The organism is Aeromonas sp. FDAARGOS 1406 (genome assembly GCF_019048565.1).
GTDB classification, from domain to species: domain Bacteria; phylum Pseudomonadota; class Gammaproteobacteria; order Enterobacterales; family Aeromonadaceae; genus Aeromonas; species Aeromonas caviae.
Genome location: NZ_CP077378.1, coordinates 3,978,258 through 4,034,724, shown reverse-complemented (window position 1 = coordinate 4,034,724; position 56,467 = coordinate 3,978,258). Strand labels below are relative to the sequence as shown.

The window sequence follows — 56,467 nt, the reverse complement described above, 5'->3', positions numbered from 1 at the left end:
ATGACTACGCCAGCACCATACAGGCGGCAGCCAAGGCTTATCAGGTCGAGCCTGCCCTCATCCGGGCACTTATCCATGCCGAGTCCGCTTTCAATCCTCTGGCCGTCTCCCGCAAGGGCGCCATGGGACTGACCCAGCTGATGCCCGCCACGGCGCGCGAGCTCGGGGTCGGCAACGCCCTGCTGGCGGAGCAGAACATCTTTGGCGGGGTGAAATACCTGGCGGGTCTGCTCAAGCAGTATGACGGCAATGTGGCCCTGGCCACCGCCGCCTACAATGCAGGCGCCGGTGCGGTGCAAAAACACGGCGGCATACCGCCCTATGCCGAAACCCGGGCCTATGTGGAACGGGTCAAGCTGCTGCATCAGCGCTACAAAGAGATGCTGAGCGCCAAGGGACTGTGATCATGCCGCACCCTATCGTCAGCATGGCGCCCTGCCCGGTGTTCCTTCAGGCATAAAAAACACGCCCGAGGGCGTGTCGATACCACACGTTACCTAGCAACACATCACTCTTTCGTGGCGATCACACGATAGGCCAATGCACCCAGAATGGCACCGACAACGGGGGCAACCCAGAACAGCCAGAGCTAGCCCACTGCCCAGTCACCGACAAAAAGCGCCACGCCAGTGCTGCGCGCCGGGTTGACCGAGGTGTTCGTCACCGGAATGCTGATGAGGTGGATGAGGGTCAGGCACAGACCGATGGCGATGGGAGCAAACCCGGCCGGTGCACGGCTGTCGGTGGCGCCCATGATGACGAACAGGAAGAAACCGGTCATCACCACTTCACACACCAGCACCGCCAGCATGCTGTAGCCGCCCGGGGAGTGCTCGCCATAGCCGTTGGAGGCAAAGCCCGCCGCCAGATCGAAACCGGCCTGACCGCTGGCAATCACATAGAGCACCGCCGCTGCCGCAATCCCGCCCAACACCTGAGCGACCATGTAGGGCAGCACGCCGGAGGCCGGGAAACGACCGCCGGCCCAGAGCCCGATGGTCACGGCCGGGTTCAGGTGACAGCCAGAGATATGGCCGATGGCGTAAGCCATGGTCAGCACGGTCAGACCGAACGCCAGCGCCACGCCAAGCAGGCCGATGCCGACGTTCGGAAAGGCGGCGGCCAGCACGGCGCTGCCGCAGCCCCCCAGCACCAGCCAGAAGGTGCCCATGAATTCAGCTGCAAAAGGTTTCACTTCTCAACTCTCCCAATGATGGATGAAGCGGGAGCCAGCGGCTCACCGGGCCGCACCACGCGGCCGGCGCACATTATGGGAGTCCCGATCGGGCAAGCGAAGGGAAGCGATGAAGGCCGAAAAACGTGATCCGCGTCACAAGTTATTGATTAACTGAGAAGATTGTCGTTAGCGTCCGGGCGGGCTGCGCCTCGTAGCAGGCAGGCAGTGCGACAGCTTGTGACTCTGTTGAGGCTTTTGCCGACAGCCGCCACTGCCAGAGAGGCAACCAATCGGCACAGGGCCGCTTGCCTGAGATTGCCGGAATCACACCGGCAATATCGGCTCAGCGGTAACGACCACGCACCGATCCCGTGCTGCGCCCGGCCATCTTGATCAGGATCTGGCGGGTATGGAAGTGGCAGAGCGCCACCCCGAGGGCATCCGCCGCATCCGCCTGGGGGGTGGCCGAGAGCTTGAGCAGGTGGGTCACCATGTGCTGCACCTGCTCCTTGGCGGCGCCGCCGGTGCCCACCACCGCCTGCTTGATCTGGGTGGCCGAGTATTCGCTCACCGGCAGCAGAGCATTGACCGCCGCGACGATGGCGCTGCCCCGCGCCTGGCCGAGTTTCAGGGCGGAATCCGCGTTGCGGGCCATAAAGACCCGCTCGATGGCGAACTCGTCCGGCTTGAACTGGGTGATGATCTCGCTCACCCCGTCATAGACCTGCTTGAGGCGGGACGGCAGCTCACCCAGGTCGGTACGGATGCAGCCGGACCCCAGGTACTGCGCTTTGCCCGCCACGATGCGGATGACGCCGTAACCGGTGATCCGGGAGCCGGGGTCGATCCCCAGGATAATGCTCATGAGACTCTGCTGTGTTGAAGGCTGTTCATGGCGGCCAAGATAGCAAACTCCCCCCCGCTTGGCTCGCGCGGCAACGCCTCGGGTGCCTGACTGCGCAGGGATGCGCCATCTTGTACAGTGGTCTGCCGGTTATCTCGCCAACTGGCCTGACAAGGTCAAGCGCTGGCGAGGCTCACTCCCCCGCCATGACCACCAGTCGCTCCGCCAGCCGGTGGCCGTGCAGGTAGCTCTCGATAAGCCGCCCGTCGGCTCGCCCCAGCTCCACCTGCCGATACCAGTGATCGAGCATCGCAACGAAGCCCCGTTGGGCCAGCACCGGCTGCCAGTCGTCCGGTGCCAGTGTCTGGAGGGTTTTGTCTCGCGCCAGCGTGCCCCGGGTGCAGTTCTCGATATGCAGGGAGAGGTTGTCCCCATAGGCGTCGATGCGCTCCTCCGTGATGCCGGCGCTGCGATTCATGCTGCCGCTCACCGCCACCTGCCCGCGCTGCCAGGCGACGCTCGCGCTCACCAGCATGTCCGGATCCTGCGCACTGCGCCGCAGCACGGCATGGATATCGCCGTCCGGCACGCCGCCATAGAAGCAGAGGCTGTCGAGCACGTGGATAAAGTCGTCGAACAGGAACGAGCGCGGCCGCCCCGGCAGATCGTGCCTGTGCTTCTGCCAGTGGATCTCGGTGAGCGGCTGACTGCGGGCCGCGGTCAGGGCAGGCAAATAGCGGCGGTTGAAGCCCACAAAGAGCGGGCACGCTTTCGATAGGGCCAGGTTGGCGAGCGTCTCCACCTCGGCGAACTCGAAGCAGAGCGGCTTGTCCACAAAGGTGGGGATGCCCGCTGCCAGGCATTGCCGCGCCAGCGCGAAGTGCACGGCGGTGGCGGCGTGGATCATCACCGCATCGGGGCGGCTCGCGAGCAGCGCATCGACCTCGGTAAAGCACTCGGGGATCCGGTACTGACGGGCCAGCTTGCCGAGCACGGAGGCATTACGGGTGCAGAGCAGCGGGGTGACTCGCTCGTCGCTGGCAAGCAGCGGCAGATAGGCCTTCTGGGCGATATCGCCAAGGCCAATCAGGGCAATGCGCATGGGAACTCCTCCTCTGGGTGCGATGGCGGCAAGGTAGCATGTCCCCGCCCCTGGGCGAACCGGGCAAGCCCCCGTCTGGGAGATGCTTCACAGCCCACTGATTAACAAGGAAAAGTAGACGAAGGTCAGCTTCCAAGCTCAGGCACCCAGGTTCCCAAGCCGCGGGCGGCTGGCTAAGATGCCAGCCTTGCACGCCCACCCATCAAGGAAGACCATGAGCCACTCGACCCTGCAATCCCTCTTTCGCTACAAGGCCTGGGCCGACGGCGAACTGCTGGATGCCCTCGCCACCCTGGACCCGCGAGAGCATCCCGAGGCGCACCACACTGCCCTTCGCATCTTCAACCATATCCATGTGGTCGATGCCATCTTCAAGGGCAACCTGCTGGGGGAGCCCCACGGCTATAGCGCCACCAATACCCCACAGACGCCGACCCTCGATATGCTGCGCACCGCCATCCACGCGCTGGATGCCTGGTATCTGGATTACGTGGCAAGCCTTGGTCAGGCAGAGGGCGAGGCCGTGCTCTCGTTTCACTTCGTGGACGGGGACAGGGGACAGATGAGCCGCGAGGAGATGCTGCTGCACCTGGTGACCCACGGCGGTTATCACAGGGGGGCCATCGGGCGGATTCTGGTGCAGTGCGGCATCACGCCGCCCCGCGACACCCTGACCACCTTCCTGCATCGCAGCGAACCCGGGCGACGGGGCGGCTGAGCGGCAAACCTCGATAGCAAAACAGGCAGGGCAGCAAATGTCGCCCTGCCTGTTACACCCGCACACACCGCCGCACTCGGGCGATTCGCGCTCTTCTCACCTCTAGTTATTCTGCCGATCTGGCCTGCTCTTTGGCATCCCGCCACTTGCCAATCCTGGCGCCCAGCTCGGCGCAAAGCATGGCGCTGACCATGGCACCTATCATCCGGGTCATATCCGACATCTCTGTTGCAACCGGAAGCAGGGGTACGATCAGGTTAAAGGCGATGAGCCCCATCACCAGCCCGAGCCCGCTGCCTACCTTCTCTCTTCGGGATCGCGTTGTTATCGCCATCTGATTGCTCCTGACCAAACCCTTTCGACAATATTATCAAGTAATGCGTTCACATAGTCTTGCAATGCTTCGCACTGCCTCGTGCCCCAATCTATAAACTGTTTTCAGGCATATTTATCGACAATTAATCCATTATATAAATTGGATACCGGACGTTATCCTACCCATGAACATTATTTCGCCAGCACTGTCAGCGGGGCAACCACACACTTTCCCAAAAAGCCCGCTTCCTCAATAGCGATAATCGGCCAGGTCCTTTCACAAACCACAAGAGCGTCACAATATCGCGCTTTGTGTTCAGAGTCGGGGAGATTGGCAAAGATGTTGGAAAGTTGATGTTTTTCCTATGGTTGCATCACTTTTCCACTCGCATGATCAGGCTCGTTTGGCTTATCATAGCCACTCGGTACCTATTGAACCGCATAGATAATTGCCTCTTCTGACACTCAGGACATATCAGACACAGCCGCTTGCGAGAATGAGTACGCCTGGCGCCGATATTAAAAATTAGCCATCGCTAATATTTTTTATATCAGCAAGTGTCGATATTTTGCCCCACCCGAAGACGCTTTTCTCTCGCCTTACTGGCATGTCTGAATCTCGCTATTAAATATAAATGGCAAGGAATAGCTATGGATAAATCGTTTCGTCTTGCGCCTCTCAGCTGCGTATTGATTGCCGCCGTGGGTTGCAGCTCTCAGCAGATGCAGAATTTCAAATCCACGGTCAATGATATCGGCAAGGATTACGGCATGCCGGTGCTTTGTGGGGCCGGCATGATTGCAGGAGGGGCTGCGGGCTACGCAATCAACGGGAAAAAAGGGGCTGTCGCAGGGGTTGCCCTCGGTGGGGCACTGGGCTGCGCGGCAGGCTATATGTGGCAGTCCAGGCTACAAGAGCTTGACCGGATAGCAAAGGAAGAGAATCTCAACATCGCCACCGAGAAGCTGACGGTTGCCGAGCCAGCCGCAGTCACCGGTGTCCCCCAGGACGCCGGCCTTGTGGCCCAGATCCCCGATTCCGGCATGTTCTCGAGTGGTTCTGCCCAGCTAACAGAAAGCGGCCTGCGAGTGGTCACGAAACTGGCCCAGCTCTATTCCAAACCCGCCACTGCTGACGCCTCGGATCAGCGCCGTATTCTCCTCGTCGGCCACAGTGACGCCACCGGCCCTGCAGAACTCAATCTGCGACTGTCCGAGCAACGTGCGCGAGCCGTCGGCAAGGTCCTGGTCGCATCTGGGATCCCGGCCTCTTCCATTTACTATCAAGGCGCGGGTTCTTCGCGTCCCATCGCAGACAACAGTGACCCCTTACTTCGCGGTCAGAATCGCCGGGTTGAAATTGTAGAACTGGCAAACGAGCAGGCTCTGGTCATGCGGGCCCAATCCGAAGAGAACAACACCCGCTATCTGCGTTATGGGGCTTCCGATACCGCCAAACCTCGTGTGGCTGCGACCAGGCCCGCGGCTCAGTCCGCAAGCGATTCAAGCAAGGTGGCGGCCACGTCGCAAACCGCCCCTCGTCAAACCACAGCCAAGCAGAGCGCCCCAGACACCAGCACGGCCAAGGCCCTACCCAATGTCAAGGCCGCAGTGGACTTCGGCGGCAAGCCTGCCGGCACCTATCAATGGAACATGGCTCAGAACATCAAACCCAAGGCGAGTGGTTTTGCACTGATCAGCAGCGCATACGCAAGCGACATGCCGATGTCGAGCTGTGAGGCAGATAAGCCACGTAGTGCAGGCCAAGTATTGAGCATGGCAGACGACAAGCCTCTCCCGCGCCATGCCACCAAGGAGTACATGCCCGGCTATAACAATCGCGTCTGGGCCAATACCGTCAACGGCCACCTGGTGACCGTCTCTCCGGTTTCCATCTTGCGTGACAACGCCCAGGTCGATCGTCAACCGATCCTGCAAGTCGTTCAGGGTTACAAATCCTCGAGTCAGAAGAAGCCCCAGACCCTCAAGGCGGTGGCCAATACCTATGAGGGCGAGAGTGAGGTGCTATACCGCGTCTTCACCAGCGATCCCAAAGCTTCGGTATCCTGCATGGATCTCGTGTTCAGCAAAGGCAACGCCAAGGTAAGCCAGGGAGCCCTGTTCTATCCGGCAGGTTCCGAGGCTTATGTGGCTTCGTACATGCCCATTCCCGCCACCCATTCCAAATAAGAAAACGGAGAAACTTAGTGGAAGACTTTTCTTTGGCAGCGCTCAAGGCGCTGATCCTCGCCAACCAGATGCTGACCGTTGGCATTGTTTCATTCCTCGTCAGTGCCGTTGTGGTGTGGCGGCATTGGGAGCATGTCTCCTACTTCCTGATCCGGGTATGGCACAGCCTGCCTCTGATCGGCACAGTGGCTCGCCTCGCCCGCAAGCCGGCCTCGGTCGATGGCGATGGCTGGATCAACCATGAAGTGACCCTGTCGAATGTGTACTACCGCGAATACAAGAAGCATTTAAAGGGAACAGATGCCTACAACGCCTCCCTCGACTACCTTGCCAAGGCAGGAGAGGCCGGCCGCTCCCCGCGCCCGGCGTGGGTACTTGCTCTGGTGCTGGTGCTGGTGCTGGTCGAGGCCATGGGGTTTGCCTACGTGCTGGCAGGCTGGATGAACATGGACGCATCAACCAATGACCGTCACCTGCTGGCAGCCGCGACGGCTCTGTTGCTCGCCGTTGCATCCGCATTCCTGGCTGAAGTGGCCGGACACTCCCTGCATCACAACAGCCTGATCGCCCGGGCGCGCCACTGGTGGCAAGGGGAAGAGCCCTCGAAACGCTCCCGTACCCTCAAGGCAAACAAGGCCATCAATCTGGAAGACTCTTTCTCGGACTCTGACAAACCTGACTACGAGCAGCTGTTGGCCCGTCTGAAAGACGTGAATTCAGGTGTCAGCCGCAAGTTTGTCTGGCTGATTGTCTGTGCTTCGTTTGTTGCCTGCATGGCAGTGGGCGCCTTCGTGGTGCGTTCAGCCACCCTCGACAGCATCGAAACCGAGATGGTCAACAACATGCGCGCCGAAACAACGGCCCAGAGTGACAGCAGCATGGGGTCGCCGTTTGATCTGCCGGAAGAGTCTCAAGCCATCAACAACGAGGCTGAAGAGGCCACCATCGAAGACAAGATGCAGGCCATCCGTGAGGCCAGCCTGACCACCTACGTCATGCTGTCGCTCATCTACATCGCCATCCAGGGGATCAGCATCTGGCTTGCCAGCAAATACCACTTTGCGGGCACCCATTCCAAAACAGCCTGGCGTCTCACGCACGAATACGCGACCGCCGAAGAGATGCTGGACGCGATGGACCAGCAACGCACCGCCATTGCCAGCCATGCCGATGACAAGCTCCGCCGCTTGCAGACCATGCTGTCGAGCCGTGACCATACCAACTCGGGTGTGCTGGGGGCATTGGAAGGGGAGAAATCCGCCCATCGTAATTTCCTGGCCTTTATCGAGTACAAGGCGGGCACGGTGCCCCCCAAGCCGGCCCCTCAGGTGGCCCCCCAGGTCGCACTGGCAGCGCAAGCCGAGCCGGCACCCGCCGTACAACCGGCAGTTGCCCCGGCGGAGGCGGCACTCCCGCCCACCACTGATGCCCCCGGCCAGACCATCGCTGCCGTCAAGGCCGCCGATTTCCATGATGTCACTGGCCTGCCCGAAGAGAGCCTGGCTGCAGCCAGCCGCGCACTGGGGGTGGACGAAGCGCAGTTGCGTGATATCCGTGAACAGCAGATGGCCCTCAAGACCCTGGGCCTCTTTCCCACCAAGCAGAGTGCCTAATCGTGAAGATCACCCAGGTATTGCTACTGGCGTTGACGCTGCCTTGTGCAGCGTTGGCTGCCGACCGTAACGACATACAGAGCTGCTATGAGCGCAATGGCCTGACCGACATCAAGCCTGCGGGTACCGGTCGCGAACTGGTGGTCATCATCGACCAGACCATTCCGATGCCTGACGATCTGCAGCGCAGCAGTTGGGGGCAGATCGAGCGGTTCGTGCAGGCCGGCGATCGCGTCAAGCTCTATACCTTCTCCGCCTTCTTGCCTGGCGAATACCTTCGCCTGGCCTACGCGGGGCAACTGGATATGCCGCTGGAAGGGGAGATCCGGGACGATGTCAGCATGCGCAAGTTGCGCGGTCTGGACACCTGCCTGACGACGCAGACCAAGGTCTTTCGTAACGGCTTTGGCAAACAGTTCGTGAAAGCACTGCGTGATGCCCGCCAGGACATCCCCAAGAGCGAGATCATGAACTCGCTGCGAAAAGTGGGTGAGGATATGAAGGCCGAGCAAGGCGTCAGTGACCGCGTCGTGTTCCTTATTTCGGACATGCTGGAACACTCCGATTACACCAGCTTCTACGCCACCAACAAGATCAAACAGCTCAATGTCGGTGACGAGCTCAAGCAGGCCAAGAGCAAGGGGCTGTTTGCCGATCTGCAAGGCGCTCGCGTCTACGTCACGGGCGCCGGGCTGGTGACCGACGCGGTGAAGCACGCCTATCGTTCCGGCAAAACCATGGATGCACTCGGTGACTTCTGGTCACAGTACTTCGAGCACTCCCATGCCACCCTGGTGAACTTCGGCGCCCCCAGCCTGAGCACGGATTTGCAATAACAGTGGCATTCAAAGGCGAGCCTCACACTTCAATCCCATAGCACAAGGGCGACCATATGGTCGCCCTTGTTATTTCCATCGCGTTCGAAATCAGGGATATCACCGAGCCGGTCGCTTGGCTGCCCCGCCTTTGGCCGCAGGCTTGCCGCCCTGAGCGGCGGGTTTGGCACCCGGCTTGGCAGAGCCCGCGCGGGTCGGCGCCTTGCCCTTATGGGCCGGTTTCCCCTGCCCTGCCGGTTTGCCCTCAGCGGTACCCTGTCCAGCCCCCTGAGCGGCGGGTTTGCCGTTGCCAGCCCCTTTCTGCAACTGGGCGCCTACCGGTTTGCCATTGCCCGCCTTGCCGCCATTTCTGCTGGCCGCCGGGGCATTGCCTGCACCGGCCTCGCTTCGGGCGGCCTTGTTGCCGGCCCCGTTGCTGCGCTGATGGGTGATGGCACTGTGGCGGGTCAGGGCGGGTTTCAAGCCCTTGCTGCGGCTGCGCTCGGCCTTGGCTTCGCCACGCCCTTCCGGCGGCACCAGGCAGTCGGGGCCGTTGCCAATCAGGTGGCCCTTGCCCATCTCCAGCAGGGCTTCGCGGATCATCGGCCAGCCGGCCGGATCGTGATAGCGCAGCAGCGCCTTGTGCAGGCGACGGCGACGCTCCCCTTTCACCACGAACACGTCCCCGCCCTGGCGGCTCACCTTGTTGAGGGGGTTTTTCTCCGTGTAATACATGGTGGTGGCGTTGGCGAGCGGCGACGGGTAGAAGTTCTGCACCTGATCGAGCTTGAAGCGGTTGGACTTGATCCAGAGCGCCATGTTCACCATGTCCTCATCCGTGGTGCCCGGGTGGGCGGAGATGAAGTAGGGGATCAGGTACTGCTGCTTGCCCGCCTCTTTGGAGTACTTGTCGAACAGCTCCTTGAAGCTGTAGTAGCTGCCCATGCCCGGCTTCATCATCTTGGAGAGCGGGCCCTCCTCGGTGTGTTCCGGCGCGATCTTGAGGTAGCCGCCGACGTGGTACTTGGCCAGCTCCTTGATGTAGCGCGGATCTTCCACCGCGATGTCGTAACGCACCCCGGAGGCGATCAGTATCTTCTTGATGCCCTTGAGGTCGCGCGCCTTGCGATAGAGGTTGATGGTCGGGCTGTGGTCCGTGTCCATGTGCGGGCAGATGGTCGGCCAGACGCAGGAGGCACGGCGACAGGTCTGCTCGGCCTTGGGGCTCTTGCAGCGCAGCTTGTACATGTTGGCGGTGGGGCCGCCGAGATCCGAGATGACGCCGGTAAAGCCCGGCACCTTGTCGCGGATCTCTTCGATTTCTTTGAGGATCGACTCTTCCGAGCGACTCTGGATGATGCGCCCCTCGTGCTCGGTGATGGAGCAGAAGGAGCAGCCGCCGAAGCAGCCGCGCATGATGTTGACCGAGGTCTTGATCATGTCGTAGGCCGGGATCTTCTCCTTGCCATAGGCCGGGTGCGGCACCCGCTGGTACGGCAGACCGAACACCCCGTCCATCTCGTCGGTTTCGAGGGGGAAGGCGGGCGGGTTGACCCAGATGATGCGATCGCCGTGGGCCTGGGAGAGCGCGCGGGCGCAGCCCGGGTTGGTCTCGTGGTGCAGGATGCGGGACGCATGGGCGTAGAGCACCTTGTCCTCCTTCACCCGCTCGAACGCCGGCAGCTTGACGTAGGTCAGCTCCCAGGGTTTTTGCTTAGGGGGCTGCACCAGGATGGGCTTGGCCTCCTGCTCCATCGGCGCGGTGCCTTCGTCGTCCGCGCAGGGGGCCCCTTCCATATAGGGGTTGGGGATGGGATCGATGCGGCCAATCTGGTCCAGCTTGCTCGAATCCACCCCGCGCCAGCCCGGCAGCGGCTCCTTGCGGATGACGGCGGTGCCGCGAATGTCCTGCATGGTCTCGATGGTCTCGCCACCGGCGATGCGGTGAGCCACCTCCACCAGGGGGCGCTCGGCGTTGCCGTAGATGAGGATGTCGGCCTTGGCGTCGATGAGGATGGAGCGACGGATGGTCTCGGACCAGTAGTCGTAGTGGGCGATGCGACGCAGGGACGCCTCTATGCCGCCGATGACCACGGGGACCTCTTTATAGGCCTCCTTGCAGCGCTGGGTATAGACCAGGGTGGCGCGGTCCGGCCGCTTGCCGCCCACATCCCCGGGGGTGTAGGCGTCGTCGTGGCGCAGCTTCTTGTCGGCGGTGTAGCGGTTGATCATGGAGTCCATGTTGCCCGCCGTCACCCCGTAGAAGAGGTTCGGCTTGCCCAGGCGCATAAAGTCATCCTTCGACGACCAGTCCGGCTGGGCGATGATGCCGACCCTAAAGCCCTGGGATTCGAGCATGCGGCCGATCACCGCCATGCCGAAGCTCGGGTGATCCACGTAGGCGTCGCCTGTCACCAGCACGATGTCGCAGCTGTCCCAGCCGAGCTTGTCCATCTCCGCGCGGGACATGGGCAGGAAGGGCGCCGTGCCGTAGCACTCGGCCCAGTAACGGGGATAGGAGAAGAGGTTGGTAACCGGCTGCATTTTGACCACCTGGAACAATTCGGGTCGCGCATTATACCGGCAGAGCCAGGCGGGGGCGACGGCTTTTTGCCCCCACAGAACGCGAGGGGAAAGGGCCCCTTTGCACGGACGTGGCAGGCCGGCGTGACAAACTCGGATCTCATCAACAAGCAGGGCGCCCATTGGCGCCCTGCTCATGTCATCATGGGTCGGCCAGCTAGGCCGCCGGCTGGTCCCGCCCTTTCTGTGGCGTTCCCTCGTCCGGGAGGGAGTGGCTCTCTGGCGTCGCCGCCAGCGCATCGCCCGCAAGCACTTTGCCCGCCAGCACCTCGTCCACCAGCCTGTCCCTCACCCCCGTCATGCCTGCGCGTCTGGCGATCAGCTGATAGATGGCGGGCACCACCAGCAGGGTGACCAGGGTCGCCAAGGACAGTCCGAAGAAGACCACGGTGCCCACGGCCATCCGGCTCTCGTAGCCCGCCCCCATGGAGATCATCAGGGGCACGGCACCGATGATGGCGGTCAGCGAGGTCATCAATATGGGGCGCAGGCGGCGCACCGAGCCTGCGATGATCGCCTCCTCGAACCCCTCGCCGCGCTGGCGCAGCTGGTTGATGAACTCCACGATGAGGATGCCGTTCTTGGTCACCATGCCGATCAGCATGATCATGCCGATCTGGCTGTAGATGCTGAGCTCCTGCCCCGTGAGCCAGAGGCCGAGCAGGCCGCCGAAGATGCCAAGCGGCACCGTCATCATCACCACCGCCGGGGTCAGCAGGCTCTCGAACTGGGCCACCAGCACCAGGTAGACCACCAGCAGGGCGAGGCCGAACACCAGCACCATCTCCCCCTGGTTGTCGCGATAGTCCTTGGACTCGCCGGCGTAATCCACCGACATGCCGGTGGGCAGGTGATCCGCGGCCCAGCCGTCCAGGAAGTCCAGGGCCTCCCCCAGGGTGTGGCCGGGGGCCACGTCCGCGGTGAGGGCAACCGCCTTCTGGCGCTGGTAGTGGTTGAGGCGCTGGGGGCTCGCCACCTGGGTGACGGTGGCCAGGGTCGAGAGGCTCACCATCTCGCCGCTCGCGGCCTTGAGATAGATGCGGCTGACGTCCGAGATGCCGTTGAACTGGGTCTGGTTGGCGCGCAGGTAGACGTCATACTCCTCACCCCTGTCCACATAGGTGGTCTGGCTGACGCCGCCAAGCAGGGCCTGCAACGAGCTCGCCACGGTCGACACCGGGATGCCGAGCTGGCTCGCCCGCTCCCGCTCTATGGTCACCTGCAGCTCCGGGGTCTTCTCGGCGTAGTCGAGATCCGGGCTCAGCATCAGGCCGCTCTGGGTGGCGGCCTCCTTGAGCGCCAGCCCCTGCTGGTAGAGCTCGCCATAGTCGGAGCCCTGCAGCACGAACTGGACGGCGGCAGTGGAGCCGCCCCTGAACCCCGGCTGGAAGGTGCGGATCATCACGTCCGGGATGCCGGCGAGCAGGCCGCTGAGGCTGCGGCCAAACTCGGTGGCGGTCACATCCCGCTCGGCCCAGTCGGTGAGCTGGATGATGGCCATGCCGGTCTGATCGCCGCCGCGCCCGAAGGCCGGGGTGCTGAAGCTCATGGCCTGCACCACCCCCTGGCCGAGCAGCGGCAGGATGGCGGCCTCCACCTGCTGCATGTTGCGCTTCATCCGCTCGATGCTGGTGCCCTCGGCCCCTTTCACGAAGACGTAGAGCACGCCCCTGTCCTCGGTCGGGGTGAGGCTCGCGGGCAGCTTGCCAAACAGGGCGCCGATGCCGCCGAGGCAGAGCAGCAGCACCAGGGGCATCCAGACGGCGCGGCGCAGCACCCAGCCCAGCAGGCGGCGGTAGCGTTCCTCCACCCAGCCAAGGCCCCGGTCCAGAGTGGCGGTCAGGGCGTTGGGTTTATGGACGGCGCGCATCAGCCAGGAGCCCATGGCCGGGGTCAGGGTCAGGGCCACCAGGGAGGAGAAAAGCACGGCGAGCGACAACAGAATGGCAAACTCGGTGAAGAGCCGGCCCACCATGCCGTCCATGAAGGCGATGGGCACGAACACCATCACCAGCACGGCGGTGGTGGCGATGACCGCGAAGCCCACCTCCCGGGTGCCGTGCCAGGCCGCCATCAGGGGGGATTCCCCCCGCTGCAGGTGGTGGTGGATGTTCTCCACCACCACGATGGCGTCATCCACCACCAGACCGATGGCGAGGATCAGCGCCAGCAAGGTGATGAGGTTGATGGAAAAACCCAGATACCAGGCACCGATAAAGGCCGAGATAAGGGAGACGGGCACAGTGATGGCCGGGATCAGGGTGGTGCGCCCCTGGCCGAGGAAGAGATAGAGCACGGCCACCACCAGCACGGCGCAGATGGCGAGCGTCTCGTACACCTCGTCGATGGCCTGCTTGATGAAGATGGTGGAGTCGTAGTCCACCTCCAGGCTGGCCCCCTCCGGCAGGAAGCGCTGCATCTCCACGAGCTTCTTCTCGATGCCCTGGGCCACGGCCAGGGGGTTCGCGGTGGACTGGGCGACGATGCCGATCCCCAAGCTCTCGCGGCCGTTGCGCTGGTAGGCGCTGTCTTCGTTCTTGGCCCCCACCTCCACATCGGCGATGTCGGCCAGGTAGATGCTCTCGCCGTTGGCGGCGGTCGTCACCGGCAGGGAGCGGAAATCCTCGGCGCTGTGATAGAGACGCGCGATCTGCACCGCCATGGTCATGCTGTTGTTGCGGATCTCCCCCCCCGGCAGCTCGATATTCTCCCGCTTGAGGGCGTCCTGCACGTCTGCCACCGTGATGCCACGGGCGGCCATGTCGGCGGGGCGCAGCCGCACATACATCACCTGGGTCAGATCGCCGGAGAGGGAGACCTCGCTCACCCCGTCCACCAGGCTCAAGGGATCCACCAGCATGCGGTTCGCGTAGTCGGTCAGGGCGGTGCGGTCCATCTGGGTGCTGCTGAAGTTCAGCCAGATCGCCACGTCGCCGTTGCCGTTATCCTTGGTCACCATGGGCTCGTCGGCGTCGTCCGGGAGCCTGGGCCTCGCGCGGGAGATGGCATCGCGCACGTCGGAGGTGCCCTCCAGCATGTTCCAGCCGAGCTTGAACTCCACCGTGATGGAGGAGCGCCCCTTGCGGGTCACCGAGTTGATGTTCTTGATGCCGCTGATGCCGGAGAGCTGGTCCTCGATGGGCTTGGTGACCTGGCTCTCCATCACCTCGGGGGCGGCCCCCTCATAAGTGGTGGTGATGGAGACGGACGGGGTCTGCACGTCCGGCATCTCCCTGACCGTCAGCTTGCTGAAGGCCACCAGGCCGAACACGGTGAGCAGGGCGCTGATGACCACCGCCACCAGCGGGCGGCGCACAGAGATATCGGAGAGCCACATCAGCCTTTTACCTCGCTCAGGTCGTGCACCAGGGCACCGTCGCGCAGGTTCACCAGCCCCTCGACCGCGATGCGATCGCCGACGTTCAACCCCTTCAGCACCCACACTTCTTCACCGTGGGTGTCACCGAGTTCCACCGGGATGCGCTTCACCCGGCCGTCTGCCTCCAGGCGATAGACGAAGCGCTGCTCGCCGGCATACTCCACCGACTGGGCGGGGATCAGGGTCATCTTCTGGGCCGGCAGGGAGAGCTCCACGTTCATCAGCATGCCGGGGCGCAGCTGGCCGCCGGGATTGGGCAGGATGACCCGTGCCTTGATGTTCTGGGTATCGCTTGAAACGCGACTGTCGAGGGTCTCCAGCACGCCGGAGAAGGCTTGATCCGGCCAGGCGGAGCTGGTCGCCGTCACCGTCATGCCGGGGCGCAGCAGGGAGAGGTAGCGTTCAGGGACCGCCAGATCGAGCCGCAGCTTGGCGAGCTCGTCTAGGTGCAGCAGCACGTCGCCGCTGTTGACGAGGGCCCCCTCGCTGAGATCGATGAGGCTGACGGTACCGTCGAAGGGGGCGGCCAGGGTGCGCAGGGAGAGTTCATAGCGGGCCGCATCCACCCGGGCCTGGGCCTGGGCCACCGTGGCCTCCTGCCCCTCCAGCTCGGAGGTGGTGACGGCACCGCGGGCCACCAGCTTGCGCATGTCCCGCAGCTTGCGCGCCTCGTCACGCACGCTGGCGCTCTGCTCGGCGAGCTCCGCCTGCTGCTTGCCCGCATCCAGGGCGATTAGGGTCTGCCCCTGTTTGACCTGCTGGCCGGAACTCACCGCGATGGTGGCAATGCGGCCGGTCACCTCGGGACTGATGGCCACAGAGCGATTGGCCGCAAGCTTGCTCACCAGCTTGATGGAGGGCTCGGCCAGACTCTGCCTGACGGTTTCGGCCCTGATATTGATCTCTCTTGGTGCAGGCTTGCTGGCGGGTTCAGCCTGCCGCAGATGCCAGGCGCCCGCCGCCAGCAATAGAAGAAGAGGGAAAAGCCACAGCCACACGCGCGTTTTCATCACAAGATCCATGCAGTCAAAGAGAGAGGAAGAAGAGATAGCTTCATCAAGGATGGCACCATGTTACCCCCTGACTATGCCGTGACTATGTATAAATGTGACAAAACGTAACAGTCCGGTGAGAAGATCATCAAAAACGCATCTTGTCGGCACGCGCGTCAGGGTTCTGCCTTACACTGATGCCGACTCTCGCCATCTTCCGGTACGCCCATGTCCATTCCCTCCCCCGCCTTTGCCAGATACCGATTGCAGTGGCTGCTGCTGGGCCTCGGCCTGCTGCTGTTGCTGCTCGCCCTGCAACATGCGTTTCGCCAGGTTACCGAGATCAACAAGCGTGACACTATCAACGCCGCGACCCAGCTCAGCAGCCAGCACCAGCGGATGGAGACCTTCCTTGAGGCCATGCGCGGCCAAGCGGAGGAGCGCCTGCGCAGCAATCCCCAGTCCGTGCTCTCTCGCCAGCTCTATCAGGCGCTGCAATCCGACGGGGAGCACGGCATCAACCTGGATCGCATCCCCGTCGATCTGCCCCCCGCCCTCATCGGCAACCTGACCGGGCAGGGCCCGCTGCCCCATGACGGCAGCGAGCGGCAAGCCAGAATACATCTCGCCCTCAGCCTCTCCCCCCTGCTCGCCACGGCCAGCAAGCTGCTGGACAGGGACGTGGCCTGGATCTACTTCACCGGTACGGACAATTTCATCTACCTCTATCCCTGGGTGCCATCCAGCCAGTTTCGCTTCGATCCCGTGATTTACAGCAAGGCCTACTGGCAGGAGGCGATGGCCAGGTATCCCCACCTGGAGCACGCCATGCTCTCGCGCCCCTACCAGGATTTTGCCGGACGGGGGCAGATGATCACCCTCTCCCAGCCCATTACCCAGGGCGGCCAGATCATTGGCCTGCTCAGCATCGACATCCAGACCGTCACGCTGGCGCAGACCCTGCACCGCCTCGCCCCCCGGATTGGCACCCTGTTCCTGCTCAACGCCCATCAGCAGATCCTTGCCAGCAGCCAGTCCGGTACCGCGCCGCCCCCGGTCAGGACGGCGCAGTCAGCGGAATATGAGTGGCAACAGGGCGCCCTGCAGCTCGTCTATCCCATCCCGGAGACACCGCTCTCCCTCATCCATCGCATCCCGCTGCTGCCTCTGCTGCAGACGCTGTTGTGGCAATCGGCAACGGCGCTCATCACCATTCTCTGTCTGGTGGTGGCGACCGTCTCCAGCCTGCGTGCCCAGCGCCTCAACCGGCGCCTCAACTACCTGTCGCGCCACGATGCCCTGACCGGCGCCTTCAACCGCCACTACTTCGATGCCTTCGAACACCGCCAGTCCCTGGCAGGCCGCCAACGCATCGGCGCCATCATGTTTGACTGCGATCACTTCAAACAGGTCAACGACCGTTTCGGCCACGGGGTGGGCGATCAGGTCCTCATCCGTCTGGTGCAGCTCTGCCAGTCCCTGCTGACACGGGAGTGCCACCTGATCCGCTGGGGCGGCGAGGAGTTCCTGCTGCTCGTCGCCGATGAAGCGATCCCTCTGGCCCCCTTGGCCGAGCGGCTTCGCCTGTGCATAGCAGAGCATCCCTGGAGCGCCATCGCGGCCGAGCTGAAGGTGACCGTCAGCCTGGGCCACTGTCGCCAGTCACCGGCCATCTCCTTGCAGGAGGTGATCCGCCGCGCCGATATCGCCCTCTATCAGGCCAAGGCCAACGGCCGCAATCGCAGCGAAGCGTGGCGGGATGACGGACAGGAGAAGCCGGAGTAAGCTGGACTCCCACTTCATGTCAGGAGACGCAACTGTGTCACGAAAACCCCGTCTGGGATTGGCCCTGGGCAGCGGTGCGGCCCGAGGATGGGCCCACATCGGCATCATCCGTGCCCTGGAGCGACTCGGCGTCAAGCCGGATCTGGTGGCTGGCTGCTCCATCGGCAGCTTTGTCGGCGCCGCCTATGCCGCTGGTGAACTGGACAAGCTGGAGAGCTGGGTGCGCGGCTTCAGCCGCCTGCAGGTCATGGGGCTGCTCGATCCTGCCCTCTCCGGCGGCCTGTTTCGCGGTGATAAGGTATTTGGCATCGCCGCCGGCCATCTGGGGGATCCCGCCATCGAAAGCCTGCCGCTGCCCTTTGCCTGCGTCGCCACCGAACTCGATACCGGTCGCGAGATCTGGTTGCAGGAAGGACCGCTTCGCCAGTGTGTGCGAGCCTCCTGCGGTATGCCCGGCCTGCTCACCCCGACCCGGGTGGAGGATCGCTGGCTGGTGGACGGGGCCGTGGTCAACCCGGTCCCCATCTCCCTAGCCCGCGCCATGGGAGCCGAGGTGGTGATCGCCGTCAACCTCAACACCGACATGCACCAGCCCTGGACCGACGAACCGGACGAGCCCGTGCAGGGGGGGCTGCTCAGCCAGTGGTTGAACCGGGGCGAGCGCGAACCCAGTACCCCCGGCATGTGGGGGGTGATGACGGGCTCCATCAACATCATGCAGGAGCGCATCACCCGTGCCCGGATGGCCGGGGATCCCCCCGAGATCCAGCTCTGCCCGCGCCTTGGCAACCTCTCCATCATGGATTTCCACCGCGCGAGCGACGCCATCAACGAGGGGGAAGCCTGTGTCGAGCGCAACCTGGAGCAGCTCAAGGAGGAGCTGTCACGACTCTGCCTGATATGAAGGCATATCGGGGTAAAAGACAAAAAGAGCGCCAATAGGCGCTTTTTTGTTTCGGGCGACGCGGCTCAGAACAGCCCCAGCCCCTTGAGCATCACCACCAGGATCAGCAGCGGCGACACATAGCGGATGATGAAAAACAGGGGGCTAAGGATGGGCAGCGCCAGCTTGCCTCCATTGGTCAGCGCCGTCGTCATCCGCTCGAATCCCCATACCCAGCCCACAAAGAGGCAGAGGAAGATGCCGCCAAGGGGCATCAGCACGTTGGAAGAGACGAAGTCGAACAGATCGAAGAAGGTTTTCCCGCCAACCTGCACATCCGCCAGCGTGCTGCTCGAGAGCGCACAGGTCGAGCCGACCGCCCCCAGCACCAACAGGTTGATCAGGGTCGCCCTTGTACGGCTCATGTGAAAGCGCTCGGAGAGCACCGAGACCGGCACCTCCAGGATGGAGAGCATGGCCCCGGTGGCTGCGATGGCGGAGAGCACGAAGAAGAGCACCATGAAGAGGTGTCCAAACGGGATGCTGGCAAAGACCGCGGGTATGGTGATGAACAGCAGGGAGGGGCCTGCGCTCGGCTCGAAGCCAAAGGCAAACACCGCCGGGAAGATGGCGATCCCCGCCAGCATGGAGACGAAGAGATCCGCGCACATCACCCGTACCGTGGTGAGAGGGATGTGCTGATCGTCCCGAAAGTAGCTGCCATAGGTCATCATGCAACCCATCCCGATGGAGAGCTTGAAGAACGCCAGCCCCATGGCCGTCAGCACGACGCCTGCGGTCACCTTGGAGAAATCCGGCGAGAACAGGAAATGCAGTCCTTCGCTTGCTCCGGGCAGAGTCAGGCTGCGCACGCCTATCACCAGCAGCAGGATGAAGAGCAGTGGCATCAACCGCTTGGTGACCGCTTCGATCCCCCTGGAGACCCCCATCAGCAAGATCCCCCCCATCAGGGCCAGCACCAGCCACTGCCAGAGCAGACTCTGCAAGGGATCCGTGATGAGTGAATTGAAGGCAGCACCCGTGACGGCGGGATCGGTGGAGAGGATCTCGCCGCTGGCCGCCTTGAAGATGTAGGCAAACACCCAGGCCGCCACCTCGGAGTAGAACGACATGATGAGGAAGGCCGCGCTCACCCCCATGGCGGCGATCAGCCACCAGGGTTGCCCCTTTGGAGCCAGCTTGATGAGCCCGCTGACCGCATCCGTCCTGGCCTCGCGCCCCAGCATGATCTCGGAGATCATCACCGGCAATCCCACCAGCAGGGTGGCGATGACATAGACCAGCAGAAAACCGGCGCCACCGTTCTCACCGGTCAGATAGGGAAACTTCCAGATATTCCCGAGCCCGACGGCAGACCCCAGGGTCGCGGCCAGCACGCCAAAGGTGCTGGTAAACCCATCTCTGGCTTTGGTAATGGATTGGCTCATCGTTGTCTCACTGTGTGGATCACCGCCTGAATTAAAAGGGTCGGAGTGTTCCGTGGATTAATCCAGCCCGACAAGATGATTTAGTGAAAATCGCCGTTGACCGCACACAACGCATTATTTAATTAAATAATCATCCATTTTGACAAATAAAAAATGCCGCCTCGAGGGCGGCATTTTTATCAAGGTTGAACTGAATCAAGCCTTGGCAATATCGTCCGGACCGATCTGGCCGATTTCGGCGACTTTCTTGTCAGCCAGCAGCCAGAGGGTGAACTTGTGCAGATCGGGGTGGTGGGCCAGGGCAACCAGGAAGGCGCCTCCGACTTCACGGTAACCCAGTTCATAGTTCTTCAGGGTGGTTGGGGGGACGCCCAGCAGATCGGCAAACTTGGGACGGCTCAGGCCTACCGCTTCGCGGATCTGACGGATCTTCTTGCCAACAGTTACGATATTTGAATTCATGTGTTTCATACTCCGTTCGGCGGATTGACTCCACCTTTATTTTTCGCGACGACTCGTAGTCAAGTGTATCAGTTTTGAACGGACTCGTTATGGTCGAGCCTCTATCTATAATCAGCGTCTTTCGACGACAACCCTTCACAAACCTCGGGGATGGTAATCGCTGCGTCGCCTCAGGTAAACAGTCTCGAAAAGAAACCTTTCTTGTTGCCCGGCCATCCCTCGTATAATTCGCCGGTTATTTCCAAGAGAGTCATCAACATGGCATTTCCCGGCATCATTTCCCGTCTTCATTCCGACCCGGACTCCCTCCCCCGTCAGCTCGCCCAGGGTCTACAGACCCGGGCCGAAGCGTTCTGGCTGCCCATGGCCATGCAGGGGGACGCCACCACCGTGCTGGCGGCCCTCCCGGACAGCTGCAGCCTCTATCTTGAAGGCCAGGCGACGCTTCCCCTGCGCAGCCACGACGGCGTCGTGGCAGAAAACGGCACCCTGGCACTGGGCAATGGTCACACGATGACGCTGGCCAGGGAGAAAGGCGATGGCGGCATCGTGCCGGAAGACAGCCTCGCCGAGATGGCCCAATGGCTGGAAGCAGGTCATCGGCACTTCATCTGCTCCACCGCCGTCCAGCCCGTGGCGCGGGCCATCCTCAACATCTGGCCTCTCGATCCCTACCTCGCCCGTCACTTCTTGCTCAGTTTCATACCCTTGCTGTGCGAAGCAACCGAGGCGGACTATCTTGCGGTCCTCTCGGTCAGGGCGGGTGACGCCATCCCGCGGCACGCTTGGGCTGAGGCTTATATGAAGCTTGAGAAGAAACTGCATCGCGCCTACTTGGATCACTAATAAATCCCAAGAAACAGCCAGTTATCCCTACGACACAATTTGCCCCATCCCTTATCTGTGAGCTTGATCATGTTTTGAAATGGGCATAAAGTGCGCCACGTCATCGGAATGACGTCGGCTGTTCGTGGCGGAGTATGCATTGTCGACAGTGCAACCCGCACACTTGTGCACCCAGATACGTGCCTCCTGGATGGATCTAGGATCCCTGTTCGCACCAACGTCGTTGGTCGACAGAGCCAGCAGCTTACATAAATTACAAAGTGCGAAGCACGTGAACAACGTGCCATCTCAACGAGGATTATTTTATGATGAAAATGGCTCCTTCCCTGATCGCCATCGCTATGGCCACCATGGGTGCAACTGCAGCTCACGCCGCTGACGACATCTACTTCGGCGCCGGTGTTGGTGCAACTCACTTCAACGGTCTGAACAAGATCGAAGGCGTGAACGTTGGCGAAGAAGATGCGGCTGCTGCCAATGCCTTCGTTGGTTACAACTTCAACGAATACTTCGGTTCCGAGCTGGGCTACCAGTACACCGGCCGTGGCAACACCGACGGCAACCGTTACGAGAGCCAGGGTGCCACCCTGTCCGGTATCGCTCGTCTGCCGCTGGGCAACGATTTCTCCCTGTTCGGTGAAGCTGGCGCCTACTGGGGCCACACCGACGGTCTGGGCACCAGCGATACCAAAGTATCCCCGCTGGCCGGTGCCGGTGTGACCTACAAGGTCAACGACGCGCTGGATCTGCAAGCTCGCTACCGCTACATGTGGGACGTGGCTGACCTGCACGCCGACAACGTACGCTACAAGTCCAACCAGAGCGTTGCGACCCTGGAAGCCGTTTACCACCCGTTCCGTACTTCCTACGTAGCGCCTGCTCCGGCCCCGGTTGTTGAAGAAGCACCGGCCCCGGCTCCGCAAATCGTTGAGAAGAACTTCGCCCTGAACTCCGACGTGCTGTTCGCCTTTGGCAAAGACAGCCTGAAGGCCGAAGGCGTGCAAGCCCTGAACGCTCTGTACCAGCAAATCGTTGAGTTCCAGCCGAAAGACGGCAACGCCGTTGTTGTTGGTTACACCGACCGTATCGGTTCCGACGCTTACAACCAGAAGCTGTCTGAAGCTCGTGCCCGCACCGTTGCCAACTTCCTGGTCAGCAAGGGTATGGCTGCCAGCAAGGTTGCCATCGAAGGTCGCGGCGAAGCCAACCCGGTCACCGGCACCAAGTGTGACGGCGTCAAGGCCAAGGCTCAGCTGATCTCCTGCCTGGCTCCGGACCGTCGCGTAGAAGTTCGCGTATCCGGAGTACAAGAAGTTCAAAAGTAATCTGACTTCGCTCAGGTAACGTAAAAAAGGGGATGCCACGGCATCCCCTTTTGCTGTCTCTCTCCTCCCCCCAGCGACACTCTCTGTCTCACCTTTTCTCGCCTTTGCTCCCCTATTGCGGCCCCGCGACACCGGTGTCGGCGCTGCATATCTGTGCAGAAACTTGATCACGCTGATTCAAAAGAATACAGTAGCAACGCTTGTAAGACATTGGATGAACTATTAAAAGTGCTCAGTGCCCGGTTAGTTGTCCATGGAGAAACAGCTTCATGAGAATCCAGGTTTCCATCCATTTTTTATTCAAGCCGTCCGTGATCCGCTCACGGTGTCGCACATGAAGTGTCATCTGCGACCGGTATAACAAAGAGTGCGCAGTACGCCCATAGCACGGCAACTCAACGAGGATAAAACGATGAAAATGAAAATGGCACCAACCCTGATTGCTCTGGCCATTGCAGCCATGGGAACCACCACCGCTCAGGCGGCCGACGACTGGTACACGGGTATGGGTGCAGGTTGGGCCTATGGCCACGACCTGGATACCTTCGGCCAGGATGCTGACAAGGACGCCACCGCGCTCTCCCTGTTCGGCGGTTACAACTTCACCGAGAACTTTGCCGCCGAGCTCGGCTATCTCTATGCCGGCAAGGCTGGCGTCGATGGCGTCGACTTCAAGACCCAGGGTGCCACCCTGTCCGGTATCGCACGCCTGCCCATGAATGACATCTTCTCCGTCTTCGCCGAAGGGGGTGCCTACTTCAACCACGTCAACGGCAACGGCCAGAGCGACAACGGCACCTCGCCGCTGGCGGGTCTGGGTCTGACTGCCAAGCTCTCCGACCTTATCGACCTGCAGGCCCGCTACCGCTACATGTGGGATCTGGGTGACGATCAGAAAACCTGGAAAACCGACATGAGCGTCGCCACCCTGGAACTGGTGATGCACCCGAACCGCACCACCTATGTGGCACCGGCCCCGGCACCGGCTCCCGAGCCGGTTCCCGAACCCGTCATGGTCGACAAGAACTTCTCCCTGAGCTCGGACGTGCTGTTTGCCTTCGGCAAATCCACCCTGAAGCCGGAAGGGGCTGTTGCGCTCAACACCCTGTATCAGCAGATCGTCGACGTCCAGCCGAAAGATGGCAGCGCCGTGGTGGTGGGTTACACCGACCGCATCGGCTCCGATGCCTACAACCTGAAGCTGTCTGAAGCCCGTGCCCGCACCGTGGCCGACTTCCTGGTTGGCAAGGGTCTGCCGGCTGGCAAGGTATCCATCGAAGGTCGTGGTGAAGCCAACCCGGTCACCGGTACCCAGTGTGACGGCATCAAGGCCAAGGCTCAGCTGATCGCCTGCCTGGCACCGGATCGCCGCGTCGAAGTGCGCGTCACCGGCGTACAGGAAGTGCAGCAATAAGAGGTTGACCACCTGTTGCAAAAAGGGGCCATTCCGGCCCCTTTTTTAATGCCCGCACGGCACCACCAACGCGGGCTGCCCACCTGCCTGCCCCACCGATTCTCCATACAGATGCGTCACTTAAATGGTTAATGCGCTCACATCGCCTATACATAATGTTGGCTATACATAGCAAAGGGCTGGGAGCCCTATAACACCCAACATCGACGAGGATACGCGATGAACATAAGACTGAAACCTGTGTGGATTGCATTGGCATTGGCGACGAGTGCCGCCCAGGCGGCACCTGTTCACGACTGGTATGTGGGGGCTGGGGGTGGCTGGGCCTTTGCCCATGACATCGATGATTTCAGCCAGGACGTCGGCAAGGACGCAACCGCCATCAACGCCTTTGTCGGCTACAACTACAACGAGAATCTGGGGGCAGAGCTCGGCTACCTCTCCACCGGTGACTGGGATATTGCCGGCCAGGACTTCAACAGCAAGGGGGCCACCCTGTCGGTCATTGGCCGTTTGCCCCTGGGGGACATCTTCTCTGTCTTTGCCGAAGGGGGCGGTTATCTCTATCACGTTGACTCCGTCAATGGGGGAGATGACAATCTTGCTCCCCTGGCGGGTCTGGGACTGACCGCCAGACTGAGCGACTGGGTAGACATCCAGACCCGCTACCGCTACATGGTGCGAGTCGGGGACGATCCTGACAACGACAAGGTGGGCAGCGGCACCAAACGCTGGGTCAGCGACATCAGTACCGCCACCATCGAGCTGGTGCTTCACCCCAATCGCACCGTCGCCGCAGTGCCGGTGGCCGCGCCTCTGGTCGTGGCACCGCCGCCCCCGGCTCCCGAGCCGGTGGATCAGACCTTCAACCTGAGTTCGGATGTGCTGTTTGCCTTTGGCAAGGCGGAGCTCAAACCGGAGGGGATGCAGGCACTCGACGCCCTCTACCAGCAGATCGTCGACGTCAAACCCAAGGATGGCAACGCCATGGTGATGGGCTACACCGACCGCATCGGCTCGGATGCCAACAACCAGGCACTGTCGGAGGCCCGTGCAAGCACGGTCGCCAACTTCCTGATTGGCAAAGGGCTGCCCGCCGACAAGGTGAGCATCCAGGGCAACGGCGAGAGCAACCCGGTCACCGGCACCCAGTGTGATGCCATCAAGGCCAGGGCTGCCCTCATCGACTGCCTGGCCCCGGATCGCCGGGTCGAAATCCGGGTCACCGGTGTCAGCAATCCCGCCGAGCCCGCCCCCGCCGAGCAACCGGCACAATAACCTCCTCTTCCTTCACAGCCGTGCACAAAAAAGGGATGCCGAGGCATCCCTTCTCCGTGTCTGTCCCCTTGGGATCAGAAGGAAGTACGACGATAGCGGCGGTACTCGGGGCGCCAGAAGTTCGCCTCGATGGCCTGATCGATCACATCATCGGGGGTCTGCACCGCCTTGCCCTGCAACATGGCGGTCTTGGCCACCATCTTGGCGATGTAGCGGGAGACCTGATGGATGTCCGCCAGATCCGGCAGCAAGGAGCCCTCTTCCCCCTTCACCAGGGGTGAACAATCCGCGAGGGCACGGCTGGCCGACATCAGCATGGCATCGGTCACCCGGTTGGCACCGGAGGCGATCACCCCAAGGCCGATCCCCGGGAAGATGAAGGAGTTGTTGCACTGGGCGATGACGTAGCGCTTGCCCTTGTACTCCACCGGTGCGAACGGGCTGCCGGTGGCGACCAGCACCTGGCCGTCGGTCCAACGAATGAGATCCGCCGGGGTGGCTTCCACCCGGGAAGTGGGGTTGGAGAGCGGGAAGATGATGGGACGGGCACAGTGCTTGTGCATGGTCTTGACCACTTCTTCGGTGAAGAGGCCGGGCTGGCCGGAGACCCCGATCAGGATGTCCGGGCGACCGTGTTCCATCACCTCCAGCAGGGAGATGTTGTCCCCCACCGGCCACTCCTTGATCCGCTCGACCGGCTGGGAGAGCTTGCGCTGGAAGTCGAGCTGGTTGGGGATCTTGTCGGTGATGAGACCGAATCGATCCACCATGAAGACCCGGCCCCGCGCTTCGGCGTCGGTCAGCCCTTCGGCCTTCATTTGCGCCACGATCTGCTCGGCGATGCCGCACCCGGCACTGCCCGCCCCGAGGAAGGCGACCCGCTTCTCGGAGAGCTTGGCACCGGAGGCCTTGCAGGCGGCGATGAGGCTGCCCAGGGTCACCGCGGCGGTCCCCTGAATGTCATCGTTGAAGCAGCACAGCTCATCCTTGTAGCGGTTGAGCAGTGGGGTGGCATTGCCCTGGGCGAAATCCTCGAACTGCAGCAGGATGTCCGGCCAGCGGCGCTTGACCGCCTGGATGAAGGCATCGACGAACTCGTCGTACTCTTCGCCGGAGATGCGCGGATGGCGCCACCCCATGTAGAAGGGGTCGTTCAGCAACTGCTGGTTGTTGGTGCCCACGTCCAGCACCACCGGCAGGCAGTAGGCCGGGGAGATGCCGCCACAGGCGGTGTAGAGGGAGAGCTTGCCGATGGGAATGCCCATGCCGCCGATGCCCTGATCCCCGAGGCCCAGGATGCGTTCGCCATCGGTGACCACGATCACCTTGACGTTCTGCTTGGTGGCGTTTTGCAGCATGTCATCGATCCTGTCCTTGTCCGGATAGGAGATGAAGAGGCCGCGGGCACGACGATAGATGTTGGAGAACTCCTCGCACGCCTTGCCGACCGTCGGGGTGTAGATGACCGGCAGCATTTCGGTGAGGTGATTGTTCAGCAGGCGGTAGAAGAGCGTTTCGTTGGTATCCTGGATATTGCGCAAATAGATGTGCTTGTCCATGTCGTTGCCAAACGCCATGAACTGGCGATAGGCACGCTCTGCCTGCTCTTCGATGGTTTCGATGTTCTGGGGCAGCAGACCTTCCAGGTTGAAGCTGCTGCGTTCTTCGCTGGTGAAGGCGCTGCCCTTGTTGAGCAACGGCGTCTCCAGCAGGGCTGGACCTGCGTAGGGAATGTAGAGGGGACGTTTCTGATTATTATCTTCAAACATGGATCTGTACCTTGACTGTGTGGCCCGTCGATCCTATGGGCTTGAGCCAACAATTTCAAAGGGTTTGCACCTCCCTTGCGAAAGGTTTGCGACCCAGTCGACGAAAGGCCCCCGGAGTCTGACCCGTCAGGTGGCGAAAACGGTTGGCAAAGTTGGCGCCGTCGCTGTATCCGACCCGGGCCGCCAGCTCGGCCAGCGGCCAGTTGGTGTAGAGCAGCAACTGGCGCGCCTTGTTCATGCGAAGCCCGGTGAGCCAGGCCATGGGGCCCATGCCGAACACCTGCTGGCAGAGCCGGTGCAGATGGGGCACCGAGCAGGCCATCTGGTCGGCCAGCAGGGCCACGCTCCAGGGCTCGTCCAGACGTGCCTCCACCCGCCGAAACAGCGCCTGCAGCCTAAGCTCCGGCGTGCCGCGCACCTCCCCCTGCAGGGTTCGCTCCAAGAGCGCCAGCAGCAGGCTCAGCAGCTGGGGCTGGAGTGGCGAACGTATTCCCTCCCCCTGCATCAGGCTGAGCAGGTGGTAGAGCTGCTCCCCCTCCTCCCCCTGCCAGATGCGATGGCCAAGCCGCTGCAGATGCTGCCAGCGAGGCACGTCGTCCAGCAGGATCCAACTGGTATGCCAGGCTTCCCCCACCAGCCTGAGGCCCCCCGGCACGGCGGCCGGGAGAAAGACCAGGGCTCCCGCCGGGATGGGCTGCTCCCCGCCATCGGTGAGCAGGGCGCCCCCCTCGTCATGGCTCACCATCAGGATGTGAAACTCCGGTCGGTTGCGGCGGATAAGGTAGTGCTCCCGTATCGTCGAGAGGCCGGTCAGGAAGACACCCGCCTCCCCAAGCAGAGGCAGCCCTTCGCGCCCCAGCATCCGCTCTTCGCAGGCCGGGGCGATTTCCAGACACTCGCTGATAAATGGCATAGCACCTCAACAGGATAGTTTTGCACAAGAAAGCCGAGAGAGGCTCACAGTGAAGCCTCCCGTTATCACCCCTATCATACCCACGACAAACCCTGATTTTTACCAACCCGGTTAACATAAATGAATTATTGGCAAGCGATTTTAAAACAAACCACCGATCGCGAGTTCATGACGCGACTGTGGCGACTGGCCCTGCCGGTTTCGCTGCAATCCATGATGTTCTCCCTGCTCGGCCTCATCGACATCATGATGGTGAGCCAGCTCGGCACCACGGCTGTGGCGGCGGTCGGCTTGGGCAACCGGGTCTTCTTCTTCAATCTGCTGGTGATAGCGGGGCTCTCGGGCGGGGTCTCGGTGTTGGCGGCACAATATTTCGGCCGTGGCGAGATGGCCGGGGTGCGCCGCTCCCTGGCCCTGGCCCTTGTGGGCGCCCTGGCGGTGAGCCTGCCCTTTGCCCTCGTCTATGTGCTCTCACCGGGCAGCGTGCTGGGGTTTGCCAGCCAGGAGCCCGCGCTGCGCGAGCTGGCCGACGAGTTCCTGATGATCACCGGCGCCACCATCCTCTGCACCGCCGTGGTGGTGCCCCTGGAGTCGGCCCTGCGCTCGGTGGGCAATGCCGCGGCGCCGACCCGCATCGGCATCATCGCCATCATCGCCAACGTCATCCTCAACTATGCCCTCATCTTCGGCCATTTCGGCGCCGAGGCCATGGGAGTAGCCGGCTCCGCCTGGGGCACCACCCTTTCGCGTCTGCTGCAGACCGCGCTGCTGCTTGCCTATGTGTGGCGTGCCGAGCCCCGTCTCATCCCGCGCAAGCAAGACTGGCTCGCCGCCTTCAGGCGCAAGGAGGTGGTGCGCTTCACCCTGATCGCCCTGCCGCTGTTGCTGCACGACGGGCTCTGGGCCTTCGGCATGCTGCTCTACGGCTTCCTCTACGCGCACCTCGGCACCGACGCCCTGGCCATCATGACCACCCTCGGCACGCTGGAGAGCATCCTCATCTCCCTCTTCTTCGGGCTGGCGGTGGCCTGCTCCACCCTGCTCGGTCACCGGCTCGGGGCAGAGGAGTATGACGAGGCCTGGCAACACTCCCAGCTCTTCCTGCTGCTCGCCCCCGTCGGCGCCCTGCTGGTGGGGACCGCCGTCTGGCTGATGCAGGGCAGCCTGCTGCAATGGGTCGGCAACCTGCCGGGCGAGCTGATGACTGAGGCCGGCCAGGTGCTCGCCATCATGTGCCTCGGCATGCTGCTCAAGGTGTTCAACATGGTGGGGATCGTCGGGGTGCTGCGCTCGGGGGGGGACGTCAACTACAGCATCTTCATCGACATCGTCGGCATGTGGTGCATCGGCCTGCCGCTGGCCTGGGTGGCGGTCAGCTTGCTGGGCTGGCCCCTCTCCTGGGTGGTGGCCGTGGTCCTGCTGGAGGAGCTCTCCAAGGTGCTGCTGGTGCAGCGCCGCATTCGCCAGCGCCGCTGGCTGCGCAATCTGGTGCTGGGATAAGGGAAGAGCGCAAAGCGGGAAAATGCGGGGTCATATCAATGACAGAAAATCCCGCTTTGCAGTATGCTGGCCCCCTCTTCAATCAGAGGCGGGGTGCGCCGGCCATGCCGACCCTTGTGCCCTGCCCAGTAGTCGTTTAAGGAGACGAGCATGCAACCACAAAAAGAGCGGATCACCGAGACTGCCCTGCTGGAGATGGCCAACAAGATCATTCGTGAACACGAGGACTTCATCCACGGCATGCGCGCCGACTCGGTGGAGCAGAAGGGGGACATTCTGGTGTTCAAGGGGGAGTTCTTCCTGGCAGAGGACGGCACCCCGACCGGCAAGACCATGGCGGTGTTCAACATGTTCAAGCTGCTGGCCCAGCAGCTCTCCGGCAAATACACCCTGGCCTGACGCCAGCCCCGTCATCACCGGATGCCGCCCTCAGGCGGCATCCGTTTTTGTGCGCCCTGCATCGCCCGCGGGTTTGCCGGCCTCGGCCACCACGCAGTTGCGACCCGCCATCTTGGCCATGTAGAGGCACTCGTCCGCCCGGTTGAGCAGATCCTCCACCCCCTCGCCACGCTGGGCCAGGGTCAGACCGATGCTCACCGTCACCTCCAGCAGCTCGTCGGAGGTGGGGCTTTTCACCAACCTCGCCTCCACCGCGACCCGCAGCCGCTCCGCCACCCGCTTGGCTTGTGCCAGATCCGTGCAACCGGGCAACAGGATGGCAAACTCCTCCCCGCCGTAACGCCCGAGCACCATGCCGGGCTCCAGTTGTTCCGACAGGGTGGCCGCCACCTCCTTGAGCACCGCATCCCCCGCCAGATGGCCGAAGGTATCGTTGATGCGCTTGAAGCGGTCCAGATCCAGCAGCAGCACCGCGAAGGGAGCCTGTTTGCGGATCATGGCGGCCCTCGCCTTCTCGAGCTGCTTCATCAGCAGGCGGCGGTTCATCATGCCGGTCAGCTCGTCCGTGGTGGATTCCCGATAGAGTTGCAGCAGCATGTTGAGCTGGCCGCACTGCACCCAGGCGCTGGCGATGGCAAAGAGCCCCAGCAGCCAGACCTGGTTGAGGGTCTGCACGCTCCAGAGAGGCTGGCCCACCAGCAGCCAGTTGCCCGCCAGCATGGTGGCCAGAATGCCCCCCGCCAGTTGCAGGCTGAGGGAGAGGGGAATGGGGAAGATGGCGAACAGGCTGATGAGCAGATAGGGGAAGGCCATGTAGCCCGCCTGCATCTCCTGATCCGCGCCGAAGCTGTGCAGGCAGATGAGGGAGAAGAGCATCATCACCGCCATCAGGTAGCCCAGCGCCAGCTTCATGCGCTCGCGCTTGAAGTGGATGAGATAGGAAAGGGGGATGAGGGGCGAGAGGGCCAGCAGGCAGAAGATCCTGACCTGGAACAGCGCCTCGAACTGGATGGCTGGCAGGGTCAGCCAGTCCACCAGGGCCCAGCTCGGGAGCCCCGCCATCAGCAGACAGGTGAGCAGCCGCAGCCGCACCGTCATGAAGCCCATCCGGGTCAGGGTAAAATCTTCGGAGTGGGCGCGGGCACTCCAGAACTCCGACAGCTTCAGCATCCAGAGTCTCCATCTTCGAACCGAGGGCTCATTCTACACCGTCCCCATCCTGATGCATCAGCCTCCCTGCCCTTTGTGAGGGATCGGTCTCACACAAACCGGCGGATCTTAATCGCCACAGGAAAACGTTTCAAACCATCGAGAAATAAACGAATTTGCGCTCAATTAGCGCTGGAAAGCGCGATACCAATCACTAAAATAGCGCCCAATTTTCTCCCATCCCCCCACACATTCGAGGTATTTATGGAACAGGCTGCCGCCCCAAGCGCCATCCGAGAGGCCCATCCCCCCAGGCGAGCCCACAGCGAACTGGTCTACGGCATCGAGGATGTCCCCACCCTGCCCCAGACCCTGTTCGCCGCCCTGCAGCATATGCTCGCCATGTTTGTCGCCATCATCACCCCGCCCCTCATCATCGCCAACGCCCTCGGCCTCCCCGCCGCCGACACCCGCTACATCGTCTCCATGTCCCTGGTCATGTCCGGCATCGCCTCCTTCATCCAGACCCGCCGTTTCGGCCCCCTCGGTTCCGGCCTGCTCTCGGTACAGGGCACCAGCTTCAACTTCCTCGGTCCCATCATCGCCTCCGGCCTCGCCCTCAAGCAGGCGGCCATGCCGACCGACGATCTGCTGGGCACCCTGTTCGGCACCATGCTGGCAGCGGCCCTCACCATCGTCGTCATGAGCCGCTTCCTGCACCTGGTCAAACGGATCATCACCCCGCTGGTGACCGGCATCGTGGTATTGCTCATCGGCCTGACTCTCATCAAGGTAGGGCTCATCAGCATGGGGGGCGGCTACGGCGCGCTGGCGGACGGCAGCTTCGCCAGCCACACCAACCTCTTTCTCTCCCTGCTGGTGCTCGGCCTCATCGTGCTGATGCAGCGCAGTCGCAACCCCTGGCTGCGCCTCTCCGCCATCATGATCGCCATGCTGGCGGGCTATGCGGTGGCGCTGCTGCTGGGCAAGGTGGCTGCCCCCACCTTCGACGGCCCCCTGCTGATGGTGCCTGTTCCGCTCCACTACGGGCTCGGCTTTGACTGGCAGCTGTTCGTGCCGCTCGCCATCATCTTCGTGGTGACGGCGCTGGAAGCCATCGGCGACATGACCGCCACCTCCGACATCTCCGGCGAGCCGCTGGAAGGGCCGGTCTACATGGCGCGGATCAAGGGGGGCGTGCTGGCCGACGGTGCCAACTCCATGCTGGCGGCGGTCTTCTCCACCTTCCCCATGTCCACCTTCGCCCAGAACAACGGCGTCATCCAGCTGACCGGGGTGGCCAGCCGCCACGTCGGCCTCTTCATCGCCGCCATGCTGGCCCTGCTCGGCCTGTTCCCGGCGGTGGCGAGCCTGGTGCAACAAATACCTGAACCCGTGCTCGGCGGCGCCACCATCGTCATGTTCGGCACCATCGCCGCCGCCGGGGTGCGCATCATCTCCCGGGAGGAGCTGGACCGCCGCGCCCTGATGATCCTGGCGGTGTCGCTCGCCATGGGCCTCGGAGTGGCCCAGGTACCCGAGGTGCTGCAACACCTGCCGGAGCTGGCCAGGAGCGTGCTCTCCTACGGCGTCGCCACCGGCGGCCTCACCGCCATCCTGCTCAATCTGCTGCTGCCCAGGCGCGCCGCCCCCCGGGCCTGAGGCCCCGCCATCCTTGCACCAAAGCCCCGCCATGCGGCAATGCTGTTCACTTAAGCGGAGCCGCATTGCGATTTACCGGAAAACGGGTCTTTGATATCTTCACCGCCCTGGGTCTCGATGGCCTGGGGCGTTTTTCTATGAACATGACGCCTATGCAGCCCCGCAACTCCGCCAACCTCCGTGGCGTATGGGCTGGCGATAACGCGCCCGCCATCACTGCCATCTGGTTCGCGATGAACTGACAGGCAAACTTAAAGCTCACCTCATTGGGCGCTCGCTGATGGGCTACGGCGGCCTGGCTGGCCTCCCGCCTGACCAGATTGTATCCAAGCAGCAATCCCCACAGCTCCTGATAGACCAAGTCCACTTTCTTGCTTCTCAGCGTGATGGCGTTGTGCTGCATCGCGCTTTTGATATCCCGGTATCCCAGCTCGATTTCCCAGCGCTCGTGGTACAGGGTCGCCACCTGAGCTGCACTGAATCGCGCCACGGGCAGGGAGGTAAAGACCGTTTTCTCCTTGCCTGCCACCTCATAGGTCACTGCGCGAACTTGCCAGTGTGTCGGCAACGCCGGGTTTTTCTTGCTAGCCTGAGGCGAGACCGTCATTTGCAACAGACGGTCACCGTCGCCATAGCGCTCAAGTTCCGTGTATACCAGCCCCTTGCGTTCCGGGATGAGCCAGTGACGGTCGGTGTCTTCGGCCTGAATACGCAGCAACAGGTCGGCACCGAAGAAGCCTTTATCCAGCAGGGTCACTGACTTGTCCGGCAATGAGTGAATGAACTCGCTGGCCAGGGGGATTTCCCCTTTGCGGTACGGGCTGATGGCCGCGTTGGCAATGACATGCGAGCGGACATTCATGAGCGTGACCAACCGCAGCATCGGGTAGGGTGTCTGCCGGTTGGTTGAGGTGTTACCCGAGCCGAAATGTGCTCTGAGTTCAGGCATATCCTGGGTTCGGAACAGGGCCCCATCGATGGCAAAGACCTGTAAACCGTGCCAATGGTCTTCAGGATAACGTTCCCGCCCCCACACATCGGCGCACTGTTTGAACAGCCACTCGAGCGGCTGTTTGCCGAGTCGCTGACGGGCCTGAGACAGGGCACTGTCCGCGAGCAAGGCATCATTGGCCAACCCTTCTGCACAGATGTTGAGGCGCCGAGCGACCTCGGAGATGGGCTCATTGCGGAAAAAGGCCATCCCCACGACGAGCCACAAGACCATATCAGAAGGTAAGCGGCGTCGGCGGATAGTGGCCTTTTCAGACAAGGCGGCAGCGGCAGTAATCCATTCGTCGGGAATATGGTCGGCAAAAATGGCCAGCCGAGCCAGCATGTCGCCAGATGCCTCAACAACATCGTTCAGATCGTTTGCAATAGACATAAAAAATCCGGAACTAGTGATTGGTTCCGGATTGTCCTACAGCAGAAGGATCGGTCAATGGATCCTTAACTGATCAGCATTGCCGCCATGCGGGGCTTTACCTTGTTTGCCCCCGCGCGTACTGTGCTTGGCAGCCTCTGCCTAAGGATGCCTTTCATGCCTTATACCCTGCTGCCCCCGCCGCCCGCCCACCAGACACCCGACCAGATCCTGGCCGAGGAGCAGCGCTGGCTGCGGGAGTGCGCCGATGACGGCGAGCCCAGGGCCCTCCTCTGGCAGGGCCCCCAATGCCTCATCGTCACCCGCAAGGACACCCGTTTGCCCCGCTACCAGGCCGCCTGCGAGCAGCTTGCCGCCGAGGGCTGGCCGGTGTTCGTGCGCGACAGCGGCGGCACCGCCGTGCCCCACGGCGCCGGCATCCTCAACCTCTCCCTCATGCTGCCCCGCACCACCACGGATCTGGCCCACTACTACCGGCTGCTGGGGGCGCCCCTGCTCGCCCTGCTGGAGGAATACGGTCTTGCGGGCAGCTACGACTTCGTACCCGGCTCGTTTTGCGACGGCCAGTACAACCTGGTGATCGGGGGGCGCAAGGTGACCGGCACCGCCCAGCGCTGGCTGGCGCCGGGCCGGGATCACGACGGCGCCGTGCTGGCCCAGGCCATGCTGCTGGTGGCGGGGGATGTGGACGAGGGCACCCGGATGGCGAGCCGCTTCTACGAACTGGCCGGGGGCGAGCTGCGCTTTGCTCCGGGCACCTCCACCACCCTGGCCCACGCCATTGGCTGGCAGGGGGATGAGGCGGCCCTGGTGAGCCGGGTGAGCAGTGCGCTGGCGCAGCGGCTTTCCGGAGATATTCCCTCCCCCTGACCCCCTGGGGGCAACAAGCGCTGCCATTCATTGCGTAAAATGCAAAAAAGCCACGATGAGCGTCGTGGCTTTTGCGTGTTTCGCACAGATATTATCAGAAGATCCGGGATCAAGCCCCGGATTTTGCCATCCCAGCCCGGATCCCGGTTGACGCCATGGACAGGGGCCCGGTGACAGGGCCGCCCGCAGGCCCGCTTCTCATCAGGCCGTCTGCGGCTCGGGCTCGGATTCCGTATCCCGGTCCCGACTGAAGTAGGCGCGGGTCTCGGCAATCACCACGTGGCGCAGGCCGATGAGGCCGATGAGGTTGGGCACCGCCATCAGGCCGTTGACGATGTCCGCCAAGAGCCAGATCAGGTCCAGATGGAGGAAGGCACCGCTCGCCACCAGCACCAGATAGATGAGGCGGTAGGGTTTGATCGCCTTCACCCCGAACAGGTACTCGGTGCAGCGCTCGCCGTAGTAGTTCCAGCCAAGGATGGTGGTAAAGGCGAAGAACAGGAGGCCGATGCTCACCAGATACTGGCCCACATGGGCATCCAGCCCCTGGGCAAAGGCCTGACTGGTCATGGCCGCACCGCTTGCATCGCCGCTCCACACCCCGGTCACCACCAGCGTCAGGCCGGTCATGGTACAGATGATGAGGGTGTCGATGAAGGTGCCGGTCATGGAGACCAGCCCCTGCTCCACGCAGGAATCGGTCTTGGCCGCCGCCGCCGCGATGGGGGCCGAGCCCAGACCCGACTCGTTGGAGAAGACCCCGCGCGCCACCCCGGACTGGATCGCCAGCATGATGCCGGCACCGACGAAACCGCCGGTGGCCGCATGGCCGGTGAAGGCGCTTCCGATCACCAGCATGACCGCATCGGGCAGGGCGCCTGCATTGTTCACCAGCACCCCGGCACAGGCGACGATGTAGAAGATGGCCATGAAGGGCACCACCTTGCTCGACACACTGGAGATGGACTGGATACCCCCCAGGGTCACCAGCGCCACGATCAGGGTCAGCACCACGGCGGTCACTTCACGGGGTACCGAGAAGGAGAGGCTCATGGCATCACTGATGGCGTTGACCTGGGGGAAGGTACCGATGCCGAAGAAGGCAACGCCGATGCCGAACAGGGCAAACAGCTTGGCGAGCGGCCTGGAGCCGAGCCCCTTCTCCAGATAGTACATGGGGCCACCCGCCATCTGGCCGTTGGCGTCCTGCTGGCGATATTTCACCGCCAACAGGCACTCGGCATACTTGGTGGCCATGCCGAACAGGGCGGCCATCCACATCCAGAACAGGGCGCCCGGGCCGCCGAGCTTGATGGCGGTGGCGACCCCGACGATGTTGCCGGTGCCGATGGTGGCGGAGAGGGCGGTGCACAGGGCACCAAAGCTGGAGACATCCCCCTGCTTGCCCTGCCCCTGATCGCGGCCAAAGACCAGCTTGAGGGCCAGCGGCAAACGCACGATCTGAAGCAGACCCAGACGCAGGGTGAGATAGATACCGGTCCCGACCAGCAGGATCAGCAGGGGGGGACCCCAGATAAAGCTATCGATGGCGGCGAGCGCCGATTGAATTGATGACATGCATCCTCCTTAAAAAACAACGATTAAGGAGGAGAAGGATGATCTTCCCATAGGTGTCGCGATCGGCCAGAGGCGATCGGATGCGGGCCAAAAACGTGTTCACACTCTTGCTGCGAGGCCGTGATCAAGGCTCATGCGCTGCTCGAAAGCCTCATGTATTTACATACACTCCGGTTCCTGCGCTGCTCTTTACCTTGCTGACGACCTCTCGTTACAGACCGTGAACAGTTTCAAGCTCAGGTACAACCATCCCATCCCCTCTGTCCTTTTGCCTGAGAGTTTCCGGCGCCAGATTGCGATGCAATCACGGTGCCTTGCTCCTTCGGCGCCCGATTCAACGGGTCTCTCCAGAGTATCGTCCAGTAGCAGTCCACACCGGTTGCCCGGTACCTGAAAGATTCACTTCTTCGGTGGATGGTTGCCCATCGCTCTCCTGCTACCTTCATCCGAACTAGTTTGGATCAGGAAGCGGGCATGGTAATCCAAAAAATGTGAGCTGTCTCGCACTCCCTGGCCCCGGCGTCCCCTTTTTACCTGGCCGCAACCCCCAGGCCTGATGTTATTAGTTCGTTAACTATCAACAGCTTATCAAGCTCCCTTAGGGGGTGCTCCCCATCACGGCCCTGATCGCTTCCCGTATCAAGAGCCTGTTTCGTCTCGACCAGAAAAACTTGCCGACATATCCAATCAAAATGCTTGCACACAAACTCAATAAGCCGATAATCCCGCGCATAACTAAGCACTTTGCAAGGGAGTTATGCAATGTGCCTGGTGGGTCCCTCCGGACCGCTCGCCTGAGCCGGCCGTCGCCGGTTCAATCGCATATGGCTTGGGCATATCACGCCCCCTAAGGACTATCAAAAGAGAATGAACGAGACCCTGGTCGCACAAGATTACCGTCAGTTGGTTGAACAATTCGGCTCCCCCCTGCTGCTGCTCGACAAGGCAGCCGTCCGCAAACAGTATCGGGCCCTGGCGGCCGCCCTGCCCGATGTGCGCTTGCATTATGCACTCAAGCCCCTGCCCCACGAGGCGGTGGTCTCTGTCTTGAAGGAAGAGGGGGCCTGTTTCGATCTGGCCACCAATGGCGAAGTGGATCTGGTGCGCAGCCAAGGGGTTCGCCCGGGACGCTGCATCCATACCCATCCCATCAAGCGTGACAGCGACATCCGTTATGCCCTGGAATTCGGCTGCACCGTGTTTGTCTATGACAACCCGCTGGAGCTGGAAAAGTTCCTGCCCTACAAGGATGAAGTGAAACTGCTGCTGCGGGTCAGCTTCCCCAACCCCGAGACCAAGGTCGATCTTTCCAAGAAGTTCGGCTGCACCCCGGAGCAGGCACTGCCGTTGCTGCAACTGGCCCAGGCCAAGGGGATCAAGGTGATGGGGCTGTCGTTCCACGTCGGCTCCCAGGTGCCCCACGCCCGTCGCCACGTGCAGGCCATCGACGCCTGCCGCGAGATCATGGAGCAGGCCTGGGAGCTAGGGCTCAAGCCCTGGGTGCTGGATATCGGCGGCGGCTTCCCGGTGGACTATGACGGCGGCGAGTTCGACATCGACGGTTTCTGCGCCCCGATCCGCGAGGCCCTGGCCAAGCTGCCCGCCACGGTGCAGAAGATTGCCGAGCCGGGCCGCTTCATCAGCGCGCCGGCCATGACCTCGGTTTCCAGCGTGATGGGCAAGGCCCACCGCGGCGACAAGATCTGGTACTACCTGGATGACGGTCTCTACGGCAGCTACAACGGCCAGCTCTACGACCACGTCACCTACCCGGTGAGCACGCCCTATGCCCACGGCGAACTGCACAATGCGGTGCTCTCCGGCCCCACCTGCGACAGCGTGGACGTCATCCGCGACAGCATCATGCTGCCGGATCTCGAGATCGGCGAGCTGGTGGTGGGTCGGGTGATGGGGGCCTACACCTGGGCCTCCGCCTCCACCTTCAACTTCTTCCCCAAGGCGAGCATCCTGATCCTGGACAGCGCCCAGAAGCAGAAGCTGGTTGCCGTGGCCTGAGACCAGGACCCGCGCACAAAAAAGAGGGGACGCCGCGGCGTCCCCTCTTTCATTTCATCACCAGACTAGATGAACTGGCTGGTCAGCAGCCAGCCGGTGTAGGCGACGAAGCAGGCGAGCAGCACGCCCCCCTCCAGCCGGTTGATGCGCCCCTGCCCCTTGCGGCCCAGACACATCACCAGCAGCAACAGGGTAAGCCCCATCATGATGCTCCAGTCGCGGGAAAGCACTTCGGGCGCCACCTCGAGCGGGTGGATGCCGGCGGCGATGCCCACCACGGCCAGGGTGTTGAACAAGTTGGAACCCAGCACGTTGCCAAGGGCCAGATCGTGCTCGTTCTTGCGGATGGCGATGAGGGACGATGCCAGCTCCGGCAGGGAGGTCCCCACCGCGACTATGGTCAGGCCAATCACCAGATCGCTGATGCCAAAGCCCTGGGCGATGGTCACCGCCCCCCACACCAGCAGACGGGAAGCCCCGATCAGCAGCACCAGGCCAATGATGAGCCAGAGGATGGCGCTCTTGAGAGACATGCCCTCGGAGACGATGTCCTCCTCGGTATCTGTATCCAGCGCATCCCCCTTGCCGTTCATGCCGGCCCAGATGGACCAGCCCATCAGCACTGCGAACACGGCCCCCAGAATGGCGGCATCCATCCGGCCCAGATTGCCATCGATGAGCAGGGCGCCGGAGAGCAGGGTGATGCCGAGCAGGATGGGGATCTCCTTGCGCACCACCTGGGAGGCGACGGCGATGGGGCTGATCAGGGCGGTCAGACCCAGGATCAGGGCAATATTGGTGATGTTGGAACCATAGGCATTGCCGAGCGCGAGCCCGGGATTGCCCTGGGAGGCCGCCAGCGCGGAGACCACCATCTCGGGGGCCGAGGTACCAAAACCGATGATCACCATGCCGATCAGCAGCGGCGGCATACCGGCGTAACGGGCGGTGGCGGCGGCGCCGTCCACGAACTTGTCGGCACTCCAGACCAGCAACGCCAGTCCGGCAATCAGGGCAACAAAAGCCAGGGTCATATTGTTCTATCTCATCCACGGCAAACACGAGAGCCAGGCAAGTTGCCTGGCTCCATCCAAACGCGGCCTCAGTGTAACGGGGCCGCTTGCTATTTCAAGGTGTAATCAAACACCGATTAATCTTTCACAGCACCGCCAGCAGGCTCTGGGCATCCGACACCTCGAACTTGCCTGGCGCCTCCACGAAGAGCCGCTCCACCACACCATCGTTGGCGATGAGGGCGAAACGCTGGGCCCGCACGCCCCCGAAGGCCCCGGTCTCCTTGGCCAGACCCAGTGCCCGGGTCCAGCTGCCGTCACCGTCCGCCATCATGGTGATGGCAGAGGCGTTCTGGGCCTCTTGCCACGCCTTCATCACGAAGGCGTCGTTGACCGACAGACAGCACAGTTCCACCCCCTTGGCCCTGAACTGATCGGCCAGCACCACATAACCCGGCAGGTGAGCGTTGGAGCAGGTGGGGGTGAAGGCGCCGGGCACCGCAAAGAGCACCACCCGCTTGCCGGCAAACAGGGCCTGGGTATCCTTCACCTGCTTGCCCTCGGCGGTGATAAAGGTAAATTCCCCTGCGGGCAGGGATTGACCGACCGTGATCATGATGACACATCCTTCTGTGGTTCAAAGAGGCCCAGTCTACCCCATTCCACTAGAAGGCGAAGGGGTCCATCGAGCAGCAACCAAGCGATCGGGGAGCGAACGCCTGTCGCCCCTATTTCTGGCCTGATGGCAGGCGCCTTGCCTGCCAGGTGGCGATGGCGAGCAGGGAGTCAGGCGTGAACTCGTCCGCCCGATCGGCTATCTCGCCCAGGCTCATCCAGTGCACCTCGCTCACCTCTTCGGCCTGCAGTTGCAGCGGCCCCTGATAGTGACAGCTGAACAGGCCGCCCCAGACCCGGTAGCGGCTGCCGCTCGCCTCCCCTTCGGCATAGAAGGTGCCGTAATCCTGCAGGGGCACGTCGCGGATCCCCAGCTCCTCGGCCAGCTCCCGCCGGGCGGAAAGGGCCATGGCCTCCCCCGTGGTCACCACGCCACCGGCGCAGGCATCCAGCATGCCGGGGCAAAAATCCTTGCTCGGGGTGCGCCGCTGCACCAGGATGCGCTCACCCTCATCCAGCACCAGGATGTAGCTGGCACGATGACGCAGGTTTTCCTGACGCACCCTGGCGCGCTCAGCCACCCCGATCACCCTGTCCTGCTCGTCTACTATGTCCACCCACTCCACGTGCGGCACCTTTGTCATGTCTGCAATGGCCGCAGTATATCGGGCCCCGGACCCGGACTCTCACTACTTTTTCAACGCCGGGGCTGCACGCCAGCCGATCACAAGACAGATTCATACAAATCTTTATCAAGTGTCACATCAGTGTCACGGTCCGTCGGCATAGTGTGCCTTGTCCAAACAACAGGGTCTCTTGCCATGAAGGTGTTCAAGCAGTGGTCTCCCCGTCGAATTGCTCGCTATATCAAGAGCTTCCATCATGGAAGTTTCATGGTTGAAGCACTGGGGCGGTTTGAGTTTCAAGGGGGGATCATCGATGTGAAGCCGTTGAGCTGTCATCAGGCGCTGAGCCTGGCCCGGCAGATCAACTTGGCCGTGCGCGATCTGCGCACCACCCCCCTGTTGCCGGGCTGACATACTCCTTTCTGTCTGTCGTCGACTTCCATGTACACATTTGCCCGCCGCTCATTCGAGCGTGCGGGCTGTTTTTCTGAAGGTTGTGCCCTGCCTCAGTGCTGCAGGATCTGGGAGAGGAAGAGCTTGGTCCGATCGGACTGGGGGTTGTCAAAGAACTGATCCGGCACGTTCTCTTCGATGATTTGCCCCCGGTCCATGAAGATCACCCTGTCCGCCACCTGCTTGGCAAACCCCATCTCGTGGGTGACGCAGAGCATGGTCATCCCCTCGTGGGCCAGCTCCACCATCACATCCAGCACCTCCCGCACCATCTCGGGATCCAGCGCAGACGTCGGCTCGTCAAACAGCATGACCTGGGGATTCATGCACAGACTGCGGGCGATGGCGACCCGCTGCTGCTGGCCACCGGAGAGCTGCCCCGGATACTTGAGCGCCTGTTCGGGGATCCGCACCCGGCGCAGGAAGTTCATGGCGATCTCCTCGGCCTCCTTGCGCGGCAACTGCTTGACCCAGATGGGCGCCAGGCAACAGTTCTCCAGCACGGTCAGATGGGGGAAGAGGTTGAAGTGCTGGAACACCATGCCCACCTCCCGGCGCACCGTCTCGATGTTCTTGAGATCGGAGGTCAGGGCCGTGCCCTTGACCAGGATGTCTCCGCTCTGGTGCTCTTCCAGCCGGTTGATGCAGCGGATCATGGTGGACTTGCCCGACCCCGATGGTCCACAGATGACGATCTTCTCCCCTCTGCCCACCTGCAGGTTGATGTTGCGCAGCACGTGAAACTCACCGTACCACTTGTTGACCTCTTTCAGTTCGACAACTGCGTCCGTTTTCATATCAGAACGACTCCTAATGCTTGTGACCCGTGTTGAGTTTGCGCTCCAGATAGATGGAGTAGCGGGACATGCCAAAACAGAACATCCAGAAGATCATGGCGATAAAGACATAAGCTTCGGTGGAATACCCCAGCCAGGCCGGATCCGCCAGGGCCACCTTGGAGATGGCCAGCAGATCGAACAGCCCGATGATCAGCACCAGGCTGGTGTCCTTGAACAGGGAAATAAAGGTGTTCACCAGGGAAGGAATGGTGATCTTGAGGGCCTGGGGCATGATGATGAGACCCATCACCTTCCAGTAGGAAAGCCCCAGGGCATCCCCCGCCTCATATTGCCCCTTGGGGATCGCCTGCAGCCCCCCTCTCACCACCTCGGCCACATAGGCCGCCTGGAACAGGATGATGCCGATGAGCGCCCGCAGCAGCTTGTCGAGCTCCACCTCGGTACTCATGAACAGTGGCAGCATCACGGACGCCATGAAGAGCACAGTAATGAGCGGCACCGCCCGCCAGAACTCGATGTAGACGGTACAGAGGCTGGAGATGACCGGCATGTGGGAGCGACGCCCCAGTGCCAGCAGGATGCCGAACGGCAGTGCGACCACTATGCCCACCACCGCCAGCACCAGGGTGAGCATCAGCCCGCCCCAGCGGTTCGTTTCCACCACCTCCAGCCCCGCTCCCCCATGGATGAGGAAGAAGGCGATGACAGGGAACACCAGCAGGGTGAAGAGCGCCAGCCACCCCTTGCGCGGGGTCTTTGGCCAGATGAGCAAGGCCAGCAGCGCCGCCAGACCGGCGAAGGTCAGGTTGATGCGCCAGTACTGATCAGCCGGGTAGAAGCCATAGAGATACTGCCCCAGCCGGCTTTCGATGAAGATCCAGCAGGCACCGCCCTGGACGCAGGCCTCGCGGCTGCTCCCCTGCCAGGTGGCCGAGAACAGCGCCCAGTCCAGTGCAGACCAGATGAGTGGCAGCAACAGATAGGCCAGCACCAGAGTCAGCAGGCCGTTCCACCAGTTGGGGAAGAGGTTCTGCCTGATCCAGGCGAGCGGCCCCCGACGGTGGTTGGGAGGCGGCAGCGCCTCCTGCAATTCATTCACGAACATGACAGCTCCCTAGCGCTCAACCAGCGTCATTCTGCGGTTGTAGATGTTCATCAGCACCGAGGTGGTGATACTGATGACGAGATAGACCCCCATGGTCATGGCGATGACCTCGATGGCCTGCCCTGTCTGGTTGAGAGTCGTCCCCATGAACACCGAGACCAGATCCGGGTAGCCGATGGCGGTCGCCAGGGAGGAGTTCTTGGTGAGGTTCAGATACTGGCTGGTCAAGGGAGGAATGATGACCCGCATGGCCTGGGGAATGATCACCAGCCGCAGCGTCTTGGTGGGCGAGAGCCCGAGGGCGGAAGCCGCCTCCGTCTGCCCCTTGCTGATGGCCAGGATGCCGGATCGCACTATCTCGGCGATGAAGGCCGCCGTATAGATGGTGAGCGCCAGCAAGAGGGCCGCGAGCTCCGGCAGCACCGTCAGCCCCCCCCGGAAGTTGAACCCCTGCAACGCAGGCACGCTCCAGCTGAGCGGGCTGCCCGCCAGCAGGAAGGTGATCCCCGGGAGCAGCATGACCAGGGCGGCCACACAGCGCCAGAACGGGAAGATCCTGCCGGTCAGGGCCTGACGGCGGCGAGCCCAGCGGCCCAGCCCCCAGCTCAGCAGCACCGCGAGCACCAGTGCCCAGAGCACGTAGCCGAATCCCTCTTCGAACAGGGGCTTGGGCAGATAGAAGCCCCGCACGTTGAGGAAGGCGAGCCCGCCTATATCCACGCTCTGACGCGGGGAAGGCAGGGTACGCAGCACCGAGAAGTACCAGAAGAAGATCTGCAGCAGCAGCGGGATGTTGCGAAACGTCTCTATGTAGACGGCCGCTATCTTGGCCACCAGCCAGTTGCGCGACAGGCGCGCGACCCCGAGTGCGAACCCGAGCAGGGTGGCAAACAGGATGCCGAGCATGGAGACCAGCAGGGTGTTGAGCAGGCCCACCACGAAGGTGCGACCGAAGGTATAGGTCTCGTCGTAGGGGATGAGGCTCTGCAAGATGCCGAAACCGGCCGTATTGCCCAGAAAATCAAAGCCTGTAGTGATACCACGGGTGGCCAGATTGGTCAGGGCATTGTTGACGATGTAGAACAGGAACCCGATAACCGCCGCGATGGCCAGGCACTGGAAGAGCAGCGCCCGCACCTTGGCGTCATACCACCAGCGGCCCTGTTCTTTCCTATGGTTTGATGCGTGTAACGCCATGAGGATGACTCCGACAAAGCCAGGGAAAACATGGGGGGCCAGGCCCCCCGGTGACTGTCGACTCAGCGGATGGGTGGCGCGTACATCAGACCGCCCTTGTTCCAGAGGGCATTGATGCCGCGATCAATCTTGAGGGGGGAGCCGGCACCGACGTTGCGATCGAAGGATTCACCGTAGTTGCCGACCTGTTTGACGATGTTGTAGGCCCATTTGTCATCCAGCCCCAGCACAGTCCCTTTGGGCTCTTCCAGCCCCAGCAGGCGACGGATGTCAGGGTTGGTGGACTTGAGCATCTCGTCCACGTTGGCAGAGGTGACCCCGGCCTCCTCGGCATTGAGCATGGCATTGAGGCTCCAGCGCACCACCTTGAACCACTGATCGTCACCCTGACGCACGGCTGGGCCCAGCGGCTCCTTGGAGATGACCTCCGGCAGCACCACAGCTTCCTCTGGCTTGGTGAGCTTGATCTTGAGGGCATAGAGCTGGGACTGATCCGAGGTCAGCACGTCACAGCGGCCAGCTTCGAAGCCCTTGACGGTCTGATCCGAGGTATCGAACACCACTGGGGTGTACTTCATGCCGCCATTGGCGCGGAAATAGTCAGCCAGGTTGAGCTCGGTGGTGGTGCCGGACTGGATACAGACGGCGGCACCGTCAAGCTCCTTGGCGCTCTTGACCCCGAGGGACTGCTTGACCAGGAACCCCTGCCCGTCGTAGTAGTTCACCCCGGCGAACGTGAGGCCCAGCGACCCATCCCGGGTCAGGGTCCAGGTGGTATTGCGCGAGAGCAGATCCACTTCCCCGGACTGCAGGGCGGTAAAGCGCTCCTTGGCGGTGAGGGAGACATACTTGACCTTGCTGGCGTCCCCCAGTACCGCGGCGGCCACGGCGCGGCACACGTCCACGTCGAGCCCGGTCCAGGTTCCCTTGGCATCCGGGTTGGAGAACCCGGGCAAGCCGTCACCGACCCCGCACTGCACGAATCCCTTCTTCTTGACGGCATCCAGCGTACCGTCCGCCCACGCATTGGCTGCCATCAGCGACAGCGCCATCACCATACCTGCCTTGTGTATCTGCTTCATGTCACTCTTCCCTGTGGTTTGATTCGAACAGGCATCAAAATCTAGCGAGATGCCATCGTTTCCCTGCTTTTTGGCAGCTTATCCAGCCGCAGAAAAACCTGTCAATCGGTGCAATCCGGCCCAACCATGGTGCAACAGAACAAAATATCTAAACGGGGGAATATGCACTCTCAGAATCAAAAGTAGACCCTTATTTGCCAAATAGCCTGCTGCTTAAAACCCTTCTTGGCATGAGGATTATTTTTCAAAAATAAATCGGCTGCACCGCATTGGGGCAGCCATTTCTGCTGACAACTGACTCATCAGATTCAGTTTTATGCCAAAAGCACCAGAGTGAGGCAGCATGACTCCATATGGAAAAATGGCGATAACAGGCAGGGAAAAGCAACAGAAAAAGAGGTAAAAGGCGGGGAAATGGCGACCTCATCTCCCGCAGGCTGGGCTTCAGAAAACCAGGAGGTCATCCTCCCCGTGGACCATCCGCAATGTCGGTGATGACTCCGTTTTCGACGGTGACAAACTGCATGAATTCCCGCTTGCCGAAGTTGTAGGTCCAGCGCTCGGCATACTTGACCGTCACTCTCGCCCCGAAGCCGTTCTCCTCGAAGCGGGTGAGATCTTCCTTGAGCATCGGCTGGCCGCAGCGAACCAGCAGCTCTGCCGTGGTGTCTCCCTCGGTCAGCAAGGCGTTCTTGCAACGCAGGGTACCTGCCTGCACAGGCAAGGCCGCCACCAGCAACAACCACAGAACAGGTTTCATTTTGCACTCCATTTGAACAGTATGGCTCCCAGCGAGATGCACACCAGGGCGAACACCATGACCTGACCCAGAGGGCCTGCCACCTCCTGCCATCCCGCCCCTTCCAGCATCACGGCGCGGGCTGCTTCGATGATCTGGCTGAGGGGCAGCCTGGCCGCAAGCTGCTGCAGCCAGGCGGGCGCGCCTTCCAGCGAGAACCAGACACCGGATAAAAACATCATGGGCAAGCTGATGAGATTGAGCAAACCGCTCGCCAGCTCCTCGTTCTGCAGGCGAGCGGCGATGAGCAGGCCAAGGGAGGCCATGGCCGTTCCTCCCGCCAGGGCGATCACCAGCAGCAGCCACCCCGACCCGATGAGGGGCACATCCAGCAGCCAGTAGGCCGCGCAGAAGACCAGCAGGCTCACCACCAGGGTGATCAGCACCCGTGACAGCAACTGGGCGAAGAGAAACTCCAGCGCGCCGAGCGGCGTGGCTCGCAGCCGTTTCAGCACCCCGTTCTTGCGATAACGCACGATGACAAACCCGACCCCGAACAGGCCGGAGAACATCAGGTTCATGCCGATCACCCCGGGCAGCAGCCAGTCGCCGTAGCGGATGGCGCGCCCGCTCAGGGACTCTCTTTGCAAGGGCTCCTGCACCGCCTGGCGCAGCAGATACTCGGCCATGGCCCCCTGAGGGGCGTCCGGGTTTATCCAGTAACGCCCCCCGGCGGGTGAGAGCAGCAGGTCCAGCTGATGGTGACGGACCTTGAGCTGGCCTCTCGACGCCTCGTCATAGGGGATGATCTTGAGCAGCGGCACGGCGCGCAGCGGGGCATAGGTTGCGGGCAGTTCCCCCACCACCCCGATCTGCACCAGCGGTTTGGGCGGGCCGGAGAAGATGAGGGAGAAGCCGATGACCAGCAGGAGCGGGAAAAGCAGGTTCCACACCAGGGCCGCGCGATCGCGCACGAACTCGAGGGTGCGGGCATAGAAGAGCGCCCCGATGCGGTTGAGGGATCCCTTCATCGTCCACTCCCGGGATTGCATGTCGGCAAGGCGTACCACAGCCCGGAGGCCACGGTCAGACAGAACTCGGTCATCCCTCTCATGCGCCGCTCCGCAGGCTGTGGCCGGTCAGGTTCAGGAAGAGATCTTCCAGATTGGGGGAGCGCACCTGCATGCCGGTGAGCGGCACACCAAGATCCAGCAAGGCTGGCAGCAGGGTCGCCACGTCGGAGCAACAGAGCTCCACCTGATCGCCGACCGGACGCAGGGGATAGCCGAGCCCAGCCAGGGCCGGGTGCCCCCCAAGGCGCACCAGTACGCCGTCGAAGTGTTGAGCCAGCAGGGCAGCCGGCGTATCCAGACTGAGCAGGTGGCCGTGATCGACGATGGCAATCAGATCGCACAGCTGCTGCGCTTCGTCCATGTAGTGGGTGGTGAGCACCACCGTCTTGCCCTGGGCCTTGATCGCCTCTATTCGCTGCCAGAAGTGGTGGCGCGCCTGGGGATCCAGTCCTGTGGTGGGCTCATCCAGAAACAGCAGTTCGGGATCCCCGAGCAGGGCCAGAGCCAGCAGCAGGCGCTGACGCTGGCCCCCCGAGAGCTTGCGACTGTCCCTGTCAATGAACTCGCCCAAGGCGCACAGATCGATTAGCAGCTCCCGTGGCAAGGGATTGGGGTAGAGGCTGGCGAACAGGCGCAGGGTATCGCGCACCGTCAGGAAATCCTGCAGCGCCGTGTGCTGGAACTGGATGCCGATGCGGGAGCAATAATCCGGGCCGCGCGGGGCGCCGTGAAACAGGATCCGGCCGCTGTCCGGGGTGAGGATCCCCTCCAGCAGCTCTATGGTCGTGGTCTTGCCCGCCCCGTTCGGGCCGAGCAGGCCGAAGCAGCTGCCGGCGGGAATGGCAAAACTGAGCCCGTCCACCGCCTTGACGCCGGGGAAGTGCTTGACGAGATCGACGACCTCGATGATGGCTGCCATGGCGTGTCTCCCTCACATGGCCGGAATGGACGACGCTCTGACTATATCCAAATCCCCGCCGAAGGCACATGGCCCGTTTGGGCGGTCCAAAAACAAACGGCGACCTCAGGGTCGCCGTTTGCATCACGCCAGCCGGATCACAGGATGTCCAGCAGCTCCACTTCGAATACCAGAGCAGAGTATGGCGGGATGGAGCCGGCACCACGGGCACCGTAGGCCAGATCCTGCGGAATGTAGAGCTTCCACTTGGAGCCAACCGGCATCATCTGCAGCGCTTCCACCCAACCGGCGATCACGCCGGTCACCGGGAACTCGGCCGGTTGGCCGCGAGCAACGGAGCTGTCGAACACGCCACCGTGGGTGAAGGTACCGTGGTAGTGCACGCGCACGGACTGACCGGCAACCGGCACGGCGCCATTGCCTTCGACCATGACTTCATATTGCAGACCGGAGTCGGTGGTCTTCACTTCGGCGCGCTTGGCGTTGTCGGCCAGGAAGGCTTCGCCTTCGGCGGCAGCGGCCTTGGCGGCAGCTTCCTGCTCTTCCTGCATGCGGGCGGTGATGACCTGGAAGGCATCGTTGATATCGTCACGGCTGACCGCGAACTCTAGGCCGTTCAGGGCATCTGCCAGACCTTGTTGCAGGGCCGGGATATCCAGACCGGCGAAGGCTTGCTGAGCCAGTTGGTCGCCCATGTTGCGGCCGATGCCGTAGCTGGCCTTCTGTTCGATAGAGTCGTATTGGGACATTGAGAGGTTGCTCCGGGTCCTGATGGTAAAAGAGACGGGATGATAACAGACTTTTTTGCACCGTGCTGCCAAGACGCCTCTCAATTGCCCGCCGGTGGGAGACGCCTCACATCGGCCCCCTCATCCCCGCCCCTTCTCCCGCAAGGGGAGAAGGGAGCAAAACAGAGCACCATGCCGCCGCACGGCCTGTATCAGGCCCTGTCCAGCAACGCCCGCACCGCCGCCACCTTGGCGCCGTCGGTGATGTTGACCCGGCCGTCGTCCGAGGTGCCCATGTTCACACCATGGGGCACCATGCCGCCGCGCCAGCCCATGCCGGACATGTGCACTTCATTGACGCCGGTGAATTCGATGATGGTGCGCACGTTGTCGGCGTTGACCCCGGCCCCCGGCATCAGGCTGGCCCGTCCCGCCAGCGCCTGGTGCATGGCCTGCAGGGTTTCGAGCCCCGCCAGCGCGGTCGGCGCATGGCCGGAGCTCAGAATGCGCTCGCAACCCGCCGCGACGATCGTCTCGAGATCCAGCCGCCAGTCGGAGGAGAGATCGATGGCCCGATGGAAGGTGACGCCGAGCGGCCCCGCCGCCTCGACCAGTTGCCGGAGCTTGCCTTCGGGTACCCGTCCATCTTCATCCAGCAGACCGACCACCACCCCTTGCAGGCCGGCGGCACGTGCGGCGGCGATATCCTGCAGCATGATGTCGAACTCCCCCTCGCCAAAACAGAAATCCCCGGCACGGGGCCGGATCATGGCGTAGACGGGGATGGTGGCGTGGCGCGCCACCTGCTGCATGAAACCATAGGAGGGAGTGAGGCCACCCAGCCCCAGCGCAGAGCAGAGCTCGATGCGATCGGCGCCGGCCGCCTGGGCGGTGAACAGGGATTCGAGGTTGTCGATACAGATTTCAAGACGGGTCATGATGACTCCTTGTTCGGGGAGATCAGACCCTCTGTCCGATCTCACAGATTGAGCAGGGCTGCACCGCGCACACCGCCGGCTCCACCGAAGCGGGCCTCGCGGATCGCCGGCAGGGCGACACCGGGCAGCAGGTGGCCGGGCAGACGTTTGGGCAACTCCTCATAGAGGGCTGGCAGGGCGCTCAGGCCGCCCCCCAGCACCACCACATCGGGATCAATCACCGAGATGGCGGTGGCGAGGCCGGCGGCGATGATCTCGAGCCAGCAGTCGATGGTCGAGAGGGCCGCCGCCTCACGGGCATCGGCACGGGCGACGATCTGGTGGCCGCTCATCCGTTCCCCATGAACATGGTGGTATAGCCGCTCCAGGCCCGTGCCCGACGCATAGGTTTCGAAACAGACCAGGCGCCCGCAGCCACAGCGGGGACGGGGCAAATCTGGGTATTTCATCAGGATGGTGGCGGGCAGCGGGTAGTGACCTATCTCCCCCGCCAGCCAGTTGCGCCCCTGGATGAGCTTGCCCGCCAGGTAGACGGCGCCGCCGATGCCGGTACCTATGGTGACGCCGAGGGCGCTGCCAGCACCGTCTGCGGCCCCCTGATGCACTTCCGACCACAGGAAACAGTTGGCGTCATTGTCGACCTTGACCGGTCGGCCCAGCAGCTCGGCCAGATCCGCCCCCAGATGGCGGCCATGGATGGCGGGCAGGTTGGCCGCCACTATGCTCCCGTCGAGGCGATTGAGGATCCCCGGAAACCCGATGCCGACGGCCCCTTTCACCCCGAAGCGCGCATCCGCCGCCTCGACCCGCTCGCGGATCAGCTGCTGCAACCCTTCGTAATCATTGCCGGGAGTGCTCATGCGCTCCTCGTGACAGAGATTCAAGGCGCCGTCATACACAGCGAACGCTATCTTGGTGCCGCCAATGTCAAATCCGTAGTACATGCCACACTCCCTTGTGGTGGACCCGGCCACCTCAGTCTGTCCAGATGGGGCACATTGTATTAATTCGCAAAAAAATAAAGTGACCGGGGACGAAAAACGGGAGCCAGCTCAAAGCAAACGGAACATTTGTCGCTGTTGGCAAGGTTGTCCGAGGCTCATCAGGGTGCGCTCCTGACCGTCGAACATGAAGCCGCGGCGCAGGTAGAATCCCTCGCCGATGTGATTGCCATCCAGCAGCCAGAGCCTGACGCACTCGCAACCGGCCCGGCGCATCTGCACCGCCACCGCCTGCCACAGCCGTTTGCCATGACCCTGACGCCAATGATCGGGATGAAGGTAGAGCGCCCGGATCCGCGCCGTCATCAAGCCTTCCTCCAAAGAGGGCTGCCAGTAGAGCAGGCCGATGACCACGTCGTCCTGGCAGACCAGCATGGGAACGGGGCCGGGCTCGGCGAGCCGGTGTCGCCAGATCTGCAGGTGGTCGGTCACCGCCAGCTGGGCCAGCATGTCGGCCCCCAGCACCTCCCCGTAGGCCGCCAGCCAGCTCGCCCGCTGCATCACCGTCATGGCGGCGGCATCGGCGGGACGCGCCAGGCGCAGGCTTACGCCTTGCACTGGGGAACCAGCCCTGATGCTTTCGCCTGCTGGTACAGGGGCTGCACCTCGGCCTGCTGGGCCTGCAGGTTGGCGATCCGGCTCTGGTCGCTGGGGTGGGTGGAGAGCAGCTGGGGCGGTGCCTTGCCACCGGAGGCGGCGCTCATGTTCTGCCACAGGGTGACGGCTTCGGCCGGGTTGAACCCGGCGCGGGCCATCAGCTCGAGACCGAGCCGGTCCGCTTCGCTCTCCTGGGTTCTGCCATAAGGCAGGGCTATCCCCACCTGGACCCCGAGGCCCAGGGCGGCCATGGTGGCAGCGCCCCCGAGGCTGTCGCTGCTGCCGATGGCGGCGTCCGCCACCGCCAGCCCGATACCGGTCAGCTGATCCCGGGAGAGGCGCTCGTTGGAGTGCTGGGCCAGCACGTGGGTCAGCTCGTGACCGATGACGGTGGCGAGCTGGTCCTGATTCTTGGCGACTTTCAGCAGGCCGCTGTACACGCCTATCTTGCCGCCGGGCAGGGCGAAGGCGTTGATCTCCTTGGAGTCGAACACCACCACCTCCCAGCTGGTGATGCCATAGCTGGCAGGCACCTGGGCGGTCACCGCCTTGGCCACGCAGCCCACATAGGCATTCATCCTGGCATCCGTGCTCACCTTCTCCTGCTGCTTCATCTGGGTGAAGGAATCGGCACCCAGCTGGTTCATCTGCTGGGGGGAGAAAAGCAGCATCTGGTTGCGACCGGTCGGTGACTGGGCGCAGCCGGCCAGCAGGGCGCTGCACAAGGCCGTCAGGGCCAGTCTGGAGAGGGAAGATGCGCGCATGAGAGGGTCCTTTGCCGTGAAGTTGCCCTATTCTCGGAAATGCCGCCGCCCGGCGCAAGCCGGGCGCTGCGCCCTGCGACCAAAAAGATCCTGGGGCGCACCAATGAAAACGAGCCCGCATGGGGCTCGTTTTTCTGCAAGGGCATGTTCTGTTACATGATGCCCAGCTTCTTCAGGTCGGCCTGAACCACCTTGGCCGGGACCGGCACATAGCCGTCCTTGGCAACGATGGTCTGGCCCGCCTTGGAGAGCATCATCTTCACAAACTCCTGCTCCATCGGGGAGAGCGGCTTGTTCGGATGCTTGTTCACGTAGACGTACAGGAAGCGCGACAGCGGGTACTTGCCGGTGATGGCGTTGTCGGAGCTCGCCTCGATGAAGGCCTTGCCATCCTTGGAGAGCGGAACGGCGCGCACGCCGGAGGTGACGTAGCCGATACCGGAGTAGCCGATGCCGTTCAGGGAGGAGGAGACGGACTGTACCACGGAGGCGGAGCCCGGCTGCTCGTTCACGCCGCTCTTGAAGTCACCGTTGCACAGGGCGTGTTCCTTGAAGTAACCGTAGGTACCGGACACGGAGTTGCGACCGAACAGTTGCAGATCCTTGCCGGACCAGCTGCCGTCCAGACCCAGATCAGACCACTTGGTGGCCGCCTTGGCTTCGCCGCACTTGAGGGTGCTGGAGAAGATGGCGTCGATCTGCGACATGGTCAGCCCCTTGATGGGGTTGTCCTTGTTGACGAACACCGCCAGGGCATCGACGGCGACGCGGATGGCGGTCGGCTTGTAGCCGTAGCGCTTCTCGAATGCCTCCTCTTCACCGGCCTTCATGGCGCGGCTCATGGGGCCAAACTGGGCGACGCCCTCGGTCAGGGCAGTCGGTGCGGTGGAAGAACCGGCGGCCTGGATCTGCACGTTGACGTTGGGATACATGCGCTTAAATTCTTCGGCCCACAGGGTCATCATGTTGGCCAGGGTGTCCGAGCCGACAGAGGACAGGTTGCCCGAGATGCCGCTGGTCGGTGTGTATTCCGGCAGGTCTTTATCCACACCGGCAGCCAGAGCGCTGACAGAAAACAGGGTTGCTGCGGTGAATCCGATGACACCAGCCAGTTTGTTGAGTTTCATCCAATCTCTCCAAGTCCAAGGTTGCAGAAGGCAATCGTCAGGTTGACGTCTAACGTGGTTGACACCCGATCGCAATGATCCGTGGGCCAGCACCACTCCTTCTCCAGTGTTACAGAAGGTCCGTTCTTTAAGACGGCGCCAGTATCTGGCCTGGCAGTGACAAATTTATGGAGTTTATATGACACTTTGATGACATGGGCCGAGAGTGGCCCGGATGAAAAAAGGGCTGCGATGCAGCCCTTCTCTCGTTGCTAACACATTGACACAAAAAATTATTTCACCAGCACCATGCGGGCGGGAATAAGAAAGCTGAAGCGGCTGCCCGCACCGACCCGGCTCTCGATATCGAGATGGGCATCGTGATGACTCAGGGCATGCTTGACGATGGCAAGACCGAGCCCGGACCCTCCGGTGTGGCGCGAGCGGGCCTTGTCGACCCGATAGAACCGCTCGGTGAGCCGCGCCAGATGCTCGGGGGGGATCCCCTCCCCCTCATCCTGCACCGCAAACAGCGCCATGCTCCCCTGCTTGCGCCACTCCACAGTGATCTTGCGCCCCGCCGGGGTGTAGTGGATGGCGTTGTAGACCAGGTTGGAGACGGCGCTGCGCAGCTGATCCTGATCCCCGCGCACCAGCAGATTGGGCTGAACCATGAAGACGATCTCGTGGGCCCGCTCGCCGGAGAGCGCCCGCGCCTCCTGCTCCAGCAGCCCCAACATGGCGGGCATGTCCACCAGATGGGAGAGATCCACGGTGGGCGCCGCCTCGATGCGCGACAGGGTGAGCAGCTGGTTGACCAGATTGTCCATGCGGATCGTCTGCTCCATCATCACCTTGTGCGCCTTGGCCCACATGGCGGGGGGCGGCGGCTCCTCGGTCATCTCCAGATACCCCTTGAGCACGGTGAGGGGGGTGCGCAGCTCGTGAGAGACGTTGGAGACGAAGTGCTTGCGCGTCTTCTCCAGGCTGCGCAGCCGGGTGACGTCCCGCACCACCAGCATGGCCTGGTCCTCCGCATAGGGCATGATGCGAAATTCGAGGAACTTCTCCTCGTTGATGGGGGAGTGCATCTCGAACGGCTCGTCATACTGCCCCTTGCCCAGATAGGCGACGAAGGCGGGATGACGGATCAGGTTGCCGATGTGCTGGCCTGCATCCTCGGGCCAGCGAAAGCCGAGCAGTTGCTCCGCCAGCCGGTTGCACCAGAGGATGCTGCCGTCGGTGCGAAACACCACGGCCGCATCGGGCAGCGCCTCCGCCCCTTCCCGAAAGCGGCGGATGAGGCCCGCCAGCTCCCGGCGCCGGGCCCGGTGACGCTGCTGCAACTTGTAGATGCCGTTGAAGATGTGCTCCCAACTGCCGCTGCCGTGGGGCGGCACCAGGCTGCGATCGTGCCACAGCCAGTCCGACAGCCGCTTCTGGAAGCGGTAGTGCCAGACCAGGTGCACCACAGTGGCCACCAGCAGGCAGAGAACGAGATGATCGATTAACCAACCTACCAAGACGAAGGGGCTGTAGAAGAACGCCATTCGCCACAACTGTCGCCGCCAGGCGTAAGGTTGCAACATTAAGATCTCCTAGAGACAGCAAAGAGCCGGGTCCAATGCCCGCCAGCAGGCGCTGGCGGCACTGGCCCTGACCTAGAGACGGGTCGAGAAGCGGTAGCCGGCCCCGCGCACCGTCTGGATCAATCTGTCGTGCCCCGTCTCTTCGATGGCCTTGCGCAGGCGGCGAATGTGCACGTCCACCGTCCTGTCCTCCACATACACATTGGTACCCCAGACGTTGTTGAGCAACTGCTCGCGGCTGTAAACCCGCTCGGGGTGGGTCATGAAGAAGTGCAGCAACTTGAATTCGGTCGGCCCCATGTCGAGAGCCTTCTCCTCGGCACTGACCCGGTGGGAAACGGGATCCAGCTTGAGCCCCTGCACCTCGATCACCTCGTCCACCGAGGTGGGAGAGACACGGCGCATCACGGCGTGCAGGCGGGCGGTGAGCTCCTTGGGGGAGAAGGGTTTGGTGATGTAGTCGTCGGCACCGGCCTCGAGCCCGCGCACCTTGTCCTCTTCCTCGCCCCGGGCGGTCAGCATCACCACCGGGATCTGGCGAGTCATCTCATCCTGCTTGAGCTGCTTGAGGAACTGGATACCGCTGCCGCCTGGCATCATCCAGTCCAGCACGATGAGTTCGGGGTAGGGTTCGCGCACCTTTGCCAGTCCATCGGCGTAATCTTCTGCTTCTACTGTTTCATATCCCTTCTGCTCAAGCACGAAGCAGAGCATTTCGCGGATCGGTGCCTCGTCCTCGACCACCAGAATTCGCTTAGCCATATCCCTTCTCTCTCCTCTGTGAAGATGGGTGCGCCAATTATTAGAACTTTCTGTGACACTTTTATGACTTTATGACGGGCGGGATGATAAACGTTTTCAGATTCAGTTGGCAGCAGCGAGTTGCAGCAGGTCCCAGCGATTGCCACTGATGTCCTCGAACACCACCACGGTACCGTAAGGTTCGAGGCGCGGCTGTTCACAAAAATGAACGCCATAGGCCTGCATCCGCTCGTAATCGCCCCAGAAGTCGTCTGTCTCGAGGAACAGGAAAACCCGACCGCCCCCCTGGCGACCGATGGCGGCGCGCTGCTCCTCGTTGGCCGCGCGGGCCAGCAGCAGGGCGGAGCCGGGAGCCCCCTTGGGAGCGACCCGCACCCAGCGTTTGCCCGGTTTGCCCGGCTCGTCGAGGGGGGTGTCTTCCAGTAGCTCGAAGCCCATTCCCCGGGTGAAGAAGGCGATGGCCTCGTCGTAATCCGCCACCAGCAGCGTCAGGGCGCCAATGTGTTGTGCCATGGCATCTCTCCTCAGATAAATGATGGGGCGCATGATAGCCCCGCCCGGCCATGGGCTCCAGCGCCGGATCAGTCGGGCGCCACCTCCACCCGGTTGCGACCATTCTGCTTGGCCTGATAGAGCGCCTCGTCGGCCCGCTTGAGCGCCTGCTCCAGGCTATCCTTGCGCCGCTCGGCCACCCCGAAGGAGGCGGTGATCCCGAGCCCCAGCGGCCAGTGCCTGTACCCCTCCAGCGCCCCTCTCAGCCGCTCCGCCAGGGCGGCGGCCCGTCCCTCGTCGTAATGGAGGCAGACCAGCACGAACTCCTCCCCGCCCCAGCGCACCAGTCGGCACAGGCTGTCGCAATGGCGCAGCAGCTCGCTCACCATGTGCTTGAGCACCTCGTCCCCCACCGGGTGGCCGTGACCGTCGTTGACCTCCTTGAAGTGATCGATGTCG

At 62.5% G+C, this 56,467-nt stretch carries 50 protein-coding genes, 1 pseudogene and 1 riboswitch (2 of these 52 only partly in view); of the genes and pseudogenes, 17 read left to right on the top strand and 34 right to left on the bottom strand.

Going from position 1 to position 56,467, the window contains the following annotated elements; genetic code table 11:
• Nucleotides 1–404 carry the 3' portion of a lytic transglycosylase domain-containing protein gene (locus I6L36_RS19080; protein WP_041213327.1) on the top strand. It extends 337 nt beyond the left edge of the window, so only the last 404 of its 741 coding nucleotides appear in the window; its start codon lies off the left edge, out of view; the stop codon is at nucleotides 402–404.
• Between the two features lie 104 nt (nucleotides 405–508).
• Here the strand turns inward: I6L36_RS19080 and aqpZ are convergent.
• The 3 genes and pseudogenes from aqpZ to I6L36_RS19065 form a co-directional block, all read right to left on the bottom strand.
• A pseudogene (gene aqpZ / locus I6L36_RS19075) lies at nucleotides 509–1,195 on the bottom strand (aquaporin Z).
• A gap of 325 nt (nucleotides 1,196–1,520) precedes the next feature.
• The gene (ruvC, locus tag I6L36_RS19070; protein WP_109112387.1) at nucleotides 1,521–2,042 is read right to left on the bottom strand and encodes a crossover junction endodeoxyribonuclease RuvC; all 522 of its coding nucleotides are present in this window, start codon (nucleotides 2,040–2,042) and stop codon (nucleotides 1,521–1,523) included.
• Nucleotides 2,043–2,214: 172 nt separating this feature from the next.
• A complete protein-coding gene (locus I6L36_RS19065) occupies nucleotides 2,215–3,123 on the bottom strand; it encodes a Gfo/Idh/MocA family protein (RefSeq protein WP_109112386.1) in 909 nt (302 codons plus the stop codon).
• A 214-nt stretch (nucleotides 3,124–3,337) separates the two neighbouring features.
• Between I6L36_RS19065 and I6L36_RS19060 the strand changes: the two genes are divergently transcribed.
• Complete coding sequence (locus tag I6L36_RS19060; RefSeq protein WP_109112385.1) at nucleotides 3,338–3,841, top strand: DinB family protein; 504 nt, start codon at nucleotides 3,338–3,340, stop codon at nucleotides 3,839–3,841.
• Between the two features lie 106 nt (nucleotides 3,842–3,947).
• Here the strand turns inward: I6L36_RS19060 and I6L36_RS19055 are convergent, their stop codons facing one another.
• Nucleotides 3,948–4,175 carry a hypothetical protein gene (locus tag I6L36_RS19055; RefSeq protein ID WP_053288171.1) on the bottom strand — a complete coding sequence of 76 codons (228 nt, stop codon included), beginning with the start codon at nucleotides 4,173–4,175 and terminating at the stop codon, nucleotides 3,948–3,950.
• Between the two features lie 632 nt (nucleotides 4,176–4,807).
• On the opposite strand from I6L36_RS19055, the gene I6L36_RS19050 reads away from it, so the two are divergent.
• Genes I6L36_RS19050 through I6L36_RS19040 form a run of 3 tightly spaced genes read left to right on the top strand, consistent with a single transcriptional unit; the run spans nucleotide 4,808 to nucleotide 8,795 of the window.
• Nucleotides 4,808–6,346, top strand: a complete 1,539-nt coding sequence (locus I6L36_RS19050; protein WP_109112384.1) for an OmpA family protein — start codon at nucleotides 4,808–4,810, stop codon at nucleotides 6,344–6,346.
• A 17-nt stretch (nucleotides 6,347–6,363) separates the two neighbouring features.
• A complete protein-coding gene (locus I6L36_RS19045) occupies nucleotides 6,364–7,959 on the top strand; it encodes a hypothetical protein (protein WP_111897066.1) in 1,596 nt (531 codons plus the stop codon).
• Nucleotides 7,960–7,961: 2 nt separating this feature from the next.
• Entirely contained in the window at nucleotides 7,962–8,795 is an 834-nt protein-coding gene (locus I6L36_RS19040) for a hypothetical protein (protein ID WP_109112491.1), read from the top strand.
• 99 nt (nucleotides 8,796–8,894) lie between these two features.
• Here I6L36_RS19040 and I6L36_RS19035 read toward each other — a convergent pair whose 3' ends face one another.
• From I6L36_RS19035 to I6L36_RS19025, 3 genes are all read right to left on the bottom strand, one after another.
• Nucleotides 8,895–11,318: a YgiQ family radical SAM protein gene (locus I6L36_RS19035; RefSeq protein WP_109112492.1), complete on the bottom strand. Its 2,424-nt coding sequence runs from the start codon at nucleotides 11,316–11,318 to the stop codon at nucleotides 8,895–8,897.
• Nucleotides 11,319–11,514: 196 nt separating this feature from the next.
• Nucleotides 11,515–14,694, bottom strand: coding sequence for an efflux RND transporter permease subunit (locus I6L36_RS19030; protein ID WP_244077415.1), 3,180 nt, complete (start codon nucleotides 14,692–14,694; stop codon nucleotides 11,515–11,517).
• Nucleotides 14,694–15,746, bottom strand: a complete 1,053-nt coding sequence (locus tag I6L36_RS19025; protein ID WP_162540578.1) for an efflux RND transporter periplasmic adaptor subunit — start codon at nucleotides 15,744–15,746, stop codon at nucleotides 14,694–14,696. Before I6L36_RS19025 ends, I6L36_RS19030 begins: the two co-directional genes overlap by 1 nt.
• A 210-nt stretch (nucleotides 15,747–15,956) precedes the next feature.
• Between I6L36_RS19025 and I6L36_RS19020 the strand changes: the two genes are divergently transcribed.
• Together I6L36_RS19020 and rssA are read left to right on the top strand one after the other, a co-directional pair.
• Entirely contained in the window at nucleotides 15,957–17,513 is a 1,557-nt protein-coding gene (locus I6L36_RS19020; RefSeq protein ID WP_162540579.1) for a sensor domain-containing diguanylate cyclase, read from the top strand.
• Between the two features lie 34 nt (nucleotides 17,514–17,547).
• Nucleotides 17,548–18,417, top strand: coding sequence for a patatin-like phospholipase RssA (rssA, locus tag I6L36_RS19015; RefSeq protein WP_029313973.1), 870 nt, complete (start codon nucleotides 17,548–17,550; stop codon nucleotides 18,415–18,417).
• A 65-nt stretch (nucleotides 18,418–18,482) separates the two neighbouring features.
• Here the strand turns inward: rssA and I6L36_RS19010 are convergent, their stop codons facing one another.
• Both I6L36_RS19010 and I6L36_RS19005 read right to left on the bottom strand, forming a co-directional pair.
• On the bottom strand, nucleotides 18,483–19,844 hold the full coding sequence (locus I6L36_RS19010) for a sodium-dependent transporter (RefSeq protein WP_102948779.1): 1,362 nt from the start codon (nucleotides 19,842–19,844) through the stop codon (nucleotides 18,483–18,485).
• A gap of 195 nt (nucleotides 19,845–20,039) precedes the next feature.
• Nucleotides 20,040–20,306 (bottom strand): DNA-binding transcriptional regulator, encoded by a 267-nt coding sequence (locus I6L36_RS19005; RefSeq protein ID WP_010673503.1) that lies wholly within the window; start codon nucleotides 20,304–20,306, stop codon nucleotides 20,040–20,042.
• Between the two features lie 258 nt (nucleotides 20,307–20,564).
• Between I6L36_RS19005 and I6L36_RS19000 the strand changes: the two genes are divergently transcribed.
• The 4 genes from I6L36_RS19000 (at nucleotide 20,565) to I6L36_RS18985 (ending at nucleotide 25,169) form a co-directional block, all read left to right on the top strand.
• Nucleotides 20,565–21,152: a hypothetical protein gene (locus I6L36_RS19000; protein WP_109112495.1), complete on the top strand. Its 588-nt coding sequence runs from the start codon at nucleotides 20,565–20,567 to the stop codon at nucleotides 21,150–21,152.
• Nucleotides 21,153–21,457: 305 nt separating this feature from the next.
• Entirely contained in the window at nucleotides 21,458–22,477 is a 1,020-nt protein-coding gene (gene ompA, locus I6L36_RS18995) for a porin OmpA (protein ID WP_010673501.1), read from the top strand.
• A gap of 412 nt (nucleotides 22,478–22,889) precedes the next feature.
• Nucleotides 22,890–23,891: a porin OmpA gene (gene ompA / locus I6L36_RS18990; protein ID WP_109112496.1), complete on the top strand. Its 1,002-nt coding sequence runs from the start codon at nucleotides 22,890–22,892 to the stop codon at nucleotides 23,889–23,891.
• A 219-nt stretch (nucleotides 23,892–24,110) separates the two neighbouring features.
• On the top strand, nucleotides 24,111–25,169 hold the full coding sequence (locus I6L36_RS18985) for an OmpA family protein (protein ID WP_048208140.1): 1,059 nt from the start codon (nucleotides 24,111–24,113) through the stop codon (nucleotides 25,167–25,169).
• A 74-nt stretch (nucleotides 25,170–25,243) separates the two neighbouring features.
• Here I6L36_RS18985 and I6L36_RS18980 read toward each other — a convergent pair whose 3' ends face one another.
• Nucleotides 25,244–26,938 carry an NAD-dependent malic enzyme gene (locus I6L36_RS18980; RefSeq protein ID WP_039039301.1) on the bottom strand — a complete coding sequence of 565 codons (1,695 nt, stop codon included), beginning with the start codon at nucleotides 26,936–26,938 and terminating at the stop codon, nucleotides 25,244–25,246.
• 55 nt (nucleotides 26,939–26,993) lie between these two features.
• On the bottom strand, nucleotides 26,994–27,851 hold the full coding sequence (locus I6L36_RS18975) for an AraC family transcriptional regulator (protein ID WP_216986788.1): 858 nt from the start codon (nucleotides 27,849–27,851) through the stop codon (nucleotides 26,994–26,996).
• A gap of 120 nt (nucleotides 27,852–27,971) precedes the next feature.
• On the opposite strand from I6L36_RS18975, the gene I6L36_RS18970 reads away from it, so the two are divergent.
• Together I6L36_RS18970 and I6L36_RS18965 are read left to right on the top strand one after the other, a co-directional pair.
• Nucleotides 27,972–29,351 carry an MATE family efflux transporter gene (locus tag I6L36_RS18970; protein ID WP_041213343.1) on the top strand — a complete coding sequence of 460 codons (1,380 nt, stop codon included), beginning with the start codon at nucleotides 27,972–27,974 and terminating at the stop codon, nucleotides 29,349–29,351.
• A 150-nt stretch (nucleotides 29,352–29,501) separates the two neighbouring features.
• Nucleotides 29,502–29,750, top strand: coding sequence for a YciN family protein (locus tag I6L36_RS18965; protein ID WP_010673495.1), 249 nt, complete (start codon nucleotides 29,502–29,504; stop codon nucleotides 29,748–29,750).
• 30 nt (nucleotides 29,751–29,780) lie between these two features.
• Here the strand turns inward: I6L36_RS18965 and I6L36_RS18960 are convergent, their stop codons facing one another.
• Nucleotides 29,781–30,920, bottom strand: coding sequence for a diguanylate cyclase (locus I6L36_RS18960; protein WP_010673494.1), 1,140 nt, complete (start codon nucleotides 30,918–30,920; stop codon nucleotides 29,781–29,783).
• A gap of 243 nt (nucleotides 30,921–31,163) precedes the next feature.
• On the opposite strand from I6L36_RS18960, the gene I6L36_RS18955 reads away from it, so the two are divergent.
• The gene (locus tag I6L36_RS18955; RefSeq protein WP_216986787.1) at nucleotides 31,164–32,561 is read left to right on the top strand and encodes a nucleobase:cation symporter-2 family protein; all 1,398 of its coding nucleotides are present in this window, start codon (nucleotides 31,164–31,166) and stop codon (nucleotides 32,559–32,561) included.
• 46 nt (nucleotides 32,562–32,607) lie between these two features.
• Here I6L36_RS18955 and I6L36_RS18950 read toward each other — a convergent pair whose 3' ends face one another.
• Nucleotides 32,608–33,945, bottom strand: coding sequence for an IS4-like element ISAeme15 family transposase (locus I6L36_RS18950; RefSeq protein WP_041205620.1), 1,338 nt, complete (start codon nucleotides 33,943–33,945; stop codon nucleotides 32,608–32,610).
• Between the two features lie 156 nt (nucleotides 33,946–34,101).
• On the opposite strand from I6L36_RS18950, the gene I6L36_RS18945 reads away from it, so the two are divergent.
• Complete coding sequence (locus I6L36_RS18945) at nucleotides 34,102–34,815, top strand: protein ligase (protein WP_109112275.1); 714 nt, start codon at nucleotides 34,102–34,104, stop codon at nucleotides 34,813–34,815.
• 201 nt (nucleotides 34,816–35,016) lie between these two features.
• Here I6L36_RS18945 and I6L36_RS18940 read toward each other — a convergent pair whose 3' ends face one another.
• A complete protein-coding gene (locus I6L36_RS18940; protein WP_109112276.1) occupies nucleotides 35,017–36,393 on the bottom strand; it encodes a sodium:alanine symporter family protein in 1,377 nt (458 codons plus the stop codon).
• A 250-nt stretch (nucleotides 36,394–36,643) separates the two neighbouring features.
• Nucleotides 36,644–36,754, bottom strand: a riboswitch (glycine riboswitch).
• A 506-nt stretch (nucleotides 36,755–37,260) separates the two neighbouring features.
• Here I6L36_RS18940 and I6L36_RS18935 point away from each other — a divergent pair.
• Nucleotides 37,261–38,409 carry a type III PLP-dependent enzyme gene (locus I6L36_RS18935; protein WP_010673490.1) on the top strand — a complete coding sequence of 383 codons (1,149 nt, stop codon included), beginning with the start codon at nucleotides 37,261–37,263 and terminating at the stop codon, nucleotides 38,407–38,409.
• Nucleotides 38,410–38,474: 65 nt separating this feature from the next.
• Here I6L36_RS18935 and I6L36_RS18930 read toward each other — a convergent pair whose 3' ends face one another.
• From I6L36_RS18930 to yfcD, 3 genes are all read right to left on the bottom strand, one after another.
• The gene (locus I6L36_RS18930) at nucleotides 38,475–39,443 is read right to left on the bottom strand and encodes a calcium/sodium antiporter (protein ID WP_109112277.1); all 969 of its coding nucleotides are present in this window, start codon (nucleotides 39,441–39,443) and stop codon (nucleotides 38,475–38,477) included.
• Nucleotides 39,444–39,567: 124 nt separating this feature from the next.
• The gene (locus I6L36_RS18925) at nucleotides 39,568–40,038 is read right to left on the bottom strand and encodes a peroxiredoxin (protein WP_109112278.1); all 471 of its coding nucleotides are present in this window, start codon (nucleotides 40,036–40,038) and stop codon (nucleotides 39,568–39,570) included.
• A 112-nt stretch (nucleotides 40,039–40,150) separates the two neighbouring features.
• A complete protein-coding gene (yfcD, locus tag I6L36_RS18920; protein ID WP_102948786.1) occupies nucleotides 40,151–40,681 on the bottom strand; it encodes an NUDIX hydrolase YfcD in 531 nt (176 codons plus the stop codon).
• A 177-nt stretch (nucleotides 40,682–40,858) separates the two neighbouring features.
• Here yfcD and I6L36_RS18915 point away from each other — a divergent pair, with 177 nt between their 5' ends.
• Entirely contained in the window at nucleotides 40,859–41,074 is a 216-nt protein-coding gene (locus I6L36_RS18915; RefSeq protein ID WP_216986786.1) for a DUF1107 family protein, read from the top strand.
• Nucleotides 41,075–41,169: 95 nt separating this feature from the next.
• Here the strand turns inward: I6L36_RS18915 and I6L36_RS18910 are convergent, their stop codons facing one another.
• From I6L36_RS18910 to I6L36_RS18830, 17 genes are all read right to left on the bottom strand, one after another.
• Nucleotides 41,170–41,913, bottom strand: a complete 744-nt coding sequence (locus I6L36_RS18910) for an amino acid ABC transporter ATP-binding protein (RefSeq protein ID WP_010673485.1) — start codon at nucleotides 41,911–41,913, stop codon at nucleotides 41,170–41,172.
• 13 nt (nucleotides 41,914–41,926) lie between these two features.
• Complete coding sequence (locus tag I6L36_RS18905) at nucleotides 41,927–43,021, bottom strand: amino acid ABC transporter permease (RefSeq protein ID WP_010673484.1); 1,095 nt, start codon at nucleotides 43,019–43,021, stop codon at nucleotides 41,927–41,929.
• A 9-nt stretch (nucleotides 43,022–43,030) separates the two neighbouring features.
• The gene (locus I6L36_RS18900) at nucleotides 43,031–44,218 is read right to left on the bottom strand and encodes an amino acid ABC transporter permease (RefSeq protein WP_254052373.1); all 1,188 of its coding nucleotides are present in this window, start codon (nucleotides 44,216–44,218) and stop codon (nucleotides 43,031–43,033) included.
• 62 nt (nucleotides 44,219–44,280) lie between these two features.
• Nucleotides 44,281–45,300: an amino acid ABC transporter substrate-binding protein gene (locus tag I6L36_RS18895; RefSeq protein WP_010673482.1), complete on the bottom strand. Its 1,020-nt coding sequence runs from the start codon at nucleotides 45,298–45,300 to the stop codon at nucleotides 44,281–44,283.
• Between the two features lie 460 nt (nucleotides 45,301–45,760).
• Entirely contained in the window at nucleotides 45,761–46,072 is a 312-nt protein-coding gene (locus I6L36_RS18890; RefSeq protein WP_029313965.1) for a DUF2845 domain-containing protein, read from the bottom strand.
• Entirely contained in the window at nucleotides 46,057–47,070 is a 1,014-nt protein-coding gene (locus tag I6L36_RS18885; protein ID WP_216986785.1) for an ABC transporter permease, read from the bottom strand. Before I6L36_RS18885 ends, I6L36_RS18890 begins: the two co-directional genes overlap by 16 nt.
• Before the next feature lie 79 nt (nucleotides 47,071–47,149).
• Complete coding sequence (locus I6L36_RS18880; protein WP_109112282.1) at nucleotides 47,150–48,031, bottom strand: ABC transporter ATP-binding protein; 882 nt, start codon at nucleotides 48,029–48,031, stop codon at nucleotides 47,150–47,152.
• A 137-nt stretch (nucleotides 48,032–48,168) separates the two neighbouring features.
• Nucleotides 48,169–48,780, bottom strand: coding sequence for an FKBP-type peptidyl-prolyl cis-trans isomerase (locus I6L36_RS18875; RefSeq protein WP_010673478.1), 612 nt, complete (start codon nucleotides 48,778–48,780; stop codon nucleotides 48,169–48,171).
• A gap of 191 nt (nucleotides 48,781–48,971) precedes the next feature.
• Nucleotides 48,972–49,697: a copper homeostasis protein CutC gene (locus I6L36_RS18870; protein ID WP_039039289.1), complete on the bottom strand. Its 726-nt coding sequence runs from the start codon at nucleotides 49,695–49,697 to the stop codon at nucleotides 48,972–48,974.
• 41 nt (nucleotides 49,698–49,738) lie between these two features.
• On the bottom strand, nucleotides 49,739–50,641 hold the full coding sequence (locus I6L36_RS18865) for an ROK family protein (protein WP_109112283.1): 903 nt from the start codon (nucleotides 50,639–50,641) through the stop codon (nucleotides 49,739–49,741).
• A 108-nt stretch (nucleotides 50,642–50,749) separates the two neighbouring features.
• Complete coding sequence (locus I6L36_RS18860; RefSeq protein WP_039039287.1) at nucleotides 50,750–51,256, bottom strand: GNAT family N-acetyltransferase; 507 nt, start codon at nucleotides 51,254–51,256, stop codon at nucleotides 50,750–50,752.
• A complete protein-coding gene (locus tag I6L36_RS18855; protein ID WP_010673474.1) occupies nucleotides 51,244–52,059 on the bottom strand; it encodes a M48 family metallopeptidase in 816 nt (271 codons plus the stop codon). Before I6L36_RS18855 ends, I6L36_RS18860 begins: the two co-directional genes overlap by 13 nt.
• A 152-nt stretch (nucleotides 52,060–52,211) precedes the next feature.
• Nucleotides 52,212–53,186, bottom strand: coding sequence for a PstS family phosphate ABC transporter substrate-binding protein (locus I6L36_RS18850; protein ID WP_109112284.1), 975 nt, complete (start codon nucleotides 53,184–53,186; stop codon nucleotides 52,212–52,214).
• 272 nt (nucleotides 53,187–53,458) lie between these two features.
• A complete protein-coding gene (gene phoR, locus I6L36_RS18845; RefSeq protein WP_010673472.1) occupies nucleotides 53,459–54,754 on the bottom strand; it encodes a phosphate regulon sensor histidine kinase PhoR in 1,296 nt (431 codons plus the stop codon).
• A 72-nt stretch (nucleotides 54,755–54,826) separates the two neighbouring features.
• Nucleotides 54,827–55,516, bottom strand: coding sequence for a phosphate regulon transcriptional regulator PhoB (gene phoB / locus I6L36_RS18840; RefSeq protein ID WP_010673471.1), 690 nt, complete (start codon nucleotides 55,514–55,516; stop codon nucleotides 54,827–54,829).
• A 102-nt stretch (nucleotides 55,517–55,618) separates the two neighbouring features.
• Nucleotides 55,619–56,029, bottom strand: coding sequence for a VOC family protein (locus I6L36_RS18835; RefSeq protein ID WP_010673470.1), 411 nt, complete (start codon nucleotides 56,027–56,029; stop codon nucleotides 55,619–55,621).
• Between the two features lie 68 nt (nucleotides 56,030–56,097).
• A protein-coding gene (locus I6L36_RS18830; RefSeq protein WP_216986784.1) for a diguanylate cyclase crosses the window boundary here: on the bottom strand, nucleotides 56,098–56,467 show its 3' end. The gene runs 917 nt beyond the window's last position; the window shows 370 of its 1,287 coding nt (coding positions 918–1,287); its start codon lies beyond the right edge, outside the window; it ends in the stop codon at nucleotides 56,098–56,100.

Excerpts from the sequence above, each read along its gene's own strand:
- I6L36_RS19025 (WP_162540578.1), bottom strand. The coding sequence starts at position 15,746 with ATGAAAACGCGCGTGTGGCTGTGGCTTTTCCCTCTTCTTCTATTGCTG.
- I6L36_RS18865 (WP_109112283.1), bottom strand. The coding sequence starts at position 50,641 with ATGTACTACGGATTTGACATTGGCGGCACCAAGATAGCGTTCGCTGTG.
- I6L36_RS18975 (WP_216986788.1), bottom strand. The coding sequence starts at position 27,851 with ATGCCATTTATCAGCGAGTGTCTGGAAATCGCCCCGGCCTGCGAAGAG.
- I6L36_RS18940 (WP_109112276.1), bottom strand. The coding sequence starts at position 36,393 with ATGTCATCAATTCAATCGGCGCTCGCCGCCATCGATAGCTTTATCTGG.
- I6L36_RS18855 (WP_010673474.1), bottom strand. The coding sequence starts at position 52,059 with ATGCGCGCATCTTCCCTCTCCAGACTGGCCCTGACGGCCTTGTGCAGC.
- I6L36_RS19000 (WP_109112495.1), top strand. The coding sequence starts at position 20,565 with ATGGCATTTCCCGGCATCATTTCCCGTCTTCATTCCGACCCGGACTCC.
- I6L36_RS18875 (WP_010673478.1), bottom strand. The coding sequence starts at position 48,780 with ATGTCCCAATACGACTCTATCGAACAGAAGGCCAGCTACGGCATCGGC.
- I6L36_RS19055 (WP_053288171.1), bottom strand. The coding sequence starts at position 4,175 with ATGGCGATAACAACGCGATCCCGAAGAGAGAAGGTAGGCAGCGGGCTC.
- yfcD (WP_102948786.1), bottom strand. The coding sequence starts at position 40,681 with ATGACAAAGGTGCCGCACGTGGAGTGGGTGGACATAGTAGACGAGCAG.
- I6L36_RS18925 (WP_109112278.1), bottom strand. The coding sequence starts at position 40,038 with ATGATCACGGTCGGTCAATCCCTGCCCGCAGGGGAATTTACCTTTATC.
- I6L36_RS18930 (WP_109112277.1), bottom strand. The coding sequence starts at position 39,443 with ATGACCCTGGCTTTTGTTGCCCTGATTGCCGGACTGGCGTTGCTGGTC.
- I6L36_RS18910 (WP_010673485.1), bottom strand. The coding sequence starts at position 41,913 with ATGAAAACGGACGCAGTTGTCGAACTGAAAGAGGTCAACAAGTGGTAC.
- I6L36_RS18880 (WP_109112282.1), bottom strand. The coding sequence starts at position 48,031 with ATGGCAGCCATCATCGAGGTCGTCGATCTCGTCAAGCACTTCCCCGGC.
- I6L36_RS18960 (WP_010673494.1), bottom strand. The coding sequence starts at position 30,920 with ATGCTGAAGCTGTCGGAGTTCTGGAGTGCCCGCGCCCACTCCGAAGAT.
- I6L36_RS18945 (WP_109112275.1), top strand. The coding sequence starts at position 34,102 with ATGCCTTATACCCTGCTGCCCCCGCCGCCCGCCCACCAGACACCCGAC.
- I6L36_RS18890 (WP_029313965.1), bottom strand. The coding sequence starts at position 46,072 with ATGGAGTGCAAAATGAAACCTGTTCTGTGGTTGTTGCTGGTGGCGGCC.
- phoB (WP_010673471.1), bottom strand. The coding sequence starts at position 55,516 with ATGGCTAAGCGAATTCTGGTGGTCGAGGACGAGGCACCGATCCGCGAA.
- I6L36_RS18935 (WP_010673490.1), top strand. The coding sequence starts at position 37,261 with ATGAACGAGACCCTGGTCGCACAAGATTACCGTCAGTTGGTTGAACAA.
- ruvC (WP_109112387.1), bottom strand. The coding sequence starts at position 2,042 with ATGAGCATTATCCTGGGGATCGACCCCGGCTCCCGGATCACCGGTTAC.
- I6L36_RS18895 (WP_010673482.1), bottom strand. The coding sequence starts at position 45,300 with ATGAAGCAGATACACAAGGCAGGTATGGTGATGGCGCTGTCGCTGATG.
- I6L36_RS19035 (WP_109112492.1), bottom strand. The coding sequence starts at position 11,318 with ATGCAGCCGGTTACCAACCTCTTCTCCTATCCCCGTTACTGGGCCGAG.
- I6L36_RS18835 (WP_010673470.1), bottom strand. The coding sequence starts at position 56,029 with ATGGCACAACACATTGGCGCCCTGACGCTGCTGGTGGCGGATTACGAC.
- ompA (WP_109112496.1), top strand. The coding sequence starts at position 22,890 with ATGAAAATGAAAATGGCACCAACCCTGATTGCTCTGGCCATTGCAGCC.
- I6L36_RS18905 (WP_010673484.1), bottom strand. The coding sequence starts at position 43,021 with ATGTTCGTGAATGAATTGCAGGAGGCGCTGCCGCCTCCCAACCACCGT.
- I6L36_RS19065 (WP_109112386.1), bottom strand. The coding sequence starts at position 3,123 with ATGCGCATTGCCCTGATTGGCCTTGGCGATATCGCCCAGAAGGCCTAT.
- I6L36_RS19020 (WP_162540579.1), top strand. The coding sequence starts at position 15,957 with ATGTCCATTCCCTCCCCCGCCTTTGCCAGATACCGATTGCAGTGGCTG.
- I6L36_RS19060 (WP_109112385.1), top strand. The coding sequence starts at position 3,338 with ATGAGCCACTCGACCCTGCAATCCCTCTTTCGCTACAAGGCCTGGGCC.
- I6L36_RS18965 (WP_010673495.1), top strand. The coding sequence starts at position 29,502 with ATGCAACCACAAAAAGAGCGGATCACCGAGACTGCCCTGCTGGAGATG.
- I6L36_RS18985 (WP_048208140.1), top strand. The coding sequence starts at position 24,111 with ATGAACATAAGACTGAAACCTGTGTGGATTGCATTGGCATTGGCGACG.
- I6L36_RS18915 (WP_216986786.1), top strand. The coding sequence starts at position 40,859 with ATGAAGGTGTTCAAGCAGTGGTCTCCCCGTCGAATTGCTCGCTATATC.
- I6L36_RS19030 (WP_244077415.1), bottom strand. The coding sequence starts at position 14,694 with ATGTGGCTCTCCGATATCTCTGTGCGCCGCCCGCTGGTGGCGGTGGTC.
- I6L36_RS18885 (WP_216986785.1), bottom strand. The coding sequence starts at position 47,070 with ATGAAGGGATCCCTCAACCGCATCGGGGCGCTCTTCTATGCCCGCACC.
- I6L36_RS18970 (WP_041213343.1), top strand. The coding sequence starts at position 27,972 with ATGAATTATTGGCAAGCGATTTTAAAACAAACCACCGATCGCGAGTTC.
- I6L36_RS18900 (WP_254052373.1), bottom strand. The coding sequence starts at position 44,218 with ATGGCGTTACACGCATCAAACCATAGGAAAGAACAGGGCCGCTGGTGG.
- I6L36_RS18850 (WP_109112284.1), bottom strand. The coding sequence starts at position 53,186 with ATGAAACTCAACAAACTGGCTGGTGTCATCGGATTCACCGCAGCAACC.
- I6L36_RS18950 (WP_041205620.1), bottom strand. The coding sequence starts at position 33,945 with ATGTCTATTGCAAACGATCTGAACGATGTTGTTGAGGCATCTGGCGAC.
- I6L36_RS19050 (WP_109112384.1), top strand. The coding sequence starts at position 4,808 with ATGGATAAATCGTTTCGTCTTGCGCCTCTCAGCTGCGTATTGATTGCC.
- I6L36_RS19010 (WP_102948779.1), bottom strand. The coding sequence starts at position 19,844 with ATGAGCCAATCCATTACCAAAGCCAGAGATGGGTTTACCAGCACCTTT.
- ompA (WP_010673501.1), top strand. The coding sequence starts at position 21,458 with ATGATGAAAATGGCTCCTTCCCTGATCGCCATCGCTATGGCCACCATG.
- I6L36_RS18980 (WP_039039301.1), bottom strand. The coding sequence starts at position 26,938 with ATGTTTGAAGATAATAATCAGAAACGTCCCCTCTACATTCCCTACGCA.
- I6L36_RS18955 (WP_216986787.1), top strand. The coding sequence starts at position 31,164 with ATGGAACAGGCTGCCGCCCCAAGCGCCATCCGAGAGGCCCATCCCCCC.
- phoR (WP_010673472.1), bottom strand. The coding sequence starts at position 54,754 with ATGTTGCAACCTTACGCCTGGCGGCGACAGTTGTGGCGAATGGCGTTC.
- I6L36_RS18870 (WP_039039289.1), bottom strand. The coding sequence starts at position 49,697 with ATGACCCGTCTTGAAATCTGTATCGACAACCTCGAATCCCTGTTCACC.
- I6L36_RS19005 (WP_010673503.1), bottom strand. The coding sequence starts at position 20,306 with ATGAATTCAAATATCGTAACTGTTGGCAAGAAGATCCGTCAGATCCGC.